Annotated in this window: 50 protein-coding genes, 6 tRNA genes and 1 pseudogene; 21 read left to right on the top strand and 36 right to left on the bottom strand. The window is 66.0% G+C overall.

Going from position 1 to position 55,770, the window contains the following annotated elements; genetic code table 11:
• Positions 1-130 precede the first annotated feature (130 nt).
• Positions 131-3,352: a ribonuclease E gene (rne, locus tag NJG22_RS19175; RefSeq protein WP_253096688.1), complete on the top strand. Its 3,222-nt coding sequence runs from the start codon at positions 131-133 to the stop codon at positions 3,350-3,352.
• 159 nt (positions 3,353-3,511) lie between these two features.
• On the opposite strand, the gene murB is transcribed toward rne, so the two are convergent.
• From murB to NJG22_RS19135, 8 genes are all read right to left on the bottom strand, one after another.
• On the bottom strand, positions 3,512-4,531 hold the full coding sequence (gene murB, locus NJG22_RS19170; protein WP_253096686.1) for a UDP-N-acetylmuramate dehydrogenase: 1,020 nt from the start codon (positions 4,529-4,531) through the stop codon (positions 3,512-3,514).
• Entirely contained in the window at positions 4,528-4,992 is a 465-nt protein-coding gene (locus NJG22_RS19165) for a low molecular weight protein-tyrosine-phosphatase (protein WP_253096684.1), read from the bottom strand. The genes murB and NJG22_RS19165 overlap by 4 nt, the downstream gene beginning before the upstream one ends.
• A complete protein-coding gene (kdsB, locus tag NJG22_RS19160) occupies positions 4,992-5,756 on the bottom strand; it encodes a 3-deoxy-manno-octulosonate cytidylyltransferase (RefSeq protein ID WP_217853570.1) in 765 nt (254 codons plus the stop codon). The genes NJG22_RS19165 and kdsB overlap by 1 nt, the downstream gene beginning before the upstream one ends.
• Positions 5,753-5,938 carry a Trm112 family protein gene (locus NJG22_RS19155; RefSeq protein WP_217853569.1) on the bottom strand — a complete coding sequence of 62 codons (186 nt, stop codon included), beginning with the start codon at positions 5,936-5,938 and terminating at the stop codon, positions 5,753-5,755. The genes kdsB and NJG22_RS19155 overlap by 4 nt, the downstream gene beginning before the upstream one ends.
• A gap of 41 nt (positions 5,939-5,979) precedes the next feature.
• A complete protein-coding gene (gene lpxK, locus NJG22_RS19150) occupies positions 5,980-6,990 on the bottom strand; it encodes a tetraacyldisaccharide 4'-kinase (protein ID WP_253096681.1) in 1,011 nt (336 codons plus the stop codon).
• Entirely contained in the window at positions 6,990-7,424 is a 435-nt protein-coding gene (locus NJG22_RS19145; protein ID WP_253096679.1) for a biopolymer transporter ExbD, read from the bottom strand. Before NJG22_RS19145 ends, lpxK begins: the two co-directional genes overlap by 1 nt.
• Complete coding sequence (locus NJG22_RS19140) at positions 7,421-8,056, bottom strand: MotA/TolQ/ExbB proton channel family protein (RefSeq protein ID WP_028690976.1); 636 nt, start codon at positions 8,054-8,056, stop codon at positions 7,421-7,423. The genes NJG22_RS19145 and NJG22_RS19140 overlap by 4 nt, the downstream gene beginning before the upstream one ends.
• Before the next feature lie 239 nt (positions 8,057-8,295).
• Positions 8,296-10,512: a DNA internalization-related competence protein ComEC/Rec2 gene (locus tag NJG22_RS19135; RefSeq protein ID WP_253096677.1), complete on the bottom strand. Its 2,217-nt coding sequence runs from the start codon at positions 10,510-10,512 to the stop codon at positions 8,296-8,298.
• A 143-nt stretch (positions 10,513-10,655) separates the two neighbouring features.
• Here NJG22_RS19135 and NJG22_RS19130 point away from each other — a divergent pair, with 143 nt between their 5' ends.
• Positions 10,656-11,297 (top strand): DUF2062 domain-containing protein, encoded by a 642-nt coding sequence (locus tag NJG22_RS19130; RefSeq protein WP_253096675.1) that lies wholly within the window; start codon positions 10,656-10,658, stop codon positions 11,295-11,297.
• On the opposite strand, the gene NJG22_RS19125 is transcribed toward NJG22_RS19130, so the two are convergent.
• The 3 genes from NJG22_RS19125 to NJG22_RS19115 form a co-directional block, all read right to left on the bottom strand.
• Positions 11,181-11,960, bottom strand: coding sequence for an ABC transporter permease (locus NJG22_RS19125; protein WP_217853564.1), 780 nt, complete (start codon positions 11,958-11,960; stop codon positions 11,181-11,183). The genes NJG22_RS19130 and NJG22_RS19125 overlap by 117 nt on opposite strands.
• Positions 11,957-12,889: an ABC transporter ATP-binding protein gene (locus tag NJG22_RS19120; RefSeq protein WP_253096673.1), complete on the bottom strand. Its 933-nt coding sequence runs from the start codon at positions 12,887-12,889 to the stop codon at positions 11,957-11,959. Before NJG22_RS19120 ends, NJG22_RS19125 begins: the two co-directional genes overlap by 4 nt.
• 132 nt (positions 12,890-13,021) lie before the next feature.
• The gene (locus tag NJG22_RS19115) at positions 13,022-13,645 is read right to left on the bottom strand and encodes a glutathione S-transferase (protein WP_253096671.1); all 624 of its coding nucleotides are present in this window, start codon (positions 13,643-13,645) and stop codon (positions 13,022-13,024) included.
• A gap of 289 nt (positions 13,646-13,934) precedes the next feature.
• Here NJG22_RS19115 and NJG22_RS19110 point away from each other — a divergent pair, with 289 nt between their 5' ends.
• Both NJG22_RS19110 and NJG22_RS19105 read left to right on the top strand, forming a co-directional pair.
• Positions 13,935-16,382 carry an acyl-CoA dehydrogenase gene (locus NJG22_RS19110; protein ID WP_253096669.1) on the top strand — a complete coding sequence of 816 codons (2,448 nt, stop codon included), beginning with the start codon at positions 13,935-13,937 and terminating at the stop codon, positions 16,380-16,382.
• A gap of 115 nt (positions 16,383-16,497) precedes the next feature.
• Positions 16,498-16,908 carry a PA2817 family protein gene (locus NJG22_RS19105; protein WP_253096667.1) on the top strand — a complete coding sequence of 137 codons (411 nt, stop codon included), beginning with the start codon at positions 16,498-16,500 and terminating at the stop codon, positions 16,906-16,908.
• A gap of 94 nt (positions 16,909-17,002) precedes the next feature.
• On the opposite strand, the gene NJG22_RS19100 is transcribed toward NJG22_RS19105, so the two are convergent.
• The 5 genes from NJG22_RS19100 to NJG22_RS19080 form a co-directional block, all read right to left on the bottom strand.
• Positions 17,003-17,078 (bottom strand) — tRNA-Gly (locus tag NJG22_RS19100).
• Positions 17,079-17,159: 81 nt separating this feature from the next.
• Positions 17,160-17,235: transfer RNA gene (locus NJG22_RS19095), tRNA-Gly, on the bottom strand.
• Between the two features lie 4 nt (positions 17,236-17,239).
• Positions 17,240-17,315, bottom strand: a tRNA-Glu gene (locus NJG22_RS19090).
• Between the two features lie 94 nt (positions 17,316-17,409).
• Positions 17,410-17,485: transfer RNA gene (locus NJG22_RS19085), tRNA-Gly, on the bottom strand.
• A gap of 4 nt (positions 17,486-17,489) precedes the next feature.
• Positions 17,490-17,565, bottom strand: a tRNA-Glu gene (locus tag NJG22_RS19080).
• Between the two features lie 378 nt (positions 17,566-17,943).
• On the opposite strand from NJG22_RS19080, the gene NJG22_RS19075 reads away from it, so the two are divergent.
• The gene (locus tag NJG22_RS19075) at positions 17,944-18,711 is read left to right on the top strand and encodes a hypothetical protein (protein WP_134693093.1); all 768 of its coding nucleotides are present in this window, start codon (positions 17,944-17,946) and stop codon (positions 18,709-18,711) included.
• 87 nt (positions 18,712-18,798) lie between these two features.
• Here the strand turns inward: NJG22_RS19075 and NJG22_RS19070 are convergent, their stop codons facing one another.
• Together NJG22_RS19070 and NJG22_RS19065 are read right to left on the bottom strand one after the other, a co-directional pair.
• Positions 18,799-19,281: a GAF domain-containing protein gene (locus tag NJG22_RS19070; protein ID WP_217853558.1), complete on the bottom strand. Its 483-nt coding sequence runs from the start codon at positions 19,279-19,281 to the stop codon at positions 18,799-18,801.
• Positions 19,282-20,169 (bottom strand): ATP-binding protein, encoded by an 888-nt coding sequence (locus tag NJG22_RS19065; RefSeq protein WP_253096665.1) that lies wholly within the window; start codon positions 20,167-20,169, stop codon positions 19,282-19,284. It lies immediately after the preceding gene.
• Between the two features lie 100 nt (positions 20,170-20,269).
• On the opposite strand from NJG22_RS19065, the gene NJG22_RS19060 reads away from it, so the two are divergent.
• The gene (locus NJG22_RS19060; protein ID WP_253096663.1) at positions 20,270-22,624 is read left to right on the top strand and encodes a response regulator; all 2,355 of its coding nucleotides are present in this window, start codon (positions 20,270-20,272) and stop codon (positions 22,622-22,624) included.
• Here NJG22_RS19060 and NJG22_RS19055 read toward each other — a convergent pair.
• The gene (locus NJG22_RS19055) at positions 22,614-23,102 is read right to left on the bottom strand and encodes a glutathione peroxidase (protein ID WP_253096661.1); all 489 of its coding nucleotides are present in this window, start codon (positions 23,100-23,102) and stop codon (positions 22,614-22,616) included. The genes NJG22_RS19060 and NJG22_RS19055 overlap by 11 nt on opposite strands.
• Positions 23,103-23,115: 13 nt before the next feature.
• Entirely contained in the window at positions 23,116-23,511 is a 396-nt protein-coding gene (gene msrB, locus NJG22_RS19050) for a peptide-methionine (R)-S-oxide reductase MsrB (RefSeq protein ID WP_253096658.1), read from the bottom strand.
• Positions 23,512-23,678: 167 nt separating this feature from the next.
• Between msrB and NJG22_RS19045 the strand changes: the two genes are divergently transcribed.
• Both NJG22_RS19045 and htpX read left to right on the top strand, forming a co-directional pair.
• Positions 23,679-24,890 carry a pyridoxal phosphate-dependent aminotransferase gene (locus tag NJG22_RS19045; RefSeq protein WP_134693087.1) on the top strand — a complete coding sequence of 404 codons (1,212 nt, stop codon included), beginning with the start codon at positions 23,679-23,681 and terminating at the stop codon, positions 24,888-24,890.
• A 369-nt stretch (positions 24,891-25,259) separates the two neighbouring features.
• Positions 25,260-26,147, top strand: coding sequence for a protease HtpX (gene htpX, locus NJG22_RS19040; protein ID WP_253096656.1), 888 nt, complete (start codon positions 25,260-25,262; stop codon positions 26,145-26,147).
• Positions 26,148-26,308: 161 nt separating this feature from the next.
• On the opposite strand, the gene NJG22_RS19035 is transcribed toward htpX, so the two are convergent.
• A complete protein-coding gene (locus NJG22_RS19035; RefSeq protein ID WP_253096655.1) occupies positions 26,309-26,959 on the bottom strand; it encodes a thiopurine S-methyltransferase in 651 nt (216 codons plus the stop codon).
• A 100-nt stretch (positions 26,960-27,059) separates the two neighbouring features.
• Between NJG22_RS19035 and NJG22_RS19030 the strand changes: the two genes are divergently transcribed.
• Positions 27,060-27,812: a class III extradiol ring-cleavage dioxygenase gene (locus NJG22_RS19030; protein ID WP_253096653.1), complete on the top strand. Its 753-nt coding sequence runs from the start codon at positions 27,060-27,062 to the stop codon at positions 27,810-27,812.
• Between the two features lie 136 nt (positions 27,813-27,948).
• On the opposite strand, the pseudogene NJG22_RS19025 reads toward NJG22_RS19030, so the two are convergent.
• Both NJG22_RS19025 and NJG22_RS19020 read right to left on the bottom strand, forming a co-directional pair.
• Positions 27,949-29,659 (bottom strand): annotated as a pseudogene (locus tag NJG22_RS19025) (DEAD/DEAH box helicase).
• 360 nt (positions 29,660-30,019) lie between these two features.
• A complete protein-coding gene (locus tag NJG22_RS19020) occupies positions 30,020-30,775 on the bottom strand; it encodes a spermidine synthase (protein ID WP_253096651.1) in 756 nt (251 codons plus the stop codon).
• A 117-nt stretch (positions 30,776-30,892) separates the two neighbouring features.
• Between NJG22_RS19020 and NJG22_RS19015 the strand changes: the two genes are divergently transcribed.
• Entirely contained in the window at positions 30,893-32,239 is a 1,347-nt protein-coding gene (locus tag NJG22_RS19015) for a class II 3-deoxy-7-phosphoheptulonate synthase (protein WP_253096649.1), read from the top strand.
• Here the strand turns inward: NJG22_RS19015 and NJG22_RS19010 are convergent.
• Positions 32,220-33,440: a winged helix-turn-helix domain-containing protein gene (locus NJG22_RS19010; protein WP_253096647.1), complete on the bottom strand. Its 1,221-nt coding sequence runs from the start codon at positions 33,438-33,440 to the stop codon at positions 32,220-32,222. The two genes, NJG22_RS19015 and NJG22_RS19010, sit on opposite strands and share 20 nt — an antisense overlap.
• 181 nt (positions 33,441-33,621) lie before the next feature.
• On the bottom strand, positions 33,622-33,816 hold the full coding sequence (locus NJG22_RS19005) for a DUF1127 domain-containing protein (protein ID WP_366518812.1): 195 nt from the start codon (positions 33,814-33,816) through the stop codon (positions 33,622-33,624).
• 96 nt (positions 33,817-33,912) lie between these two features.
• On the opposite strand from NJG22_RS19005, the gene NJG22_RS19000 reads away from it, so the two are divergent.
• Positions 33,913-34,764 (top strand): LysR substrate-binding domain-containing protein, encoded by an 852-nt coding sequence (locus tag NJG22_RS19000; RefSeq protein ID WP_253096645.1) that lies wholly within the window; start codon positions 33,913-33,915, stop codon positions 34,762-34,764.
• Between the two features lie 67 nt (positions 34,765-34,831).
• Here NJG22_RS19000 and NJG22_RS18995 read toward each other — a convergent pair whose 3' ends face one another.
• On the bottom strand, positions 34,832-35,581 hold the full coding sequence (locus tag NJG22_RS18995) for a sulfite exporter TauE/SafE family protein (protein WP_253096643.1): 750 nt from the start codon (positions 35,579-35,581) through the stop codon (positions 34,832-34,834).
• A 115-nt stretch (positions 35,582-35,696) separates the two neighbouring features.
• On the opposite strand from NJG22_RS18995, the gene NJG22_RS18990 reads away from it, so the two are divergent.
• From NJG22_RS18990 to NJG22_RS18980, 3 genes are all read left to right on the top strand, one after another.
• The gene (locus NJG22_RS18990; protein ID WP_253096641.1) at positions 35,697-36,650 is read left to right on the top strand and encodes a LysR family transcriptional regulator; all 954 of its coding nucleotides are present in this window, start codon (positions 35,697-35,699) and stop codon (positions 36,648-36,650) included.
• Between the two features lie 58 nt (positions 36,651-36,708).
• On the top strand, positions 36,709-37,164 hold the full coding sequence (locus NJG22_RS18985; RefSeq protein ID WP_253096639.1) for a MarR family transcriptional regulator: 456 nt from the start codon (positions 36,709-36,711) through the stop codon (positions 37,162-37,164).
• 129 nt (positions 37,165-37,293) lie between these two features.
• Complete coding sequence (locus tag NJG22_RS18980; protein ID WP_253096637.1) at positions 37,294-37,722, top strand: organic hydroperoxide resistance protein; 429 nt, start codon at positions 37,294-37,296, stop codon at positions 37,720-37,722.
• 241 nt (positions 37,723-37,963) lie between these two features.
• Here NJG22_RS18980 and efp read toward each other — a convergent pair whose 3' ends face one another.
• Both efp and earP read right to left on the bottom strand, forming a co-directional pair.
• Positions 37,964-38,533: an elongation factor P gene (gene efp, locus NJG22_RS18975; protein WP_060483780.1), complete on the bottom strand. Its 570-nt coding sequence runs from the start codon at positions 38,531-38,533 to the stop codon at positions 37,964-37,966.
• Between the two features lie 48 nt (positions 38,534-38,581).
• Complete coding sequence (earP, locus tag NJG22_RS18970; protein WP_253096635.1) at positions 38,582-39,715, bottom strand: elongation factor P maturation arginine rhamnosyltransferase EarP; 1,134 nt, start codon at positions 39,713-39,715, stop codon at positions 38,582-38,584.
• Positions 39,716-39,850: 135 nt separating this feature from the next.
• Here earP and NJG22_RS18965 point away from each other — a divergent pair, with 135 nt between their 5' ends.
• Complete coding sequence (locus tag NJG22_RS18965; protein ID WP_253096634.1) at positions 39,851-40,249, top strand: hypothetical protein; 399 nt, start codon at positions 39,851-39,853, stop codon at positions 40,247-40,249.
• Positions 40,250-40,251: 2 nt separating this feature from the next.
• Positions 40,252-40,734, top strand: a complete 483-nt coding sequence (locus NJG22_RS18960; RefSeq protein ID WP_253096632.1) for a GreA/GreB family elongation factor — start codon at positions 40,252-40,254, stop codon at positions 40,732-40,734.
• A gap of 3 nt (positions 40,735-40,737) precedes the next feature.
• On the opposite strand, the gene NJG22_RS18955 is transcribed toward NJG22_RS18960, so the two are convergent.
• On the bottom strand, positions 40,738-41,661 hold the full coding sequence (locus NJG22_RS18955) for a LysR family transcriptional regulator (RefSeq protein ID WP_253096630.1): 924 nt from the start codon (positions 41,659-41,661) through the stop codon (positions 40,738-40,740).
• A gap of 123 nt (positions 41,662-41,784) precedes the next feature.
• On the opposite strand from NJG22_RS18955, the gene NJG22_RS18950 reads away from it, so the two are divergent.
• Positions 41,785-42,534, top strand: a complete 750-nt coding sequence (locus NJG22_RS18950) for a 3-oxoacyl-ACP reductase family protein (protein ID WP_253096628.1) — start codon at positions 41,785-41,787, stop codon at positions 42,532-42,534.
• A 153-nt stretch (positions 42,535-42,687) separates the two neighbouring features.
• Here NJG22_RS18950 and NJG22_RS18945 read toward each other — a convergent pair whose 3' ends face one another.
• The gene (locus NJG22_RS18945) at positions 42,688-43,566 is read right to left on the bottom strand and encodes a LysR family transcriptional regulator (RefSeq protein ID WP_253096626.1); all 879 of its coding nucleotides are present in this window, start codon (positions 43,564-43,566) and stop codon (positions 42,688-42,690) included.
• Between the two features lie 108 nt (positions 43,567-43,674).
• Here NJG22_RS18945 and NJG22_RS18940 point away from each other — a divergent pair, with 108 nt between their 5' ends.
• Positions 43,675-44,874, top strand: coding sequence for an MFS transporter (locus tag NJG22_RS18940; RefSeq protein ID WP_253096624.1), 1,200 nt, complete (start codon positions 43,675-43,677; stop codon positions 44,872-44,874).
• Positions 44,875-45,018: 144 nt separating this feature from the next.
• Here NJG22_RS18940 and NJG22_RS18935 read toward each other — a convergent pair whose 3' ends face one another.
• The 5 genes from NJG22_RS18935 to NJG22_RS18915 form a co-directional block, all read right to left on the bottom strand.
• Positions 45,019-46,302: a TolC family outer membrane protein gene (locus NJG22_RS18935; protein ID WP_253096719.1), complete on the bottom strand. Its 1,284-nt coding sequence runs from the start codon at positions 46,300-46,302 to the stop codon at positions 45,019-45,021.
• A 78-nt stretch (positions 46,303-46,380) separates the two neighbouring features.
• Positions 46,381-47,673: an HlyD family type I secretion periplasmic adaptor subunit gene (locus NJG22_RS18930; protein ID WP_253096622.1), complete on the bottom strand. Its 1,293-nt coding sequence runs from the start codon at positions 47,671-47,673 to the stop codon at positions 46,381-46,383.
• On the bottom strand, positions 47,670-49,391 hold the full coding sequence (locus NJG22_RS18925) for a type I secretion system permease/ATPase (protein WP_253096620.1): 1,722 nt from the start codon (positions 49,389-49,391) through the stop codon (positions 47,670-47,672). Before NJG22_RS18925 ends, NJG22_RS18930 begins: the two co-directional genes overlap by 4 nt.
• Before the next feature lie 45 nt (positions 49,392-49,436).
• Positions 49,437-49,811, bottom strand: coding sequence for an AprI/Inh family metalloprotease inhibitor (locus NJG22_RS18920; protein ID WP_253096618.1), 375 nt, complete (start codon positions 49,809-49,811; stop codon positions 49,437-49,439).
• A 51-nt stretch (positions 49,812-49,862) separates the two neighbouring features.
• Positions 49,863-51,320 (bottom strand): serralysin family metalloprotease, encoded by a 1,458-nt coding sequence (locus NJG22_RS18915; protein WP_253096616.1) that lies wholly within the window; start codon positions 51,318-51,320, stop codon positions 49,863-49,865.
• Between the two features lie 442 nt (positions 51,321-51,762).
• Between NJG22_RS18915 and NJG22_RS18910 the strand changes: the two genes are divergently transcribed.
• Together NJG22_RS18910 and NJG22_RS18905 are read left to right on the top strand one after the other, a co-directional pair.
• Entirely contained in the window at positions 51,763-52,140 is a 378-nt protein-coding gene (locus NJG22_RS18910) for a hypothetical protein (RefSeq protein WP_253096614.1), read from the top strand.
• Positions 52,141-52,325: 185 nt separating this feature from the next.
• Positions 52,326-54,473 carry a TonB-dependent siderophore receptor gene (locus tag NJG22_RS18905; RefSeq protein WP_253096612.1) on the top strand — a complete coding sequence of 716 codons (2,148 nt, stop codon included), beginning with the start codon at positions 52,326-52,328 and terminating at the stop codon, positions 54,471-54,473.
• A gap of 166 nt (positions 54,474-54,639) precedes the next feature.
• Here the strand turns inward: NJG22_RS18905 and NJG22_RS18900 are convergent.
• Positions 54,640-54,729: transfer RNA gene (locus NJG22_RS18900), tRNA-Ser, on the bottom strand.
• A 290-nt stretch (positions 54,730-55,019) separates the two neighbouring features.
• On the opposite strand from NJG22_RS18900, the gene NJG22_RS18895 reads away from it, so the two are divergent.
• Positions 55,020-55,709 (top strand): crotonase/enoyl-CoA hydratase family protein, encoded by a 690-nt coding sequence (locus NJG22_RS18895; protein ID WP_253096610.1) that lies wholly within the window; start codon positions 55,020-55,022, stop codon positions 55,707-55,709.
• Positions 55,710-55,770 lie beyond the last annotated feature (61 nt).

The raw sequence follows: 55,770 nt of genomic DNA, 5'->3' as shown, positions 1-55,770 counted from the left end.
GCAACCGGCTGGTGCCGAACGTCGCCAGACACGGGGGTGGCCCGCCACCCTTTGCGCACCTAGGCACCGACCATGAGAAGTCGTGTGTGCCGAACGCCGTTTCCGGCAGCCCGGAAACCGACGGTACAACATGAAAAGAATGCTGATTAACGCAACTCAACCCGAAGAGTTGCGTGTAGCCCTGGTGGACGGCCAACGCCTCTACGACCTGGACATCGAGTCCGGTGCCCGTGAGCAGAAAAAGGCCAACATCTACAAAGGCAAGATCACCCGGATCGAGCCCAGCCTTGAAGCCGCCTTCGTCGACTTCGGCTCCGAACGTCACGGCTTCCTGCCGCTGAAGGAAATCTCCCGCGAATACTTCAAGAAAGCCCCTGAAGGCCGGGTCAACATCAAGGAAGTGCTGAGCGAAGGCCAGGAAGTCATCGTCCAGGTCGAGAAGGAAGAGCGCGGCAACAAAGGCGCCGCCCTGACCACCTTCATCAGCCTGGCCGGCCGCTACCTGGTGCTGATGCCCAACAACCCGCGCGCCGGTGGCATCTCCCGCCGCATCGAAGGCGAAGAACGCAACGAGCTGCGCGAAGCGCTGAACGGCCTCACCGTTCCGGGCGACATGGGCCTGATCGTGCGCACCGCGGGCCTGGGCCGCAGCAGCGAAGAAATGCAGTGGGACCTCGACTACCTGCTGCAGCTGTGGACCGCCATCAAGGAAGCCTCGCAAGACCGCGTCGCGCCGTTCCTGATCTACCAGGAAAGCAACGTCATCATTCGCGCCATCCGCGACTACCTGCGCCAGGACATCGGCGAAGTGCTGATCGACAGCATCGACGCCCAGGAAGAAGCCCTGACCTTCATCCGCCAGGTGATGCCGCAGTACGCCAGCAAGGTCAAGCTGTACGAAGACAGCGTGCCGCTGTTCAACCGCTTCCAGATCGAAAGCCAGATCGAGACCGCCTTCCAGCGCGTCGTCGACCTGCCGTCCGGCGGCTCGATCGTCATCGACCCGACCGAGGCCCTGGTCTCCATCGACATCAACTCGGCGCGCGCCACCAAGGGCAGCGACATCGAGGAAACCGCGCTGCAGACCAACCTGGAAGCGGCCGAGGAAATCGCCCGCCAGCTGCGCCTGCGTGATATCGGCGGCCTGATCGTCATCGACTTCATCGACATGACCCCGGCGAAGAACCAGCGCGCCGTCGAAGAACGCGTGCGCGAATGCCTGGAGGCCGACCGCGCCCGCGTACAGGTAGGCCGCATCTCGCGCTTCGGCCTGCTGGAGATGTCGCGCCAGCGCCTGCGTCCGTCGCTGGGCGAAAGCAGCGGCATCGTCTGCCCACGCTGCTCGGGCACCGGCATCATCCGTGACGTCGAGTCGCTGTCGCTGGCGATCCTGCGCCTGATCGAGGAAGAGGCCCTGAAGGACCGCACCGCCGAGGTTCGCGCCCAGGTGCCGATCCCGGTGGCCGCCTTCCTGCTCAACGAGAAGCGCAACTCGATCACCAAGATCGAACTGCGCACCCGCGCGCGCATCATCATCCTGCCGAACGATCACCTGGAAACCCCGCACTTCGAAGTCCAGCGCCTGCGCGACGACAACCCGGAAGTGCTGAGCAACCAGTCCAGCTACGAGATCGCCGCCGCCGAAACCGAAGAAGCGCCGCAGCCGACCGCCACCCGCACCCTGGTGCGCCAGGAAGCCGCGGTGAAAACCGCGCCGGCTCGCGCCAACGCCCCGGTACCGAGCGCTGCCGAAGAGCAGCCAGCCGCGCCGGTCGCGCCAGCCCAGCACGTTGCCGAGCCAAGCCTGTTCAAGGGCCTGGTCAAGTCGCTGGTCAGCCTGTTCGCCGGCAAGGACGAACCTGCCGCCGCCCCGGCCGTGAGCACCGAGAAGCCGGCCACCGAGCGCCCTGCGCGCAACGAGGAGCGCCGCAACGGTCGCCAGCAGAGCCGCAACCGCAACGGCCGCCGCGACGAAGACCGCAAGCCGCGCGAAGAACGCAGCGAACGTGCTCCGCGTGAAGAGCGCCAGCCCCGTGAAGAACGCGCCCCTCGCGAGGAACGTGCACCACGTGAAGAACGCACCCCACGCGAAGAGCGTCAGCCACGCCAGCCGCGCGAAGACCGTCGTGGCAACCGCGAAGAGCGCGTGCGTGAACTGCGCGAACCGCTGGACGCCACTCCGGCCGTCGCCCGCGAAGAGCGCCAGCCACGTGAAGAACGCGCCCCGCGCGAAGAACGTGTAGCCCGCGAAGAGCGCGCGCCACGTGAAGAACGTGCACCACGTGAAGAGCGTGCACCACGTGAAGAACGCGCACCACGCGAAGAGCGCCAGCCACGCGAAGAACGCGCGCCACGCGAAGAGCGTGCCCCGCGTGAAGAACGCCAGCCGCGTGCGCCGCGCGAAGAGCGCCAGCCGCGCCCTGATGAGCAAGTTGCCGAACAGGCCGCCGAGCTGGTCGAAGAGCAGCTGCCGAACGAAGAGCTGCTGCAGGACGAGCAGGAAGGCGCCGATGGCGAGCGTCCACGCCGCCGCTCCCGTGGCCAGCGTCGTCGTAGCAACCGCCGCGAGCGCCAGCGCAACGCCAATGGCGAACTGATCGATGGCGGCGACGAAGACGCCGGCGAAGAGCAGCAGCCACAGCAGCACCAGGCCACCGAGCTGGGTGCCGAATTGGCCGCCGGCATCGCCGTCACCGCCGCCGTTGCCACCAGCAACATCAGCGCCGAAGCCGACGCCGAAGCCAACCAGCAGGCTGAGCGTGCCACCGCGGTGGTCGAGCAAGCCCAGGTCGAAGCCGTCGAGGTGGTCGCCGAGCAAGCCGAGCAGGTCGAGATCGCCCCAGCGGTCGAGCAGCCTGTCAGCCAGCCGGTCGTCGCCGTCGAGCCGAGCATCGAGCCCGTGGTTGAAGTCGCGCCACAGCCAGTGATCGAACAAGCCGTCGCCGAGCAGCCAGCTGCCGCCGTCCAAGCCCCTGCAGAACCTGCAGTGGTCGAACCAGCCCCTGTGGTTGAAGCCGGTGAGATCGAGCAAGCCCAGGTTGTCGAAGCGGCCGAAGTCGAGGCACCCGTTGCCGCGCAGCCTGCTCCGGTGGCCGAAGCCCAGCCTGAAGTGATCGAAGCGCCAGTCGCCGAGCCTGCTCCAGTGGTTGCCGAGCAGACCCCGGTCGAAGCGCCGGTCGAGCCCGCTACCGTCATGCTGTCCAACGGCCGCGCGCCGAACGACCCACGTGAAGTGCGTCGCCGCAAGCGTGAAGCCGAAGCCGCAGCCGCCGCTGCTGCCCAGGCCGCCGCCGAAGCAGCCCCGGCACAGGCGCTGGAAACCGCCGATGAGCACAAGCCTCATCACGGTTGATAGCAACGGCTGAATGAAAAAGCCCCGCCAGTGCGAACTGGCGGGGCTTTTTCTTTACCGCTGTCGTATCAAGTGTTCGCCAGCAAGGCTGGCTCCTACCTCACCCCCCCGTAGGAGCCGGCCTTGCCGGCGAACCAGGCGGCGCGGTGCTGGCACTGGTCAGTACAGGTTCGGCTCCATCTCAAGCGCCACCCCGAAGCGTTCGAGGATATCCGCCTGGATCCGCTGCGCCAGCCCATGCAACTGCGCCCCGCTCGCCTGGCCATAATTGACCAGTACCAGCGACTGCAAACGGTGAACGCCGGCATCGCCATCGCGATAGCCTTTCCAGCCCGCCTGCTCGATCAGCCAGCCGGCCGCCAGCTTCACCTGGCCATCGGCCTGGGGATAAGCCACAACGCTCGGATACTGTGCGCGAATCCGCTCAACCAGTGCCGCCGGCACCAGCGGATTCTTGAAGAAGCTTCCGGCATTGCCCAGCTCGGCCGGGTCCGGCAGCTTCTCCCGGCGGATGCTGCAGATCGCCTCGCTGATCGCCTGCGCGCTCGGCTGATCGACGCCCTGCTCCGCCAGGCGTTGACGCACCGGGCCATAGTCCAGGTGTGCCTGCAAGGTGCGGCTCAAGGCAAAGCGCACGCGCAGGATCAGCCAGCGCCCGGGAGTGCGCTTGAACAGGCTGTCGCGATAGCCAAAGGCGCACGCCTCCAGCGAGAAATCCCGCAACTCACCGGTCTGGCGATCCAGCGCGGTCAAGCCGGCGAACACATCCTTGATCTCCACGCCATAGGCACCGACGTTCTGCATCGGCGCGGCGCCCACGGTACCGGGGATCAGGCTGAGGTTCTCCAGCCCGCACAAGCCTTGGGCAAGGCTCCACTGCACGAACGGGTGCCACGGCTCACCAGCCTCGGCCTCCACCACCACCCGCTCGCCATCGTCGCTGAGCAAGCGTCGGCCACGGCTGGCCATGTGCAGCACCAGGGCGTCGACATCGCGGGACAGCAACAGGTTGCTGCCGCCGCCGATCACCAGCACGGGCACCTGCCGCTCGGCAGCCAGGGCCAACGCATCACGGGCCTCGTGGTCGTCATGGGCCTGGGTGAAATAGCGGGCACTGACATCGATGCCAAAGGTGTTGTAGGGCTTGAGCGACACCCGCTCCTGCCAGTGCGCCGTCATAGCCGCCCCTTGATTTCCACGACCAGCTCGCGGCAGGCCGCCTCGATCAGGTCAAGCACCTGCTCGAAGCCCTCGGCGCCGCCGTAGTAAGGGTCCGGTACTTCATCCAGGGCCGCGCCATAACGGCGCAGGAACAGGTCGAGCTCGCCACTGGCCGTGTGCGGGCGCAAGGCCTGCAGGTTGCCCAGGTTGCTCTTATCCATGGCCAGGATCAGGTCGTACTCGCCGAAATGCGCCGCCTTGACCTGCTGCGCGCGCTGGCGCGAGAGGTCGTAGCCACGCGCCAGCGCAGCCTTGCAGGTACGGCTGTCGGGGGCCTTGCCCACGTGCCAGTCGCCAGTGCCGGCCGAGGCCACGTGCACCACGTCAGCCAGCCCGGCAGCCTGTAATTGGTGACGCAGCACGCCCTCGGCCGTGGGCGAGCGGCAGATATTGCCGAGGCAGACGAACAAGACGCGCATCAAGCCTCCAGCAAGCGCCGTACGCGCTCCAGGTCTTCGGGGGTATCCACACCCACCGCCGGTGCCTCGATGGCGTCGGCGACATGGATCCGCACGCCATGCCACAGGGCACGCAGTTGCTCCAGCGACTCGGTCTGCTCCAGCCAGCACGGGCCCCAGGCGACGAAGTCCTGCAGGAAGCCCACGCGGTAGGCGTACATGCCGATATGGCGACGGTAAGGCACATCCTGTGGCATGCGCTCGCGATCCGCGGCGAAGGCGTCGCGGGCCCAGGGCAGCGGGGCACGACTGAAGGTCAGGGCCAGGCCGTGCTTATCGCTCACCACCTTCACTGCATTGGGGTTGAAGATGGTTTCCGGGGCGTGGATCGGCTCGGCCAGGGTGGCGATGCCGGCCTCGGGGTGCGCGGCCAGGTTGGCTGCTACCTGGTCGATGATCACCGGCGGAATCAGCGGCTCGTCGCCCTGCACATTGACGATGATGGCATCGGCGGCCAGGCCCAGCTGGGTGGCCACTTCGGCCAGGCGATCGGTGCCCGACTCATGGTCGGCGCGCGTCAACAGCACTTCGGCGCCGAACGCCTGGCAGGCCGCGACGATGCCGGCATCGTCGGTGGCGATGACCACCCGCGCGGCGCCGCTCTTGCGCGCTTGTTCCCACACATGCTGGACCATCGGCTTGCCGGCGATCGGCAGCAATGGCTTGCCCGGCAAGCGCGTGGAGCGCAGCCGGGCGGGGATCACCACGGTGAAGGCCAGGCTCATTTGTCCAGGCGCTCGTCGTCGGTCAGGGTGCGCGCCTCGCTCTCCAGCATCACCGGGATGCCGTCGCGGATCGGGTAGGCCAGGCCCGCGCCCTTGCTGATCAGCTCGCTCTTGTCGGCGCTGAGCTTGAGCGGGCCCTTGGTGATCGGGCAGGCCAGGATATCGAGCAGTTTGGTGTCCATGGAGGTTTCCTTGAGGCCAGTGGCCGGAAAATGAAAAAGGCTCAGGGCCGGGGACGGCCAGGCAACAGGCGGTCGAGCTGGGCATCGAACCAGGCGCGAAACGCCGGTGACGGCACGGCATCGACGGCCAGGTACCACCAGTCTTCGGCGGCGAAGGGCCGGCATTTCACCGCATCCTTCTCGGTCATCACCAGCGGCAGCGGGGGGCTGAACGACAGCACCTCGCGGCTGTACGGCGCATGGTCGGCGAAGGGGTGCGGCACCGGCTGCCAGTTTAGCCCCAGCAGGGTGTTGAAGAAACGTTGCGGGTTGCCGATGCCGGCCACGGCGTGCAGCGCCTGGCCGGCGGGGAACAGGTCGAGGCCACGGTGCTCGCCACTGCGCAGGTTGATCAGCGCCGAGGGCCGCAGGCCGAAGGCGAAGCCGTCGTCGCGGTCGGCCTCGGCGCCATTGAACAGCACCGCGTCCGCCTCGCCCAGGCGTTCGGCGGGTTCGCGCAGAGGGCCGGCAGGCAGGCAGCGGCGGTTGCCCAGGCCACGGGCGGCATCGATCAGCACCAGTTCCAGGTCGCGGGCCAGGCGGTAGTGCTGCATGCCGTCGTCGCAGAGAATCAGGTCTGGCGCGTCACTGGCCAGCAACGCCTGGACCGCACGCGAGCGGTCAGGGTCGATCATCAGCGGCACACCGCTGCGCTGGACGATCAGCAAAGGCTCGTCACCGGCCTGCCCGGCCGGCTGATCGGCGCTGACGCGCCAAGGGTACTGGGGTGGCTTGGCCCCGTAGCCACGGCTGACCACGCCAACCTTGAGCCCCTGCCGGCGGCAGTGCTCGATCAGCCAGAGGATCATCGGCGTCTTGCCGGTGCCGCCCACGGTGATGTTGCCCACCACGATCACCGGCACCGGGGCGCGATAGCTGGCGCTCTGGCCACTGAGGAAGCGCGCGCGCCTGCGCGTCACCACCCGCCGGTACAGGGCCTCCAGCGGGCGCAGCAAGGCCAGTGCCGGGTGCCCGGCGTACCAGGCGGCAAGCAGACGGTCGGCGAAGGCCATCAGGGGTTGCCCTGCGCGGCCTCGACGGTGGTCATGCGCAACTTGCTGAAGCCGAGCTTGCCGGCCGCATCCATTGCGGTGACCACGGCCTGGTGCGGGGTCTTGCCATCGGCGCTGATCGCCAGCGGCAGGGTGATGTCGCCAGCGGACTCCTTCTCGATCGCCTCGGTCAGGGTCGCCAGGTCGCTCTTGGGCAGCAGGTGGTTGTTCACCGAGTACACGCCATCGGCGCTGATGGTGACCTCGATCAGCTTGCCGTCATCGGGCTGCGCGGGCGCGGCGCTGCTGGCCTCGGGCAGCTCGACGCGCAACTGGGTCTCGCGGGTGAAGGTGGTGGTAACCACGAAGAACAGCAGCAGCACGAACACCACGTCGATCAGCGACGCCAGGTTGATATCGACGTTCTCGCGCTGTCGGTTGCGCCGGAACTTCACGCCTTGCCTCCGGCCACTTCCACTTCACGATCGCCCTGCAGCACTTCCACCAGCTTGATCGCTTCCTGTTCCATGCCCACCACCAGCTCGTCGATGCGGCGCAGCAGGAAACGGTGGAAGAACACCGCCGGGATACCGACCATCAGGCCAGCCGCGGTGGTGACCAGGGCCTTGGAAATACCGCCGGCCAGCACCGCGGCGTTGGCGGTCATCTGCGAGCCCATGAAGGCGCTGAAGATGTCGATCATGCCCAGCACGGTGCCCAGCAAGCCCAGCAACGGGGCCATGGCGGCGATGGTGCCGAGGGTGCTGATGTAGCGCTCGAGCTCATGGATGACCCGCGAAGCGGCTTCCTCGATGCACTCTTTCATGATTTCGCGGCCATGGCGCGAGTTGGCCAGGCCTGCGGCGAGGATCTCACCCAGCGGCGAATCGGCGCGCAAGGCCTTGAGCTTGTCACTGGTCAGTTGCTTGTCCTTGATCCACATCCACACCTGGCCCAGCAGGTGCGGCGGGGTGACACGGCTGGCGCGCAGGGTCCACAGGCGCTCGACGACGATCGCCATGGCGGCGATGGAGCTCAGGATGATCGGCAGCATCATCCAGCCACCAGACTTGACCAATTCCCACACAGTAAGCATCCCCTCGGAAAAAGGCCGCCACTCTACCATAGGCGCGCAGGGGGCTCATCTGCCGGAGGTCAGGGAACATGCAATCGCAAGCCATACGGCTTTTGTAGGAGCGGCCTTGTGTCGCGAACGGGCGCGCAGCGGCCCCAGGATCTTTGTCCTATCCAAGAATGCCGGGGCCGCTTTGCGGCCCATCGCGACACAAGGCCGCTCCTACAGGAATCGCGCCCGCTGCCGCTTCATCAACTGCCTCCACCATCCCGCCAAAACCTGCGCCCGGCGCGCTCCCCCACCACCCCACCCTGGCTGCCCAACCGCAACCCCAGCGCCCCCTCCAGGGCGGTGTCATGCACCCGCACCCCGTGCCGCCGATAGCGCTCGAGCACCTGCGGATGCGGATGCCCGAAGCCATTGCTACGCCCCCGCGAGATCATCACCCCACGCGGCGCCAGCGCCGCGATGAACGGTGCTGTGGACGACGTACGGCTGCCATGGTGCGGCGCCTGCAACCAGTCGATGCGCAGGTCCCCGCCTGCCGCCAGCCAGGCCCGCTCCGCCCCGGCCTCGATGTCGCCCGCCAACAGCAAGCGCTCGCCATTGGCGACCACCCGCAGCACACAAGATCGATCATTGCTCGACGCCCCCTGCGCCCACTGCCACAGCTCGAAATCGACGCCATCCCATTGCCAGCGCTGGCCACTGGCACAACGTTGCGCGGGTTCCAGCCCGGCGACCTCGCCGGCCATCACCCGCTTGACCGGCAGGCCTCGCCTCACCGCCGCCGCCCCACCGGCATGATCGGCGTGGCCATGGCTGATCAGCATCAGGTCCAGCTGCTTCACCCCCAACCGGCGCAAGGTCGGCAGCACCACGCTCTCACCCAGGTCGCTGTCGCCCAGGGCCGGGCCGGCGTCATACAGCAGGGCGTGCTGGCGGGTGCGCAGCAGCACCGCCAGCCCCTGGCCCACATCCAGTTGCCATACCTGCACCTGGCCATGGGGCACCTGCTCGCGCGGCGCCCACAACGCCAGCAACAGCACCATGCCCGGGATGCGCAGGGGCACGCCGCGTGGCAGCAGGACCAACAGCGCACCCAGCGCGACCAGCAACCAGGCCCACAGTGGCAACGGCTCGGGCACCCAGGCGGGCACCTGCCGCGCGCCCCAGGCCAGGCAACGGAACAGGCCGTCCAGGGCCAGCCCGGCCAACCCTAGCAGCCCCTCCCCCAGCCCAGGCAGCCACAGCAACGCGGTGCCCAGCAGCGCCAGCGGCAAGACCGCCAGGCTGATCCACGGCACCGCCAGCAGGTTGGCCAGTGGCGCCGTCAGGCTGATCGGCAGCCCCAGGGCCAGCAGCACTGGCAGCAGCCCCACGGCGATTACCCACTGGGCGCGGGTCCAGGCCTGCCACGGCCGCCAGCCGCCCAGACGCGCCGAAAAGCACAGCACCAGCACCGCCACCGCCGCGAACGACAGCCAGAAGCCGGGCAGCAAGCTGGCCAAGGGTTCGACCAGCAACACCCCCAGCAGCGCCAGCAACAGCGGCAACCCCGCGCCAAGGTGGCGAAAGCGCAGGCGCCAGAGCAGCACCACCGCCAGCATCAGGCAGGCGCGCTGCACTGGCACGCCGAACCCGGCCAGCCAGGCGTAGCCCAGCGCCGCGGCCAGCGCCAGGGCACAAGCCCAAGGTAGCCAGGGCAGGCGCGAGGGCCAGGCGCCCAGGCGGGCGAGCCCCGCCACCAGGCCATACACCAGGCCGGCCAGCAAACCGATGTGTTGCCCGGAAATCACCAACAGATGCACGCTGCCGGTGGCTTGCAAGACCTGCCAGTCCTGGCGCGCCAGGCCACCGCCATCGCCCAGCAGCAACGCCACCAGCGCCGCCTCGCGGCCATGGGCATCCACCGCCAGCACCCGCTCACGCAGGGCATCGCGCCAACCGGGCGACGCCGCGTCCAGGCGCTCGCCCGCCTTGACCGTGCCGGTGGCGCCGATACGCCGCGCCAGCAGCAGGGCCTCGCGGTCCGGGCCATGGGGGTTGAGCAGGCCGGCGGGGCGGCGCAGGTTGACTGCCAGGCGCCAGCGCTGGCCGGCGCGCAACTCGGGGCCGGCAAACCAGCTCAGTTGCAAGCGCTGAGGTAATGCCGCCCGGCGCGAACGGGGCTGTTCCAGCTCGAAACGCACACCCCCCTCGGTACGCGTCGGCAACCCCACCACCTGCCCTTGCAGCCACAGGGTGCGCCCCTCCAGTGCCGGAGCCAGGCGCCCATCCAGCGCCTGCTGCGCCGACCAGCACGCCCAGCACAGCCCCAGCAGCCACCAGCCCAGCACCCTGCCCCGGCTGCACAGGCACGCCAGGGCCAGCACCAGCAAAGGCCACAACCATCCGTCCGGCGGCAACGCCGGGAGAAAACCCAGGCTAGTCAGCCCGAGCGCGAGCGCCAGCATCCCTGTACGCATGAGATAGAGCTCCAGAAGCGAAAACGGCCCCTGAGGCTTAGTCGATTGGCAGGGAAATCCTGCTAATCAATTGTCACAAACTCTGAACGAGGCTGCGCTTCAATCAAGGCATACTGACGCCCATCAACCCGCCGGGAGCCCACATGCCGCGCCGTCTGTTCAAACGCTACATGCCGGACCCGACCAGCATCCGGGAACACAAGTCCTTACGCTTTTTCGGCACGCTGCTGCACGACCCCAACCTCTGGCACCTGAATCGACATTCGGTGGCGCGGGCCATGGGCGTCGGCCTGTTCGCCGCACTCATCCCCATCCCCATGCAGATGCTGCTGGCCGCGGCGCTGGCCATCCCGGTACGGGGCAACCTGCCCATCGCGGTGAGCCTGGTGTGGCTGACCAACCCGCTGACCATGCCACCGGTGTTCTTCGTGACCTACATGACCGGCGCCTGGCTGATGCAGGTACCACCGCGCACCCTGCCGGAGGAAATCACCGTCGACTGGGTCACCGACCAGCTGGCGACGATCTGGCAACCGTTCCTGCTGGGCTCGGTGGTGTGCGGGGTGGTGCTCGGCGTGCTGGCCTACTTCACCACCATGCTGTACTGGCGCTGGTGGGTGGGCCGGCAATGGCGCCGGCGCCAGTGTCGCTGCTCGGCCGCCCAGGGCTCAGGCGCGCATGCCACGGCCGCTGACCAGCAGGCGCACGCACAGCGCATAGAGCACGGCGGTAGCCACCAGCATGAAGCTGATCGCGGTGCCAATGCTGATATCCGACACCCCTAGGATGCCGTAGCGGAACGAGTTGACCATGTGCAGTACCGGGTTGGCCAGCGACACGGTCTGCCAGAACGGCGGCAGCAGGTTGATCGAGTAGAACACCCCGCCCAGGTAGGTCAGCGGCGTCAGCACGAAGGTCGGGATGATCGAGATATCGTCGAAGTTCCGCGCGAACACGGCATTGACGAAGCCCAGCAACGAGAAGATGGTCGCAGTCAACAGCACCACGACGACGGTCACCCCCAGATGGTGCACCTGCAGGTGGGTGAAGAACATCGACAGGATGGTCACGATCACCCCCACCGCCAACCCGCGCAGCACGCCGCCCAGCACATAGCCGACGAGGATGGTGTGCGGCGACACCGGCGAGACCATCAGTTCCTCGATGGAGCGCTGGAACTTGCTGCCGAAGAAGCTCGACACCACGTTGCCGTAGGAGTTGGTGATCACCGACATCATGATCAGCCCCGGCACGATGTACTCCATGTAGGTAAAGCCGCCCATGGCGCCGATCTGCCGGCCGATCAGGTTACCGAAGATCACGAAGTACAGGACCATGGTGATCGCTGGCGGCAGCAGGGTCTGCGGCCAGATACGCAGGAAACGCCGCACCTCGCGGTAGACGATGGTATTCAGGGCGACCCAGTTGGTGCGCAGTTCCACGCTCATACGGCCACCTTCGACAGGTTCTTTTCCACCAGGGACACGAACAGCTCCTCGAGTCGATTGGTCTTGTTGCGCAGGCTCTGCACCTCGATGTTCTTCAGTGCCAGCTGGCCGAACAGCGCGGTGATGCCGATGTCCTTGTCCACCTGCACCTCGAGGGTGTGCGGGGTGATCAACCGGCACGGATAGCCTTGCAGCTCGGGGGCGGCGGGCAGGTCGCGCTTGAGGTCGAGCACGAAGGTCTCGACGTGCAGCTTGCCCAGCAGCTGGCGCATGCTGGTGTTCTCGACGATGGTGCCGTGGTCGATGATGCCGATGTTGCGGCACAGCTGCTCGGCCTCTTCGAGGTAATGGGTGGTGAGGATGATGGTGATGCCCTTCTGGTTGAGCTCGGTGAGGAAGCTCCACATCGAGCGGCGCAGCTCGATGTCCACCCCGGCGGTCGGCTCGTCGAGGATCAACAGGCGTGGCTCGTGGATCAGCGCCCGGGCAATCATCAACCGGCGCTTCATGCCGCCGGACAACGACCGCGACTGCACGTCGCGCTTGTCCCACAGGCCGAGCTGGGTCAAGTACTGTTCGGCGCGCTCCTTGGCCAGCTTGGGCGGGATGCCGTAGTAGCCGGCCTGGGTCACGACGATGTCGAAGGTCTTCTCGAACTGGTTGAAGTTGAACTCCTGGGGCACCACGCCCAGGCAGCGCTTGAGCGCCGCGGGCGCGCGGTCCAGGTCATGGCCGAACACGTTGACCGTGCCGCTGGTCTTGTTCACCAGGGTCGAAAGGATGCCGATGGTGGTGGATTTGCCCGCGCCGTTGGGGCCGAGCAAGGCGAAGAAGTCGCCTTCGGAGACGTCCAGGTCGATGCCCTTGAGGGCCTGGAAACCGTTGCCGTAGGTCTTGGTCAGCTGTCGGATGGACAGGGCGGAACTCATAGCGGGTCAGGTACCGATAAAAAGGTTCAGGACACGCCAGGCAAAGTCACTGGCGCAGTGCGTGCGGCCATGGTGCAAGGGCTGGCCGCACAAGTACAGTCACATCTATTGATAATGACTATCGAAGCACCCTCAGGTCAGCGCGGTCATCACCGCCGCCTGGTAGGCGGGGCGCTGTTTCAGGCGCTCGTACCAGGCCTCGAGGTGATACATGGCCGGACGCTCGATGGGCATTTCGAACCAGGCGTAGATGAAGCTGCCCAGGGGGATGTCGCCCATGCCGATCCGCTCGCCGGACAGGTACGGCTGCTTGGCCAGGGTGGCGTCGGCGATGCTCAGCAGCTCGGCGCACTGCTTGTGCGCGGCGTTGATCGCCACCCAGTCGCGCTGCTCTTCAGGGGTGCGCAGCAGGCCCCAGAACAGCGGACGGAAAGGGCCGGCGAGGGACGAGGTGGTCCAGTCCATCCATTTGTCGGCCAGGGCGCGCTGGCGAGGATCGTCGAGGTACCAGCCCTGCTCGGCGCCATATTCGGCGCACAGGTAGCGAACGATGGCGTTCGACTCCCACAGCACCAGGTCGCCGTCTTCGAGCATGGGCACCAGGCCGTTGGGGTTGCGCGCGCGGTAGTCGGGGTCGTTGACCACGCCAAAGGCGCCGCCGGCGTCGATGGCTTCGAAGTCCAGGCCCAGTTCGTGGGCGATCCACAGCGCCTTGCGCACATTGCTTGAGTTCTTGCGGCCCCAGATCTTCAGCATGGCAACGTCCTTAATGGAATGCGGGAGGTGGGACAGTCTACTCCACGCGCTGAAGGCTGCCAGTGAAACCGGGAACTGCGGCGCAGCCCGTTCGCCGTGGGAATGTACGTGGCCCTGAAGCAGCGGCATTGCCTGGCGCAAGGGCCGCAAGGCAGCCTCCGGCCCCATCGACAGCCACCGAACGAACTCCCAGCGCCGCGCCCTGTCATTTCCTAGGCAGGCCATCGGCCCCGGTGCGTCTAAGCTCTGTGGGTTGGCCATACGCCCCCGCTTCCAAGGAGGAAGGATTATGTTGCTGTTGTGGTTGGTGGTGCTGGTGCTCGGCGCCGCGTATCTCATGCACCGGCGCCTGGCGCCGCTGCAGATCCTCGCGGCACTGGCCGCCTACACCCTGCTCATGGGCATCTTCAGCAACGCGCCCGGCTGGCTGCTGGCGCTGATCTGGCTGGTGATCGCCGTCAAGGTGGCCTTCTTCGCCCTGCCCGACCTGCGCCGCCAGCTCTTCAGCGCCCCGGTGTTCGGCTGGTTCCAGCGTACCCTGCCGCCAATGTCGCAGACCGAACGCGAAGCCATCGACGCCGGCACCGTCTGGTGGGACGGCCAGCTGTTCAGCGGCCGCCCGGCCTGGAACACCCTGCTCGATTACCCCGCCGCCAAGCTCACCGAGGAAGAACAGGCATTCATCGACGGCCCTACCGAGCAGCTCTGCGCCATGGTCAGCGACTGGCAGATCGGCCAGGACCTCGACCTGCCAGGCGCCGCCTGGGACTTCATCAAGCAGCACGGTTTTTTCGCCCTGATCATCCCCAAGCAATACGGTGGCAAGGGCTTTTCGGCCTATGCCCACTCCCAGGTGGCGATGAAGCTGGCCACCCGCAGCGGCGACCTGGCCTCCACGGTGATGGTGCCCAATTCCCTGGGCCCGGCCGAGCTGCTGCTGCATTACGGCACCGATGAACAGCGCAACCACTACCTGCCGCGCCTGGCCCGCGGCGAAGAGATCCCCTGCTTCGCCCTCACCGGCCCGCTGGCCGGCTCCGACGCAGGCGCCATGCCCGACACCGGCATCGTCTGCAAGGGCCAGTGGCAGGGCGAGGAAGTCATCGGCCTGCGCCTGAACTGGGAAAAGCGCTACATCACCCTCGGCCCGGTCGCCACCCTGCTCGGCCTGGCCTTCAAGGCCTACGACCCGGACCACCTGCTGGGCGACCAGCAAGACCTGGGCATCAGCCTGGCGCTGATCCCCACCGACACCCCCGGCGTCGAGATCGGCAAGCGCCACCTGCCGCTGGGCGCAGCCTTCATGAACGGCCCCAACAGCGGCAAGGACGTGTTCGTGCCGCTGGACCTGCTGATCGGCGGCCAGGCCATGCTTGGCAAGGGCTGGATGATGCTGATGAACTGCCTGTCGGTGGGCCGCTCGATCTCGCTGCCAGCGGTGGGCACTGGCGCGGCCAAGTACACCAGCCTGGTCACCGGCCAGTACGCGCGTATCCGCGAACAGTTCAACGTGCCGTTGGCGGCCTTCGAAGGCATCCAGGAATCCCTGGCGCGCATCGGCGGCAACGCCTGGCTGATGGACAGCGCGCGCCTGCTCACCGCCAACGCGGTGGACCTGGGCGAAAAGCCCTCGGTGCTGTCGGCGATCCTCAAGTACCACCTCACCGAACGTGGCCGCGAATGCATCCAGCACGCCATGGACGTGCACGGCGGCAAGGGCATCATCATGGGCCCGAACAACTACCTGGGGCGCAACTGGCAAGGGGCGCCGATCTTCATCACCGTCGAGGGCGCGAACATCCTCTCGCGCAACCTGATGATCTTCGGCCAGGGCGCGATCCGCTGGCACCCGTTCGTGCTCAAGGAAATGGCCCTGGCCGGGCGCGAGGACCGCGACCAGGCACTCAAGGAGTTCGACGACCTGTTGCTGCAGCACATCCTGTTCGCTGCCGGCAACGCCGCCAGCACCTTGGTGCTGGGCCTGGGCCTGGGGCATTTCGAGAAGGTGCCCGGCGATGCCCTGAGCCAGGGCTATTTCCGCGCCCTTAACCGCCAGGCGGCGGCCTTCGCCCTGCTGGCCGACCTGTCGATGATGCTGCTCGGCGGCGCGCTCAAGCGCCGCGAGCGCCTGAGCGCACGCCTGGGCGACGTGCTCAGCTACCTGTACCTGGCCAGCGCGGCGCTCAAGCGCTACCACGACCTCGGCTCGCCGGAGCACATGCGCCCGCTGCTGCGCTGGGCGCTGGAGGAAAGCCTGGGCCAGGCAGAGAATGCCCTCGCCACCCTGCTCGACAATTTCCCCAACCGCTTCATCGGCTGCGCCCTGCGTGTGCTGGTGTTCCCGTTCGGGCGCCGCCACACCGGCCCGAGCGACGCCCTGGATGCCGAGGTCGCCGAGCTGATCGGCCGACGCCAGGGCGACCCGGCGCTGGAAGAACTGCTCACCGGCTGCTTCCGCCCACAGGCCGACGGCGACCCGGTGGCGGCACTGCAACGGGCCAGCGATCTGCTGGACGATGCGGCATCGCTGCACAAGGCGCTGCATCAGGCGGTCAAGGAAGGCAAGGTGCGCGTAGCAGCGGAGCAATCGCCGATCGACGCGGCGGTGGCCGCCGGCGTGTTGCAGGCCGACGAGGGCCAACGCCTGCACGCCGCCGAGCGGGCACGCCGGGTGGTGATCGATGTCGATGCGTTCGACAAGGCACAACTGGCTGGCGCGCAAGGCATCATCCGCTGATGATCGGGGCAGCTCTTGAGTGGTGGCAGCGGGCCGGCATCGCCGGCGCCGCTGCCAGCTCAGGTAAAACCGGCGTATACTCCGCGCCCGTTTCAACCATCCCGAGGAGCGCCCCATGGCCAATCCCCACCTGGAATACCACCTGCAGCTGCTGCACCACCTGCGCACCATCCTGGCCGCGCTGGGTGAGGCCGAACAGGTACCGGAGGAAAGCCACGCCCTGTTTCTCGAGCGCTTCGACGAGCTGCTGACCCTGCTGCCGCAAGACCCGCTGCAAAGCCAGTACCTGGGCCAGGACCTGATCTGCCAGGTGATCCAGCGCTACCCACAGATCGCCCACCTGGTCCCCCGTGACCTGCTGTGGTTCTTTGGCGGCGACTGCCTGCACTTCATGCCAGACGAGGAACTGGACCTGTACCAGACCCTGGAAGAACGCCGCTACGAAGCAGAGCAAAACGACGAGCCGTTCGACTGGAATCTGGAAAAGCAGCTGCTGACCCAGCCGGGCGCCGGCACCCAGCACTGAGGCCAGGCGGGCGGGCCTGGCCCCGCCCTCTCGCTGCCGTTGGCAAAACCGAAGCAAAAAAAAACGCCACTTCAATGAAGTGGCGTTTTCGATTTGGAGCGGGAAACGAGACTCGAACTCGCGACCCCGACCTTGGCAAGGTCGTGCTCTACCAACTGAGCTATTCCCGCAGGGTGAAGCGCTGCTACCTGTGGCGTGAAGCGCCTTGAAGACCTTCACCACCGGCACCGCCTGAAACGATGCCTTGAAACTGGAGCGGGAAACGAGACTCGAACTCGCGACCCCGACCTTGGCAAGGTCGTGCTCTACCAACTGAGCTATTCCCGCAATATGGCGTCCCCTAGGGGACTCGAACCCCTGTTACCGCCGTGAAAGGGCGGTGTCCTAGGCCACTAGACGAAGGGGACTAAGCCGACGCTTTGCAGCGCACCAGCGCATGAACCTCACGATTCAGACTGGATTTTCTTTTCCTGCCCTGCCGTTAAACAGTGCCGGAGAAACTGGAGCGGGAAACGAGACTCGAACTCGCGACCCCGACCTTGGCAAGGTCGTGCTCTACCAACTGAGCTATTCCCGCAATGTGGCGTCCCCTAGGGGACTCGAACCCCTGTTACCGCCGTGAAAGGGCGGTGTCCTAGGCCACTAGACGAAGGGGACACGCTGCTCGCACTACCTGTTTAAAGTACTGCTTGCTTTCACTCCCTGCCGCGTTTCGCTGTGTGCTTTACGCTGCAAGTGGCGCGCATTCTATGGATGCCTTGCAGGGTCGTCAACCCCTTTGTAGAAATTTATTTAAATCAATGACTTCCCGTTGCCACTGGGGGTGGTGCAGGATGTGTCCGGGGCTTGGCGTTGATTTTCTGACACGGCCTCGGCAAGCTCATAGCCATGTGCCATCAACTGTAGATTCGCGCAGCCCTGCCGACATAGAAGCAAGGCGCGAGCGCGCGGGTTCCGCCGGGCTGCACTGTTCGCCCCCGGGCGAACTCACTACACTCTTTACCAGATGCAAAACTTCTTCATGAGGCGTTAACGGTGACACCACTTCTGATCACCCTGCTTATCGTGGCGGGCATCGCACTACTGATCGTGATCGGCTACCTCAACAACGTGGTCGAGAACAGCAAGCTCGAGCGCGCACGCTTGAAAGTCGAACTCGCCGATCGCCTGCGCCGCTGTGGCGAGATCACCGAAACCTTCCCGGGCCAGTTCATGACGCCGGCCCTCAAGTTGCTGCTGACCCGCCTGGAGTTGAACCTCAACCAGCGCCAGCTGGCACTGGACAAGCACAGCGGCGACCTCAAGGCACGCATCGCCGAGCTCGAGGGGCTGATCAGCCAGGCCGAGCGCATCCCGGTGAACAACCCGCCCTCGCCAATCCATACCGAAGCCAAGGCCAAGGATGTGCGCTTCCTGCTGGAGCTGCTGCACAACCAGATCGTGCGCGCTACCCAGGAAGGCTTCCTGGCCACCAACGAAGGCAAGTATTGGGTCAAGGAGATCCGCCATATCCTGGTGCTGTTGCACATCGAGTTCTTCAACAACCTGGGCCAGCAGGCCCTGCAGCAGAACCAGCCGGGCCAGGCACGCCTGGCCTTCGAGCGGGGCGTGCAATACCTGCGCAAGCAGCCCGAGCCCAAGCAGTATGAAGAGCAGCTGACTTACCTGGAAAAACTGCTGAACCGCGCCAACGCCCAGGTGCTGGACCAGATGGAGCCGGCGGAGAACGACCAGAACGCGCTGACCCAGGGTTTGAAGACCGACGAGGACGAGACCTGGAAGAAGAAGGTCATCTACGATTGATCGATCCAGGCCAAGGCCTGTTCGCCGGCAAGCCGGCGAACAGGCGCAAACAAAAGAAAGGGGCCTGTGCAGGCCCCTTCTTCATTTTCAGCAGTCGCTCAACGCGAGGAACACCTCGACCAACCGCTCCAGCCCGGCCTGGTCGACCTCGCTGAAACGCGCCAGTTTCGGGCTGTCCAGATCAAGCACGCCAATCAGCCTGCCGGCCTTCACCAGCGGGATCACCAGTTCGCTGTTGGACGCGCTGTCGCAGGCGATGTGCCCGGGGAAGGCATGCACATCCTCGACCCGCTGGGTTTGCCGGGTGGCCGCCGCGGCACCGCACACGCCCCGGCCGAACGGAATGCGCACGCATGCCACCTGGCCCTGGAACGGGCCGAGCACCAGCTCCTCGTTGCGATTGAGGTAGAACCCCGCCCAGTTCAGGTCCTCGACCTGGCTGAACAGCAACGCCGAGAACTGCGCGGCATTGGCGATGAAGTCGCGCTCGTCGGCAAACAACGCCCGCACTTGCGCAGCCAGCAGGTCGTAGCCATCGAGGCCCTGGCCACTGGCATTGAGGTCGATCATTTATTTTTGCTCCAGCAATTGCAGCCCGACCCAATAGCGGGCGAACTGATAGGCACAACGGCCATTACGGTTACCGCGGCCGGTCGCCCAGCGCACGGCGAGGATGTCCAGCGCCTCGTCACGCTGCCAGCGCAGCCCGGCCGGGCGCGCCAGTTGGCCGATCCAGTGCTCGACCACATTGAGGAAGTGCTCCTGGGAGAACGGATAGAACGACAGCCACAGGCCGAAGCGGTCGGACAGGGCGATCTTGTCCTCCACCGCCTCGTTGGGGTGCAGCTCGCCGTCGACCATCTTCCAGTTTTCGTTGTCGCTCTGCTTCTCCGGCACCAGGTGGCGACGGTTGGAGGTGGCATACAGCAGCACGTTGTCCGGGGCCTGCTCCAGCGAGCCGTCGAGCACGCTTTTGAGCACCCGGTAGTCGCCCTCCCCGGCCTCGAACGACAGGTCGTCGCAGAACAGGATGAAACGCTGCTCGAGCTTTTGCAGCTGCTCGACCACCCGCGGCAGGTCGGCCAGGTGGTCGCGCTCGATCTCGATCAGGCGCAGGCCCTGGCCTGCGTGTTCGGCCAGCAGCGCGCGCACCAGCGACGACTTGCCGGTGCCGCGCGAGCCCCACAGCAAGGCGTGGTTGGCCGGCAGGCCATTGATGAACTGGTGGGTGTTGCGGCCCAGTTGGTCGCGCTGCTGGTCGACGCCGATCAGGTCGGACAGGCGAATATCCAGGCTGACCTCCAGCGGCATCAGGTAGCCACTGCGGCCATCGCGCTGCCAGCGGGCAGCCAGGGTATGGCCCCAGTCGATGTTCGGGCGTGGCGCGGGCAACAAGGGTTCGAGACGCGCAAGCACGGATTCGGCGCGGTCGAGAAAAGCGATAAGTCGGGCGTCCATGACGACTCCTAGTGGTTTGTCTGGGCGCGCGCGGCGCCCCTAGATTCATGCTCAACTGAAATGAACAGACAGACCCGCCAGCAGCCAGGGCTGATCGGCTATGCTTGCGCAGCGCACGGAGCAAGTAACCGGCTTGGGACCCATGGATATCAAGTTCACCAATCGCCTGTCATACAAGCAAGCCCGGTTGACAGTCCTGGTCGGCTTCATCCTGGGAACATTGCTCAGTCTCATCCAGATCGGCATCGATTATGCCAGCGAAGACGCGTCCATCAACCGTGAAATTCAGGCGTTGATGAAGATCAGCCACGACACGGCCTCGCGCATCGCCTACAACATCGACACCGAGCTCGCCCAGGAGCTCACCGGCGGCCTGCTGCAATCGCCGGCGGTGATCCGCGCGCAGCTGATCGACAACAACGACACGGTGCTGGCCGATGTCCAGCGGCCACGCCTGGAAAGCCGCTACCGGCCGCTATCGGACTTCCTGTTCGGCGAGCAACGCCAGTTCCGCGACCGCCTGTTCCTCGCCCACATGCCCAAGGAATACCTCGGCACCCTGTACCTTGACGTCGACACCTATGCCTTCGGCGGGCGCTTTCTCGACCGCGCCGGGGTCACCCTGGTCAACGGTTTTGCCCGCAGCCTGGTGCTCACCGGCATTCTCCTGGCGTTGTTCTACCTGATGCTGACCAAACCCCTGGTCACGGTGATCGGCGCACTGAGCGGCAACGACGCGCGCACCCCGCGGCAAACCCGCGTCGACTGTCCCAAGGGCCACGAGAACGACGAAATCGGCGTGCTGGTGCGGGTCGCCAACCAACAGTTCGTCAGCATGGCCACCGAGATCCAGCAACGGCGCACCGCCGAGAACCGCCTGACCCAGTACCTCAACGAGCTGGAGGACATCGTCTCGGCACGCACCGACGAACTCAAGGCCAGCAACAGCCGCCTGAGCCTGTCCAACCAGGAGCTGGACGAGGCCCGCCAGCGCGCCCTGGACATGGCCCAGGCCCGCGCGGCGTTCCTGGCCAACATGAGCCACGAGATCCGCACCCCGCTCAACGGCATGCTCGGCATGATCGCCCTGGCCCTGGACAGCGGCCTGGCCGCCGAACAGCGCCAGCAGCTGTCGATCGCCCACGACTCGGGCAAGGTGCTGGTGGAATTGCTCAACGATATCCTCGACCTGTCCAAGTTCGACGCCGGGCAACTGGAGCTCGAGCGCATTGCCTTCGACCTCGGGGCGATGGTCGAGGACACCGCCAACCTGCTGTCGCAAAATGCCGCGCCCAGCGTCGAGCTGACCTGCCTGATCGCCCCGGATTTCCCCAGCACGGTGCTCGGCGACCCGACCCGGGTCCGCCAGATCGTCAGCAACCTGCTGTCCAACGCCCTCAAGTTCACCCGCTTCGGCCGCGTCGACCTGCGCCTGTCGTGCATTGTCGGCGGTGTGCGCCTGGAGGTCTGCGACACCGGCATCGGCATCCCCGAAGAGGCCCAGGCGCGGATCTTCCAGCCGTTCACCCAGGCCGGCGCCGGCATCACCCGCCAATACGGCGGCACCGGCCTGGGCCTGGCCTTGACGCGCAACCTGTGCAAGGCCATGCAGGGCCACCTGACCATCCATTCCGAAACCGGTTTTGGCAGCCGCTTCAGCGCCGACCTGCCCCTGCCCGCCCACACCGAGGCCATCCCGCCGGCACCACTGGCCGGGCGCGTGGTGGCCCTGGGCAACGCCGGCAGCGGCCTGGCCGAGCTGCTCGGGCAACTGCTGCCGCGCTGGGGGCTGGACTACACCCGCCATGACAAGGCCACCGAACTGGCCGGCAGCACGGTCGACCTGCTGATCACCGACGACCTCGACCATGTGCTTGACCTGCGCTCGACCATCCTCGCGCCAATCCTGCTGGTGACCGCCTACGGCAACTTCCTGCCCAGCGAGCAGGCCACGCAACTGGCGCCGCTGCACCAGCTGGCCCGGCCCCTGGCGCGCAACGCCCTGTACCAGACGCTGCGCCGCACCCTGCTGGGCGAGCCCAGCGCGCCCCTGCCCCACGAGGTGCCGGCGACCCTCGAGCGCCGCGCGCGGGTGCTGCTGGTGGAAGACAACCCGGTGAACCAGCTGGTGGCCAAGGGCATGCTCGGCAAGCTCGGCTGCCAGGTGCAGGTCGCCGCCCATGGCGGCGAGGCCCTGGAGCGCCTGGAAGAGGAAGATTTCGACCTGGTGCTGATGGACTGCAACATGCCGGTGATGGACGGCTACGAGGCCAGCCGGCGCATCCGCCAGGGCGGGCGCTGGCCAGAGCTGCCGATCGTCGCGCTGACCGCCAATGCCATGCCCGAGGAGCGCGAACGCTGCCGCGCCGCGGGCATGAACGACTACCTGGCCAAGCCGTTTCGCCGCGAGGAGCTACTGGCGCTGATCGACCACTGGGTGCCGCTCAGCGGCTGAGCAGAGGCTCGATCGCCGACTTCAGCGCTTCGGGCTTGGTGGTCGGGGCGAAGCGGGTGACCTGGCCGCTGGCCGGGTCGAGCAGGAACTTGGTGAAGTTCCACTTGATCTTCTGCGTGCCCAGCAGCCCCGGGGCGCGGCGCTTGAGCTCGGCGAACAGCGGGTGAGCCCCGGGGCCGTTGACCTCGACCTTGCGAAACAGCGGGAAGCTCACGCCGAACTTGGCCTCGCAGAACTGCGCAATCTCGCGGGCATCGCCCGGCTCCTGCTGGCCGAACTGGTTGCAGGGAAAACCCAGCACCACCAGGCCCTGCTCGCGGTAGGCCTGCCACAGGCGTTCCAGGCCCTTGTACTGGGGGGTGAAGCCGCACTGGCTGGCAGTGTTGACCACCAGCAGCGCCTTGCCGGGGAAATCGCCGAGCTTCTTGTGCTCGCCGCCCAGGGTGACACAGGGGATGTCCAGCAGTGCATCGGCCATGGTTGGCGCTCCGTCAGTCGCGGGGTTTGAGATCCAGGCACACCGAGTTGATGCAGTAGCGCAGCCCGGTCGGCGGCGGGCCGTCGGGGAACACATGGCCGAGGTGGGCGTCGCACTGGGCGCAGGTGACTTCGGTGCGGATCATGCCGTGGGAGGTGTCGCGGATCTCGATCATCGCGGCGGCCTCGATGGGCTCGTAGAAGCTCGGCCAGCCGCAGCCGGAATCGAACTTGGCCTTGGCGTCGAACAGCGCCAGGTCGCAGCAGATGCAATGGTAGATGCCGTCGCCGCGCTCGCTGTTGTACTTGCCGCTGAACGGCCGCTCGGTGCCCTTGAGCCGGCACACCTGGTACTGGGCCGGGTCGAGCATGGCGCGCCATTCGTCCAGGGTTTTGTCGATCTTTTGCATGATGGGACCTCGGCAGGCTGAATTTCACCTCGCGCTGGCTTTTCCCTGGCGCGGGTGGCACGTATATTAGTTGGCTTCGTGTGCAAGGCAGCAAGTCTGGCACCCGCTTCCCGCCCTTTCAAACCTTTCGATAAAGGGCGGCGCGTATTCTCACTCGGGATCTCATCATGCAGTTCAGCAAATCGAACAAGCTCGCCAATGTCTGCTATGACATTCGCGGCCCCGTGCTCAAGCACGCCAAACGCCTGGAGGAGGAAGGCCACCGCATCCTCAAGCTGAACATCGGCAACCCGGCGCCGTTTGGTTTCGAGGCGCCGGACGAGATCCTCCAGGACGTCATCCGCAACCTGCCGACCGCCCAGGGCTACAGCGACTCCAAGGGCCTGTTCAGCGCGCGCAAGGCAGTGATGCAGTACTGCCAGCAAAAGGAAATCGAAGGCGTCACCATCGAGGACATCTACCTGGGCAACGGCGTGTCCGAGCTGATCGTGATGTCGATGCAGGCGCTGCTCAACAACGGCGACGAAGTGCTGATCCCGGCGCCCGACTACCCGCTGTGGACCGCCGCGGTGAGCCTGGCCGGCGGCAAGCCGGTGCACTACCTGTGCGACGAGCAGGCCGACTGGTTCCCCGACCTTGACGACATCAAGGCCAAGATCACCCCGAACACCAAGGCCCTGGTGATCATCAACCCGAACAACCCGACCGGCGCGGTGTACTCCCGCGAACTGCTGCAAGGCATGCTGGAACTGGCGCGCCAGCACAACCTGGTGGTGTTCTCCGACGAGATCTACGACAAGATCCTCTACGACGAGGCCGTGCACATCAGCACCGCGTCGCTGGCTCCGGACCTGCTGTGCCTGACCTTCAACGGCCTGTCCAAGTCGTACCGGGTGGCCGGCTTCCGCTCCGGCTGGCTGATCATCTCCGGGCCCAAGCACCATGCCCAGAGCTACATCGAAGGCATCGACATGCTGGCCAACATGCGCCTGTGCGCCAACGTGCCGGCCCAGCACGCGATCCAGACCGCCCTGGGCGGCTACCAGAGCATCAACGACCTGGTGCTGCCGCCGGGCCGCCTGCTGGAGCAGCGCAACCGCACCTACGAACTGCTCAACGATATCCCCGGGGTCAGCTGCGTGAAGCCGATGGGCGCGCTGTATGCCTTCCCGCGTATCGACCCGAAGGTCTGCCCGATTCTCAACGACGAGAAGTTCGCCCTCGACCTGCTGCTGTCGGAGAAGCTGCTGATCGTCCAGGGCACGGCGTTCAACTGGCCATGGCCGGACCACTTCCGCGTGGTCACCCTGCCGCGGGTGGATGACCTGGAACAGGCCATTGGCCGGATCGGCAACTTCCTGCGCACCTATTCGCAGTAAGCGCCAGGGTCAGCTGTAGGCGCCTTGCTGGCGAACCAGGCGGCACGGTGTGGAGGCACCGGCTCAGCCGGTGTTCGCCGGCAAGGCCGGCTCCTACAACGCCCGTCACCTGCCCCCGTAGGAGTCAGCCTTGCTCGCGAACCAAGCGCCGCGGTGCAAGGCACCGGCGACGCCGGTGTTCGCCGACGCCGCTCACCCAACGAGACCTTTACATCCTGCAACGCTCTGCCCTACAGCCCCTGCGCCATCCTCTGCCATACTTCCCCGCGTACACAGTTTGAAATAGTCGCCCGGTTGAATCGGCGTGGCCTCCCCCTTATATACCCCGCAGTACGCAACGAACTCATCCGTCAGGAGAACGTAACAACCATGATGCGCATTCTGTTGTTTGTAGCCACCAACCTCGCGGTGGTGCTGGTTGCAAGCATTACCCTGAGCCTGTTCGGCTTCAACGGGTTCATGGCAGCCAACGGGGTTGACCTCAACCTCAGCCAGCTGCTGGTCTTCTGCGCCGTGTTCGGTTTTGCGGGTTCGCTGGTCTCGCTGTTCATCTCCAAGTGGATGGCGAAGATGACCACTGGCACCCAGATCATCAGCCAGCCCCGCACCCGTCACGAGCAGTGGCTGCTGCAGACCGTCGAGGAATTGTCCCGCGAAGCCGGCATCAAGATGCCCGAGGTGGGTATCTTCCCGGCCTACGAGGCCAACGCCTTCGCCACCGGCTGGAACCGTAACGATGCCCTGGTGGCCGTGTCCCAGGGCCTGCTCGAGCGCTTCTCGCCCGACGAGGTGCGCGCGGTGCTGGCCCACGAGATCGGCCACGTGGCCAACGGTGACATGGTCACCATGGCCCTGGTGCAAGGCGTGGTGAACACCTTCGTGATGTTCTTCGCCCGCATCATCGGCAACTTCGTCGACCGGGTGATCTTCAAGAACGAAGAAGGCCACGGCATCGCCTATTTCGTCGCGACCATCGTCGCCGAGCTGGTGCTGGGCATCCTCGCCAGCATCATCGTCATGTGGTACTCGCGCCGCCGCGAGTTCCGCGCCGACGAAGCCGGCGCCCACCTGGCCGGTACTGGCGCGATGATCGGCGCCCTGCAGCGCCTGCGCTCGGAGCAAGGCCTGCCGGTGCACATGCCCGACACCATGAAGGCCTTCGGCATCAATGGCGGCCTCAAGCACGGCTTGGCCGGCCTGCTGATGAGCCACCCGCCGCTGGAAGACCGCATCGACGCGCTGCGTCGCCGCGGCTGATCCAGGCAGCAACACGAAAGGGCGACTTCGGTCGCCCTTTTTTTCGCCCGGCCTGCAATACCTGCAGGAGCCAGCTTGCTGGCGAACCAGGCGTCGCGGAGGATGGCACCGGCCATGCCGGTGTTCGCCGGCAAGCCGGTTCCTACAGGGTCGAAGCCAGCTCAGCGTCGTAGCCGATAGACGCGCTCAACCAGGCTTTCAACGCCTGCTTGCAGAAACTTCGGGCTCTGATCGAGAATCTCCCGCCCTTCGACCTCGTCGACCTGCCATCCGGCAAAGCCTACCCGCACTTGGGCATCCGCCACCGAGAACGGTGGCCCGTCGATCAGTGCCTGGTCGTAATCCAGGGTCACCAGCAGCCCGCGACAGGCCATCGGCAATTTCTCGCCCAGCAGCGCCATGTACCGCTCGCGCATTCCAGCCGGCAGCGCAATCAAGGCCGCGCGGTCATAGACCCCCGTGCAATCGGCAAGGTCCTCGGCACCCAAGGCGAATACATCCCCGCACCAGATCTCCAGCTCATCGCTGCGCCAGATCTCGAACGCGCCGCGCTGCGCCAGCTGCACCTGCAGACCATGCTCGTTGAAGAAATCCGCCACCGCGCGCCGCGACAGCTCCACCCCCAATACCCGATACCCCTGCGCGGCCAACCAGAGCATGTCCAGGCTCTTGCCGCACAAAGGCACCAGCACCCGCGCGCCGGGGGCGAGCCCCAATGCCGGCCAGTGCGCCTGCAGATACGGGTTCACCTGGGGTTGGTGAAAGCCAATCTGGTTGTCCGCCCACCGTTTGTGCCAGAACGCTGGCTCCATGCTTCCTCCTGGTTTTTCGATAAAAGCCTGTGAAAACTTATATTGGATCTCGATCGTTGCCTGACCGAAGATGAAGCATCTTACCGCTCAGGATCCCACCATGCTGCCCAGCCTGTTCATTTCCCACGGCTCGCCCATGCTCGCCCTGCAACCTGGCGCCAGTGGCCCGGCCCTGGCCGGGCTGGCCCGCGACCTGCCGCGCCCGAAAGCGATCGTGGTGGTGTCGGCGCATTGGGAGAGTCGCGAGCTACTGGTGATGAGCAATCCGCAGCCGCAGACCTGGCACGACTTCCATGGTTTTCCAGCGACCCTGTACGCCGTGCACTACCCCGCCCCCGGCGCGCCGGAACTGGCCCGGCGGGTCGTCGAACGCCTGGGCGCGCGGCTGGATGCGCAGCGGCCATTCGACCACGGCGCCTGGGTACCGCTATCGCTGATGTATCCAGCGGCCGATATCCCGGTCGTCCAGGTGTCGCTGCCCAGCCACGCGGGCCCTGCCCTGCAATTGAAGGTTGGCCAGGCGCTGTCGGCGCTGCGCGAGGAAGGCATCCTGCTGGTCGGCTCGGGCAGCATCACCCACAACCTGGGCGAGCTGGACTGGCATGCCGGGCCGGATGCCGTCGAACCCTGGGCGCTGGCGTTTCGCGACTGGGTGGTGGAGCGGCTAAAGGCGGGGGATGGGCAAGCGCTGCTGGACTATCGCCGGCAGGCACCGTTCGCCACGCGTAACCACCCCAGTGACGAGCACCTGTTGCCGCTGTACTTCGCCATGGGGGCGGGTGAGCGGTTTGGGATCGTGCACCAGGGATTCACGCTGGGGGCGCTGGGGATGGATATCTATCGGTTCGACTGAAGATTGCCAGGGCGCGTTGCGCCCCTTTGCCACCGGTTCGACGCCTCGGCCGCTCCTACAGGGATCGCGGTCAGCTGATAGACAGACAAAAAAAATCCCCGACCAAGGTCGGGGATTTTTCAGTGCCGCGTAAGGATCAGTCCTCGCGGTAGCGGCGCAGCTTGAGCTGCTTGCCGGCCACGCGGGTGTCCTTGAGCTTGGACAGCAGACGCTCCAGGCCTTCTTCCGGCAGCTCGATCAGGCTGAAGCTGTCGCGCACCTGGATGCGACCGATGGCGTCACGGGCCAGGCCACCTTCGTTGAGGATCGCCCCCAGCAGGTTCTTGGCCGCGATGCCGTCACGGGCACCCAGGGCGGTACGGCAACGCACGCGGCCTTCGGCCAGCGGCATCGGCGCACGACGCTCGCGATCACCACGGTCTGGACGCTCGGCGCGCTCGGTACGCTCGCCACGCTCACGCGGGGTGTAGGTCGGCACCAGCGGCTGCTCACGCTCAACCGAGGCCAAGTCCAGCGCCTGGCCGTTGGTGGCCTTGCGCAGCAGGGCCGAGGCCAGGGCGCGCGGGCTGCAACCCAGGGCTTCGGTCAGACGGTCGAGCAGATCGCCATGGCTGGCCTCTGCATCGGCCACCAGCGGGGCCAGGCTGTTGGTCAGCTTCTTGATGCGCGCGTCCAGCACGGCCTGGGCGTTCGGCAAGCGGGCTTCGGCGACCTTCTGCCCAGTCACACGCTCGATGACCTGCAGCATGCGGCGCTCACGCGGAGTGACCAGCAGCAGTGCACGGCCTTCGCGACCGGCACGGCCAGTACGGCCGATACGGTGCACGTAGGACTCTGGGTCGTACGGCATGTCGACGTTGAACACGTGGGTGATACGCGGCACGTCCAGGCCACGGGCAGCGACGTCGGTGGCGACGACGATGTCCAGGCGGCCATCCTTGAGCGAGTCGATCACCCGCTCACGCTGGTTCTGGGCGATGTCGCCATTCAGCGCGGCAGCCTTGTAGCCCTTGGCTTCCAGGGCGGCGGCCAGGTCCAGGGTGGCTTGCTTGGTGCGCACGAAGGCGATCAGCGCGTCGAACTCTTCGACTTCCAGCAGGCGCAGCACGGCCGGGATCTTCTGGTCGGCGTGGACCATCAGGTGAGCCTGGTCGATCGCGGTGACGGTCTGGGTCTTGCTCTGGATCTTGACGTGCTTGGGCTCGCGCAGGTGACGCTCGGCGATCGAACGGATCGACGACGGCAGGGTGGCGGAGAACAGCACGGTCTGGCGCGACTCGGGGATGGCCTTGAAGATGACTTCCAGGTCGTCCATGAAGCCGAGTTTGAGCATTTCGTCCGCTTCGTCGAGTACCAGGTACTGAACGGTGGACAGGACTTTCTCGTCACGGCGCAGGTGGTCGCACAGGCGGCCTGGGGTAGCGACGACGATCTGTGCACCATTGCGAATGGCACGCAGCTGTGGGCCCATCGGGGCGCCACCGTACACGGCCACCACGTTCACGCCGGGCATCTGCTTGGCGTAGGTTTCGAATGCGGTGGCTACTTGCAGCGCCAACTCACGGGTTGGCGCCAGGATCAGGGCTTGCGGTTCGCGCTTGCTCACGTCGATCTTGTTGAGGATCGGCAGGGCGAAGGCAGCGGTCTTGCCGGTGCCAGTCTGCGCCTGGCCGATCATGTCGTGACCGGCGAGGATGATCGGGATCGACTGTTGCTGGATGGCCGACGGCTCTTCATAGCCGGTAGCCAGGACGGCAGCAACGATGTTCGGGTTGAGATCGAGAGCGGCGAATCCGCCGGTTTCCTGGGTCATGGGTCTGCCTCTAGGTGCATCCGCAAAGACCCATGCTCCAAAGCTGCACATGCCTTGAAAGACCCGAAGGTCACCCAGGCAGCTTTGGCGGCGGGGATTTGCGAAAACGATTGAAAAAGAAACGTGTGAGAGGGTCCGCCTAGCGGACATGCAGCCGAAGCTGGATTCGGAGGATTTGCACCACCTGATTTTGAGGTCCGCTAAAAGACCGGCGCGTACTATACCCGAATTCGCTATTAACCGTGAGAAATATTTCACTACCGCTGGGCAGTATTGGATCCAGGCTGAATCGTTTCCCCGTAGGAGCGGCCTTGTGTCGCGAAAGGGCCGCAAAGCGGCCCCGGCGACCGTGAGGTGGGCACGCATCCCGGGGCCCGCGTCAGCCGCCGGCTCATCAGGTCGCCGGGCGGATGGCCTTGATCAGGTACTCCAGCGCATACCCCAACTGCGGCGCCAGCGCTGCGGCCCGCGCCCGCACGGCATCGATATCCAGCGTCTGCTCCAGGTCCGCCGGCACCAGCAGGATCACATTGCCCTCCTTCACCGGCAATTCCCAGTAATGCCGGTGGTACAGGCCTCGCAGCAACGCCGCCCCCAGCGGCCGGCCATCGTCGCCGGCCCACTGGTTGATCACCAGCCAGCCACCGGGGTTGAGCTGCTGCTGGCAGCGCTCCAGGAACCCCCAGGCCAGGTGCCCGACCCCAGGGCCATGGTCGGTGTACAGGTCGACGAACAGCAAATCGGCCTTTTCGGCCGTGGGCAGCAGTTCCAGGGCATCGCCCACCCGCACGTACAGCCGAGGGTCGTCGTCCAGGCCCATGAACTCCATGGCCAGGCGCGGCACATCCGGGCGCAGCTCGATGGCCTCGACGTCCTCCAGCGCCAGGAACTTCAGGCACGCCTGGGTCAGGGTGCCGGCGCCAAGGCCCAGGAACAGCGCGCTCTCCGGCTGCGCATGGCACAATGCGCCGACCAGCATGGCGCGGGTATAGTCGTACTCCAGCCAGCTGGGGTCGGCCGTGAAGGTGCAGCTCTGCTCGATGGCGTCGCCGAACTCGAGGAAGCGATAGTCCTCCACCTCGTACACGCTGATGACGCCAAAGGCATCCTCGACCCGTGCCAGCAGCCGCTCTTCCCGCTCCGTCGCCATCCCGCCACCTGCCCGCGCAAAACGCGCATTGTCCGTCAATGCCGGTGGTGCAACAAGCACGTCGCCAGCGTTACCATGGCAGGCACGCCCGAACCGACACTATGGATAGAGCCCGTGATGACCCGACCCTGGAGCCCTGACAGCTGGCGCGCCCTGCCGATCCAGCAGCAACCGACCTACCCCGACGCCGCGCACCTGCTCAAGGTCGAGCAGACCCTGGCCGGCTATCCGCCGCTGGTATTCGCCGGCGAAGCCCGCGAGCTGCGCCGACAGTTCGCCGAGGTCACCCAGGGCCGGGCCTTCCTGCTGCAAGGCGGCGACTGCGCCGAGAGCTTCGCCGAGTTTTCCGCAGCGAAGATCCGCGACACCTTCAAGGTGCTGCTGCAGATGGCCATCGTCATGACCTTCGCCGCCGGATGCCCGGTGGTCAAGGTCGGGCGCATGGCCGGCCAGTTCGCCAAGCCGCGCTCGGCCAACGACGAAACCATCGGCGACATCACCCTGCCCGCCTACCGTGGCGACATCGTCAACGGCATCGGCTTCGACGCCGCCAGCCGCGTGCCCGACCCCGAGCGCCTGCTGCAGGCCTACCACCAGGCCACCGCCAGCCTCAACCTGCTGCGCGCCTTCGCCCAGGGCGGCTTCGCCGACCTGCACCAGGTGCACAAGTGGAACCTGGACTTCATCGCCAACTCAGCCCTGGCCGACAAGTACCAGCAACTGGCCAACCGCATCGACGAAACCCTGGCGTTCATGCGCGCCTGCGGCCTGGACAGCGCGCCGCAATTGCGCGAAACCAGCTTCTTCACCGCCCACGAAGCCTTGCTGCTCAACTACGAAGAAGCCTTCGTGCGCCGCGACAGCCTCACCGGCGACTACTACGACTGCTCGGCGCACATGCTGTGGATCGGCGACCGCACTCGCCAGCTGGACGGCGCTCATGTCGAGTTCCTGCGCGGCGTGCACAACCCGATCGGGGTCAAGGTCGGCCCGAGCATGGACCCTGAGGCGCTGATCCGCCTGATCGACGTGCTCAACCCGGACAACGACCCCGGCCGCCTCAACCTGATCGTGCGCATGGGCGCCAGCAAGGTCAGCGAGCACCTGCCGGGGCTGATCCGCACCGTCGAACGCGAGGGCCGCCAGGTGCTGTGGAGCTCCGACCCGATGCACGGCAACACCATCAAGGCCAGCAGCGGCTACAAGACCCGCGACTTCGCGCAGATCCTCGACGAGGTGAAGCAGTTCTTCCAGGTGCACCAGGCCGAGGGCAGCCATGCCGGCGGTATCCATATCGAGATGACCGGGCAGAACGTCACCGAATGCATCGGCGGTGCGCGGCCGATCACCGAGGACGGCCTGTCCGACCGCTACCACACCCATTGCGACCCACGCATGAATGCCGATCAGTCGCTGGAGCTGGCGTTCCTGATCGCCGAAACCCTCAAGCAGGTGCGCCGCTGAGCAAGGCCTGACGCAGCTGGCTGCCCTCGGCCCGCGGGCAGTTGAGCTGCACCTGCGCCAGCCCCAGCCAGCCGGCCAGGCGCCACAGGTTCAGCGCCAGCGCCTGGTAACCGGCCTCGTCCAGCCCCGGGGCCTGAGCATGGACCGCATGCACCGCCAGCCTGCCCTGGGCGCGTTCGGCGCGCAGGTCCAGGCGCGCGGCAATGCGCTCCTGGTACAGGAAAGGCAGCACGTAGTAGCCGTACACCCGCTTGTGGGCCGGGGTATAGATCTCCAGGCGGTAGCGAAAGTCGAACAAACGCTCGGTGCGGCTGCGTTCCCAGACCAGCGAATCGAACGGCGAAAGCAAGGCACTGGCCGCGATGCGCCGGGGGATGCGCGGCGTGCCTGGCAGGTACGCCGGCTGTTTCCAGCCCTGTACCGTGCAGGGCTGCAGGCGCCCATCGGCGAGCAGCGCGGCCAGGGCGGCCTTGCTCTGTGGCGGCGTCAGGCGGAAGTAGTCGCGCAGGTCAGATTCGGTAGCCACCCCCAGCGCCTGGGCGGCATGCAACAGCAGACCCTGCTGCGCCTCGGCCGCGCCCGGCACGGGTTGCCCGAGCAGTTCGGCGGGCAACACCCGCTCGGGCAAGTCGTAGAGCCGCTCGAAGCCGCGACGCCCGGCCACCGTGACCTGGCCTGCGGCAAACAGCCATTCCAGCGCGTGTTTTTCTTCGCTCCAGTCCCACCAGGGGCCGGCGCGCTCTGCGCGGGTCGACAGGCTGCCGGCAGCCAACGCGCCACGCTCGCGCACGGCGGCCAGGACCCGCTCGATGACCGCGCGGCGCTCGCGGCCGAATGTCGCCAATTGCCGGTAGATCCCCTTGCCTTCGGCCGCCTGGGCCATGCGCCAGCGCATCAAGGGGTAGAGCGCCAGTGGCAGTAGCGAGGCCTCGTGGCCCCAGTATTCGAACAGTTGGCGCTGGCGGCGCGTGCCCCAGGCCAGTTGATCGAGCATGGCTGGTGAATAGTGTCCCAGGCGCGAGAACAGCGGCAGGTAATGGGAGCGGACCAGCGCGTTAACCGAATCGATCTGCACGACGCCCAATAGATTGAGCGTGCGGCGTAGACTGGCGAGGCTGGGTTCGGCAGCGGCGGGCTTGCCGAAGCCCTGGGCGGACAAGGCCAGGCGCCGGGCCTGGTGGATGGACAAGCTCGAAGACACTGCATGACCTCCCTGTGGATACTGCAGAGTCTGCGCCTTGGCGAGCGCAGGAGCCAGCTTGCCGGCGAACCAGACACCGGGCTACCTGGCACCGGCCATGCCGGTGTTCGCCGGCAAGCCGGCTCCTACGGGGTTTGTGATCGGCCTGGCCGGTAGCCAGCCTTGCTGGCGAACCAGGCGTCTACTTGCGCAGCGGATCGTCCCAGAAATGCCGCTCGGCCTCCTGCTGGATATCGGCCCGGGACAAGCCCAGGTCATGCAGCGTGGCATCGCTCAGGCGCGCCAGCTCCTCGCGCTGGCGGTGCAGTTCGTACCAGCGCAACAAGTGGCCCAGGGGTGATGCCGTGTGGTGAGCTACGTTGAAATGACCTTTCATCATGACGCCCTCCTTGTGGATGGCTCCAGTCTCTGCCCAGGCCTAAGATCAATCCAACGAATGTTTCTGATGCCGTGCATCTAGGAGATTGATGCCATGTCCCAGTATCAGAGTCTCGATGCCGACGTGCTGCGCACCTTCGTCGCCATCGCCGAGCAAGGCGGCTTCACCCGTGCCGGCGAGGTGGTCAACCGTACCCAGTCGGCGGTCAGCATGCAGATGAAACGCCTGGAGGAAGACATCCTCCAACGCCAGCTGTTCGAGCGTGATGGCCGCCAGGTACGCCTGACCGCCGAGGGCCAGGTGCTGCTGGGTTATGCCCGGCGCATCCTCAAGCTGCATGGCGAGGTGTTCAACACCCTGCGCATGCCGCACATGGTCGGGGTGGTACGCATCGGCACGCCGGACGACTATGCCATGCGCTACCTGCCCAGCATCCTCACCCGCTTCGCCCAGGCCTACCCGTTGATTCATGTCGAGGTGCACTGCGACTCATCCAAGCAATTGATGCTGCGCCAGGACCTGGACCTGACCATCGTCACCCGCGAGCCGGGCAATGAAGTTGGCCAGCTGCTGCGCCAGGAGCGCCTGGTATGGGCCGCCGCCGAGGGTTTCTGCCCCCAGGAGCAGCGGCCGATGCCGTTGGCGCTGTTCAACACCGACTGTTTCTGCCGGGCCTGGACCTGCAACGCCCTGGAGCGCCAGGGCATCGAGTACCGCATCGCCTACACCAGCCCCAGCCTGGCGGCGATCTTCGCCATCGTCAGCGCGGGGCTGGCGGTGACCGCGCAATTGCAGAGCCTGGTCGGCGGGCAACTGCGCATTCTCGGCGAAGAAGACGGCTTGCCACAGTTGCACATGGCCAATGTGATGCTGCTGCGCAACGACCAGCAGCACTCGCCCATCACCGACTGCATGGCCGAATACATCGTCGAAGGGTTCAAATGACAGGTGGGCGTGACCTCTGTGGGAGCGGCCTTGTGTCGCGAAAGGGCTGCGCAGCAGCCCCTGCACACTACAGCTCGAACCCGAGCATCAGCGCACACACCACCAGGAACCCGCAGAACATTGCCCGCAGCACCTTCTCCGGCAACGCATGGGCCAGCTTCACGCCCCAGCTGATGCTGAGCAAACCACCGATCGCCAGGGGGATACCGACGCTCCAGACGACACTCTGGTGCAGGCCATAGGTCAATAGCGTCACCAGGGTGCTCGGCGCCGCCAGCGCCAGCGACAGGCCCTGGGCCACGACCTGGGTCGTGCCGAACACCGAAGTCAATATCGGCGTGGCCACCACCGCCCCACCCACGCCGAACAGCCCGCCCATGGTCCCGGCAAAGCTGCCCAACACGCCCAGCCACGGCCACCGATAGCGCAGCTGGTTGCTCGGCGGCCTCACCGGCAGGAACATCCGCGCCACGTTCCACACCGCCAGGACCACCAGAAAACCGACGAAGTACAGGCGCATTGACTGGGCATCGATCCCGACGGCCCAGATCGCCCCCAGCCAGGCGAACACGAAACTGCACAACGACAACGGCACGGCATGGCGCAGCTCGATGCGGTTGCGCTGGTGATAGCGCCACAACGCCAACAGCACGTTGGGCACCACCATCACCAGCGCCGTGCCCTGGGCCAGCTGCTGGTCGAGGCCGAACAACACCCCCAGCGCCGGAATCGCGATCAACCCGCCACCAATACCAAACAAGCCGCCCAAGGTACCCAGCGCCGCCCCCAACACGATATACATCAACCACTCGATCATCCGGGCCTCTTGCGCCTGTTTCAGAGAATGAGCAGCATGCTACCCAGTCGCGGCTAGCGGGGAAACGCACAGCAGCGCACAATGGCTGTGCGTATCTTGCATAAGCACACCCTCTATGAGCCCCGATATTCTCACCGAACAACTGAGCCTGTTTCTCGACGTGCTGGAAACCGGCAGTTTCTCCGCCGCCGCCCGTCGCCACCCCTTGACCCCCTCCGCCGTGGCCCGGCGCATCGACAATCTGGAAAGCGCCGTGGGCAGCCGCCTGTTCTCGCGCAGCACCCATGCCGTGCGCCCCACTCCGGCAGGCAACGCGTTCGCCGAGCGGGCCCGGCGTATCATCGAAGAGCTGCGCCTGGCGCGGGCCGAGGCGGTGTCGCTGAGCAATGCCCCCGAAGGCTTGATTCGCATCGACGCCCCGGCCGCCTTTGGCCGACGCCACCTGGCCCCGGCCATTGCCGACTTCCTGGTGGCCTACCCCGGGCTCGACGTGCAACTACGCCTGATCGACAGCTTCGTCGACCTGCACGGCAGCCACCTGGGCGAAGTCGACCTGGTGCTGCGCGCCGGCCCCCTGGCCGACACCCGCCTGGTGGCCACGCCCCTGGCCTACATGGTGCGCATCGCCTGCGCCAGCCCCGCCTACCTGGCCAGCCGCGGGGTGCCGGCTTGCCCCAGCGAGCTGCCCGGCCACGATGGCCTGGACTGGGATGGCCTGGCACCGCCGTTCGCCTGGCGCTTCAACGTCGACGGCCAGACCCGGCTGTACCGCCCCGCCCGCATGCGCATGGCCGCCAACAACGCCGAGACCCTGCTGTTCGGTGCCCTCGCAGGATTGGGCGTGGCCCACCTGCCCACCTGGTTGATCAGCGACTACCTGCTGCGTGGCGAATTGCTCCCGCTGTTTTGCCAAAGCGGCCTGCCCGAGCCCGAAACCAGCGGCATTTATGCCCTGCGCCTGGAACACGAAACGAACTCTCGCAGCCGTTTGCTGCTCGAATTCCTCAAGAGCCGATTCAGTCCGCTACCACCTTGGGACCTGGCCCTGAGAAGCGAGCTGCGCTGGTAATGAGCGCACCAAGCTTTGGCGTGCTAGATTTCCATCCTCATCGATACCAAGGACCTGCATGAACGCCGACACCCAAGCTCCCTGCAACGAGCTATTGCTGGACAACCAGGTGTGCTTCGCCCTGCACTCCACCTCGTTGCTGATGACCAAGGTCTACAAACCGCTGCTGCAGGCCCTGGGCCTGACCTACCCGCAATACCTGGCCATGCTCGTGCTGTGGGAACGGGACGGCATGACCGTGGGCGAGATCAGCCAGCGCCTGCTCACCGACCCCGGCTCCCTGACCCCCTTGCTCAAGCGCCTGGAAAGCGAAGGCCTGCTCAAGCGCAGTCGCAGCCGCGAGGACGAGCGCGTGGTGCTGGTGCAACTGACCGACAAGGGCCGCGCCTTGCAAGGCGAAGCCCGCCGCGTGCCCCACTGCATCCTCCAGGCCAGCGGCCACAGCGCCGAACAGCTGCAAAAACTGCAAGCCGACCTGCTGGCACTGCGCGCGCAACTGCAAGATCACCTCTGACGGCTATGCTGTGCGCGAGCTGTTCGATGAATGGTCGAATATTTAACTTGCGCGCAAAATAACTGCACGCTAATTTAAGTCCATGCCCACTCAGCGCCGACGGCGCGCAGCACACAAGCGAGGCTCAAGATGCAAAAGGTCACTCCGCTGTACATCGCAGAAGCCACCTCCACCGGCGGTCGCGACGGCAAATCGCGCTCCAGCGACGGCAAGCTGGAGGTCAAGCTGAGTACCCCCAAGGAGCTGGGTGGTGCCGGTGGCGAGGGCACCAACCCCGAGCAGATGTTCGCCGCCGGTTACTCGGCCTGCTTCATCGGCGCGCTGAAGTTCGTTGCCGGGCAGGAGAAAAAGGCCCTGCCGGCCGATGCCTCGATTACCGCCAAGGTCGGTATTGGCCAGATCCCGGGTGGTTTCGGCCTGGACATCGACCTGCACATCAACCTGCCGGGCCTGGCCCAGGCCGACGCCCAAGGGCTGGTGGAGAAGGCGCATAAGGTCTGCCCTTATTCCAACGCCACCCGTGGCAATGTGGATGTGCGCTTGCATGTGACTGTCTGACCGCAGCGGTGGCTATTCCTGTAGGAGCGGCCTTGTGTCGCGAAAGGACCGCAAAGCGGTCCCAGAATTCGCAAGGCCGAATCTGCTATTTGCCTGTTCCACTGTCGGGGGCGCTTTGCGCCCCTTTCCGACCGGTCCGACGCCTCGGCAAGGCCGCTCCTACAGGGGGTGAGGAAAGCCGCCAGAGACAGGCACAAAAAAACCCGGCCAAGGCCGGGTTTTTGTGCTCGTCGCGAGAAGATTACTTCTTCGAACGGCCCTTGAAGCTGTTGTCGCGGGTGTCGATGTCGATCCACTCGTCGATCTGGATGAAGTCGGCAACCGAGATCTCGGTACCGTTCTTCAGCTTGGCAGGCTTCATGACCTTGCCCGAGGTGTCGCCACGTGCAGCGTTCTCGGTGTAGACGACCTGACGGCTGATGGTGGTCGGCAGTTCTACCGATACCAGGCGGCCTTCGAAGAACACCGCTTCGCAGATGTCTTCCATGCCTTCTTCGATGTACGGCAGAACGGCGTCGATGTCTTCGGCGTTCAGTTCGTACATGGTGTAGTCGGTGGTGTCCATGAAGGTGTACGAGTCACCGCTGATGAACGACAGGGTCGCTTCTTTGCGATCCAGGATCACGTCGTCCAGCTTGTCGTCCGCACCGTATACGGTTTCGGTCTTGTAGCCGGTCAGCAGGTTCTTCAGCTTGGTCTTCATGATCGCGCTGTTACGGCCCGACTTGGTGAACTCAGCTTTCTGAACCAGCCACGGGTCGTTGTCGATCCGCAGGACGGTACCGGGTTTCAGTTCTTTACCAGTTTTCATTACGAAGTATCCGAATCTGGATGGATTTATAAAAATCGAGGCCGCGTATCATAGCGAATTTCGGTAAAACTGTACCAGCCTCGTGGCAAGGTCCGGCCGAGCGGCCTGCGCGGCCTGCCACTGCCGGGCATGTGCGCGCACTTCGTCCCAGTGCGGCTGCAGCGCCGCCCAGGCCTGCCCCATCGGCCGATCCATGTTCCAGGCCCGCCACAGCTCGACCAGCGCCTGCCCGGCAGCCGGCGACAGCCCTTCACGGTAGAGGGCGAGGAACGCCTCGAGCTTGTCCCAGTGGGCGTTCTCATCTTGGATGTAGATGTGCCACAGCATCGGCACGCCGGCCCATTGCGCGCGGACGAAGGAATCCTCGCCGCGCACGGCGTTGAAGTCGCAGCTCCACAGCAGCCGGTCGTAGTCGTCCTGGCTGACGAAAGGCAGCACCTGCACCGTCAGCCCGCCACGCCGATGCAGCGCGCCCACGGGCAACTGCGCCGTGCCCAGCCATGCGCCCAGGTCCCCGAGGATGCGCCCCTGCGGCACCAGCAGGTGGGTGGGCTGGGCATCCGCAGCCAGCACATCGAGCCAATTGCCCAACTGCGGGTTCTCATAGGCGAACAGCGAGATCAGCCGCGCGCCTTCCTGAGGCTGCACGCCCAGCCCACCAAGGAACCTCTCCCGCTCACCGAGCGTCTGGCGCAAGGCCTGGCAACGCGGCAGCAGGCTGGCTTCACGCAGCAGGCCGCCGGTCTGCTCGGTGAAGCCTGGGAAGAAGAAGTACTTGCGCAGCCCATTGGCCTGGGGCGACGGCAAACCATGACAGCCTTGCACCCAGTCTTCGGCGCTCAGGTAGTCCAGGTTCAACCACAAGGGGGGCGTGGGCTGCTGGGCCATGGCCTGGACGTAGCCGTCCGGCAGTTGGCAGGCGAAGGCGCCGATCACCACCTGGGCCGGCTCCGCGCCTGGCCAGGTGGCGGGCCAGTGGCGAATCTCCACCCCTTGCTGCCATTGCTGCGCCGCCCCAGGGTCAAGCTGCGGGCATAGCCGCAGGAAAGCTTGCCGGTCATCGACCCACAGGCGCACGGCCATGCCGTGCTCGGCCACCAACTGCCGGGCCAGGCGCCAGGTCACGCCGATATCGCCATAGTTGTCAACGACCGTACAGAAGATGTCCCAGGTGGGTTTCATGGCCAGGTTCCGATGCCTGCGAAAAAAAGACCGCGGATTGTGCGGGCAAATGCCCGCGGACAAAAGCATGGCACTGAAAATAACCGCCGGGCCATGCGACAATGGCGCCCTCGACCCGCCTGCCAGGAGGCCGCCATGCCCCGCCCCCGCGAACTTAAGATTACCTTGAAGCCCGTGCAGTTGATCCTGTGCGTGGCCTTCGGCCTGTGGCTCGGCGCCGTGGCCATCGCCCTGAGCCTGTGGCTGGCCCAGCGCCTGTGGCCCGGGCAGGCGCAACCGCTGCTCGAGGCCGCAGCCCCTGCCTTGCTGCAACCTGCGCCGGCCCACGCGCCAGCACCGAGCGAAGACGCCCAGGCGCAGATGTTCGAACGCTACCAGCAGATCCTTCACCAGCAAGAGCTGCAGCAGGCCGCCGAGGCCGCCCAGGGCAACCCGCGCAACCTGAACAGCCCCAAGTGCCAGTTCTGGCTGCAACAGAACCGCACCGCGCCGACCGACAAGAGCCAGGCCAACGTCCTGGAGTTCTGCTACTGACCATGGACAAACCCGCCCTGCTGCAACGCATCGTCGCCACCCTCGAACAGGACATGGAGGTGCTGCGCCGCGCCGCCCAGACCGCCTACGAGGCCGCCACCGCCGAAGAAAACATCGCCGAGAACAAGTACGACACCCTGGGGCTGGAGGCGTCGTACCTGGCCACCGGGCAGGCGCGGCGCACCGCCGAGATCCGCCAGGCGCTGGTCACCTATCAGCAATTGCTGTTGCGCGATTACGACCCGGCACGGGGAATCCAGATCGGTTGCCGGGTGACCCTCGAAGATGAGGCGGGCCAGCAACGCCAGCTGTTCCTCGGGCCCGAGGGCGCCGGATTGAAGATTGGTGAAGGCGCCGAGCAGGTGACTGTGATCACCCCGCGTGCGCCGCTGGGCCAGCAACTGCTCGGCAAGCGGGTGGATGACGAGATCAGCCTGGTGGTCAATGGGCTGGCGCAGGTTCAATTCATCATCGACGTCAGCTGACGCCTACAAGGCATTGAACTGCTTGGCCAACCCCTGCTCGGCGAAACGCTCCACGACATAGTCGATGAACGCCCGAGTCTTGCCCGGCAGCAACTTGTGCTCGGCGTAGTACAGGCTGATGTGCCCATCATCCACGTACCAGTCCGGCAACACCCGGGCCAAACGCCCCGTGTTCAAATACGGCAGTGCGAACGGCAGGCTCACCAGGGCGATGCCCAGCGCTTGCTCGGCCACTGCGCAGGCGGCGTCGGAATCGCTCATGGTCATGGTCTGCGGCAGTTGCAACGGGCACTGCTCCTGCCAGCGACTGGTCAACGGCCAGGCCCGCACCCGTCCGGTCTGTGGCGAACGGATCAGGATACCGGCATGACGCTGCAGCCCCTGCGGATGTTCGATCGGCGGGCACCGCTGCAGGTAGGCTGGGGCGGCCACCAGCACCCGGTGCGCCGGGGTCAGCTTGCGCGCCACCACCCCCGGCGGCAACTCGAAACCACCACCGATGGCGGCGTCGAAGCCCTGGCCGATCAGGTCCACCTGGCGATTGTCGAAGTGCCAGTCGGGGGTGATCGCCGGGTAACGGCGCAGGAACTCGGCCAACAGCGGCAGCACGTAGAGGCGCCCGAACACCATCCCCATGCTCACCCGCAGCAAACCGGCCGGCTGGCCTTCGGCACTGGCCAGGTTGGCCATGGCGTACTGGATGGTGCGCAAGCTGTCGCTGACCTCACCCAGGAATCGCTGCCCGGCCTCGGTCAGGGTCAGCTTGCGCGTGCTGCGCTGGAACAGCCGTACCCCCAGGCGGGCCTCCAACTGAGCGACGTTCTTGCCCACTGCCGCCGGGGTCAGGGACAGGCGCCGGGCCGCTTCGGCAAAGCTGCCGACCTCGGCGCTACGGACGAAACATTCGAGGCTGCTGAACGATTCCATAGGGCCATTACCAACCAAAGGTTTACTCTGCATATCGTGATTGCCATCTTATCAGCAGGTAATCCAAGGTCGATACTGCGTCCATCCAAGGCATCCGGCCTGGCTTGAACGCAGGAGATCAGCATGTCCCAGCAACTTCCCCTCACCGGCAAGGTGGCCCTGGTCCAGGGCGGCTCCCGTGGTATCGGCGCGGCCATCGTCCGCCGTCTGGCCCGCGACGGCGCCAAGGTCGCCTTCACCTATGTCAGCTCCGCCACCGTGGCCCAGGCCCTGGCCGCGCAGATCAACGACAACGGCGGCCAGGCCCTGGCCCTGCGCGCCGACAGCGCCGATGCCAGCGCCGTGCAACAAGCCGTGGCCGACACCGTCCAGGCCTTCGGTGGCCTGGATATCCTGGTCAACAACGCCGGTGTGCTGGCGGTGGCGCCGGTGGCAGAGTTCGACCTTGGCGAGTTCGATCGTCTGCTGGCGGTCAACGTGCGCAGCGTGTTCGTCGCCACCCAAGCCGCGGTGAAGCACATGGGCCAGGGCGGGCGCATCATCAATATCGGCAGCACCAACGCCGAGCGCATGCCGTTCGCCGGCGGCGCCCCCTACGCCATGAGCAAGTCGGCGCTGGTCGGCCTGACCAAGGGCCTGGCGCGCGACCTGGGGCCGCAGGGGATCACCGTCAACAACGTGCAACCGGGGCCGGTGGACACCGACATGAACCCGGCCAGCGGCGAGTTCGCCGACAGCCTGATCCCGTTGATGGCGATCGGCCGCTATGGGCAGGTGGAAGAGATCGCCAGTTTCGTCGCCTACCTGGCTGGGCCCGAGGCGGGGTACATCACCGGGGCGAGCCTGCTGGCCGATGGTGGGTTCGCGGCCTGATTCACCACAGCCCTTGTAGGAGCGGCCTCGGCAAGGCGTCGGACCGGTCGGAAAGGGCTGCGCAGCGGCCCCGGCAATCCATGCGTCGATGCTGAAATCCTGGGGCTGCTATGCAGCCCTTTCGCGACACAAGGCCGCTCCTACAGGGCAGCATCAGGTCGATGGAAGGCTCTGTTCCATTACGTCGAGAAACGCCCGCGCCGCCGGCGTGGGGCTCGGCGACCAGACTGCATACAGATGCCGCACCGGCGCCTCCACCAGCGGCACCATGACGACATCCTTGAAGCCCCGAGCGATACGCTCGGGGACCAGGCCAACGGCCATGCTCCGCTGGACGAACTTTTCCACCAGGCGAATATGGCCGATTTCGAATTGCACCCGATGCCGCAACCCTGCCGCCTGGAACGCCTCGTCGGTCTGCCGACGCGCCCCGGTGCCCTCGGGAAAGTCCACCAGCACCTCGTCGGCCAGCTCGGCCAGGGCCAGCTGCGCCTTGCCCGCCAAACGATGGCCAGGCGGCAGCACCGCCAGCAACTCCTCCCGCGCCAGCAGGCGATGCTGCACACCGTGCAGCACTTCGCCCTGCCACAAACCGATGAAGCCGACGTCCAGGCGCCGCTCGCACACATCGGCCAGCAGCAGCTCGCTCTTGGCGGTCAACCAGCGCACCTCGACATCCGGATAACGCTGGTGGAACACCGCCAGCAGGTCGACCAAATCCAGCGCCGTGAGCGAGCTGATTTCGCCGATCGACAGGCGCCCACGCACCTGTCCGCAGGCGGCCGCGACATCCTCGGCCACCCGCCTGGCCGCCGCCACCGCCGGCCGGGCGCTGAGCACGAAGGCCTCGCCGGCCGGGGTCAGGCGCACGCGCCGCGAGCTGCGCTCGAACAGGCTCACCCCCAACTGCGCCTCCAGGCGCGCCACCTGGTGGCTGAGCGCCGACTGCACCACATGGCAACGCTCGGCGGCGCGGGTGAAGCTGCCACTGTCGGCCACAGCCAGGGCATATTCGAGCTGCTTGAGGTTCATCGATCTATCTGCTTTCAAGATGGATAAGTTGAAAACTATACATTGGTGTCATGCCAGACACTTCCTGATACTTGCCACCACACAACCTTGCCTGCAACGAGACTGCCCATGAACTCCCCGACTCTCGGTCGCGCCCTGATCCTGCTGATGGCCACCGCCACCGGCCTGGCCGTGGCCAGCAACTACTACGCCCAGCCGCTGCTGCACAGCATCGCCCAACAGTTTGGCCTGAGCACCGCCAGCGCCGGCACCATCGTCATCGCCGCCCAGCTCAGCTACGGCGCCGGACTGTTGCTGCTGGCGCCGCTGGGCGACCTGTTCGAACAGCGCCGGCTGATCGTGACCATGGTACTGATCGCCACCGCCGGCCTGGTGATCAGCGCTTGCGCGCCGAGCCTGCCGTGGCTGCTGTTCGGCACAGCGCTGACCGGGTTGTTCTCGGTGGTGGCGCAAGTGCTGGTGCCCATGGCCGCCGCCCTCAGTGTCCCGCAGCAACGCGGCCGCGCCGTGGGCACATTGATGAGCGGGTTGCTGCTGGGCATCCTGCTGGCGCGCACCGCCGCCGGCTTCATGGCCGAGCTGGGCGGCTGGCGCAGCATCTATGTGCTGGCGGCGCTGCTGATGGCGCTCAGCGCCCTGGCCCTGTACCGCAGCCTGCCGCAGCACCACAGCCACGCCGGGCTGAAGTACCCGGCGCTGATCGGCTCGGTGTTTCGCCTGTTCCTCGAAGAGCCGGTGCTGCGCCTGCGTTCGTTGCTCGGGCTGCTGGCGTTCAGCCTGTTCGCCTTGTTCTGGACGCCCCTGGCATTCCTGCTGAGCGATGCGCCCTACCACTATTCGGACGCGGTAATCGGCCTGTTCGGCCTGGCTGGCGCGGTCGGTGCGCTGGCGGCCAACTGGGCCGGGCGCCTGGCCGACCGCGGCAAGGGCCCGCTGGGCACTACCGTTGGCCTGGTGGCGCTGTTGCTGTCGTGGGTGCCGCTGGGCTTCGCGCAAAGTTCGCTGGCGGCGTTGCTGGTGGGGGTGTTGCTGCTCGACCTGGCGGTGCAGCTGGTGCATGTGAGCAACCAGAACGCGGTGATCGTGCTGCGCCCCGAGGCCCGCACACGGCTCAATGCCGGTTACATCACCTGCTACTTCATCGGCGGGGCGTTGGGGTCGCTGCTGGGGACGCAGCTGTTCGAGGTGCATGGGTGGGATGGGATCGTGGTAGCGGGGCTGGTGATCGGGGCGCTTGCGCTGGTGGTGTGGGGGCTGGCTGAGCGCAAGCGAGGGAAACGCCTGAGCGTCGGGATATCCCCCCTGTAGGAGCGGCCTTGTGTCGCGAAAGGGCCGCGTAGCGGCCCCGGCGATATCAGCTTGATGCACGAATCCTGGGGGCGCTTCGCACCCCTTTCCGACCGGTCCGACGCCTCGGCAAGGCCGCTCCTGCAGGGATTTGTGCATGCCTGGTCAGCCTGACTTGCCCTCGATGAACGCTTCGTCCACCCGCGCCAGTTGCGTTTCGCTGAGCATCCCCGCCTGGTAGTGCAGCTTGATCCACGCCAACAGGTAGTCGTAGCGCGCCTGGGCCAGGTCGCGGCGAGTGGTGGCCAACTGCTGCTCGGCGTTGAGCACATCGAGGTTGACCCGCTCGCCCCCTTGCACGCTCTTGCGCGTGGACACCACCAGCGCCTCGGCCGCCACCAGCGCCCGCTCATAGGCACGCAGGCGGCTGGCGCCGGACTGGCAGGCGTTGTACTGCTTGCGCAGTTCGATCAGCGCGCTGCGGGTGTTGCCGTCCAGCTCGTACTCGGCCTGCTCCAGGTGCCGGCTGGCCTGGCGGGTCGAGGCCATCACCCCGCCGCCGGCGAAGATCGGCACGCTGACCTCGATGCCCACGGTATTGGTGTCGTAGCGCTGGTTGTAGGTGTTGCCGCTGTCCGACTCCTGGCGCCGCGAGGTGGCGAAGGCGGTGACCTTGGGCAGGTGCCCGGCGCGGTTACGCTCCACTTCGTAACGCGCCACATCCAGCGCCTGGCGCGATGAGGCCAGCTGCGGGTTGTTGGCCAGCGCGCGCGCCTGCCAGGCCTCGTAGCCGCTCGGGTCGACCACCGGCAAGGCGAAGCCGACGCGCAGCGGCGCCAGGTCCTCGACCCGTACCGCCGGCTCGCCGATCAGCGCGCCCAGCTCGCGCAGGGCGGCGTCCTGGTCGTTGCGCGCCTGGATCTCTTCGGCATCGGCCAGTTCATAGCGGGCCTGGGCTTCGAGAATGTCGGTGCGCGTGCCTTCGCCGGCATCGAACAGCCGCTGGTTCTGCTGGAACTGCTGGCGGTAGGCCTGCTTGCTGGCAACGCTGATGGCGATCTGGTCCTGGGCGAACAGCGCCTGGGTGTAGCTGGTCATCACCCGCACCAGCAGTTGCTGGCTCTGGTCGCGGAAGCTCTCGTCGGCGTACAGCGCCTGGGCCACGCCCTTGCGGTAGCTGGCATAGGCCTCGTAGTCGAACAGCGGCTGCTGGAGGATGAAGGTCGAACCCATGCTGTTGTAGTTGCGGTCTTCCTTTTGCCGCCGCGAATCCCCCAGGTAGCGCACCTCGGAGTCGTTGCGCCCTTTGTTGTAGCTGTACGAGATGTTCGGCAGCAGGCCGGCGCGGCCGATGGCGCGGTATTCCTGGCCCGCCTCGCGGGCCTTGAAGGCGGCAAGGTAGGTCGGGTCGCGGCGCAGGGCCTGCTCGTAGACCTGGAACGGCCCCATGGCCGCCTGGGTGGCTGCCGGCAGCCAGGCACAGGCGACCAGCAGCCCGATCAGTGGGTACTTCTTCACTGGGCGTCCTTATTGTTCGGTCAAGGCGGTACCTGCGCGATCGAGCAGGGGTTTGAACAGGTAGTTGAGCAGCGAGCGCTCACCGGTACGCACGAACAGCTCGGCCGGCATGCCCGGGCGGATCGCCAGGCCCTGCAGGCGCGCCAGCGCCTCTTCGCTGACGGTGCTGCGCAGCACGTAGTACGGCTGGCCGCTGCGTTCGTCGATCAACTGGTCGGCGGAAACCAGCGCCACCTCCCCGCTGACCCGCGGCGTGCGGTTCTGGTTGAAGGCGGTGAACAGGATGTCCACCGGCAGCTGCAGGGCGACCTTGTCCACCAGGTTCACCGGCAGGCGCCCTTCCACTTCCAGCGCGGTGCCCTGGGGCACGATCTCCAGCAAGGTATCGCCGGCGCGCACCACCGCGCCTTCAGTGTGCACGCCAAGGTTGACCGCGATACCGTCGGCCGGCGCCAGGATCTCGCTGTGCTGCAATTCGAAGTGCGCGGAATTGAGCTGCTGCTCCAGGGTCGCGGCCTTGACCTGGGCCTCGGCCAGTTGGCTGCGCACCTCCTTCTGGTACTCCTCGCGGCGCTGTTGCAGGTTGAGCCGCGCCTCGACGATCACCTGCTCCAGGCGCGCGCTTTCGCCGGCGTTCTGCGCCAGGTCGCGCTGCACCTGCGACAACTGGCGCTGGTACTCGAGCACGCGGTTGCGCGGGATGTAGCCATCGCCGGCCAACGGGCGCAGGCTGTCCAGTTGCTCGCGCAGCGAGTCGGCCTGGGCCTGCAGGTCGCCACGGGCGCGGCGCATGCCGCCCAACTGGGCCTGGGAGCCATCGATGCTCGCCGCCAGCGCGCCCTGCTCGCGGGCCTGGGCCTGGCGACGGCTGTCGAACAGCTGCCGCTGGCCTTCGAGGATCAACGCCAGGCGGGCGTCGGTGTCTTCCAGCAGCTCGGCGGGAAACTGCACCTGGGCCAGGTTGTCGCGCTCGCTCTGCCAGCGTGCCAGGCTGGCGCGGGTCATGCGGTACTGGGCCTGCAAGGCATCGACATCGGCCTGCGCCTGGGTGCCGTCAAGGCGAAACAGCGGCTCGCCCTGGTGCACCGCCTGGCCCTCGCTGACCAGGATCCGGCTGACCACGCCCGCCGCCATCGACTGCACCGCCTTGCGCTTGCCCGAGACCACCACGGTGCCTTGCACCGGCACCCCCTGGTCGAGCGGCGCCAGGCTGGCCCAGGCCATGAAGCCGCCAAAGCCAAGCAGCGTCAGCGCCCAGCCCAGGCGCACATGGAAACGGGCATCGCGTTCGTGTCGGCTCATGCGCCACCTCCGGCCTGCAGCGGTCGTTGCGCCTGGGCCTGGCCCATGGCATGGAGAATGTCGCGGGCAGGCCCGAAGCCCTGCATGCGGCCTTCGTTCATCACCAGCAACTTGTCGGCCTGGGCCAGCGCCGCGCTGCGATGGGTCACCAGCACCACGGTACGGCCCTGGGCCTTGAGCTGCACCAGCGCGCTGGCCAGGGCCGATTCGCCGTGGCTGTCGAGGTTGGAGTTGGGCTCGTCGAGCACCACCAGGCTGGGGTTGCCGTACAAGGCGCGGGCCAGGGCGATGCGCTGCTTCTGCCCACCGGACAGGTCGACGCCCTCCTCGCCCAGGCGCGTGTCGTAGCCCTGGGGCAGGCGCAGGATCAGCTCGTGGACCCCGGCCAGGCGCGCGGCCTCGACCACCTTGTGGCTGTCCAGCTCGCCGAAGCGGGCGATATTCTCGGCGATGCTGCCGCGCAGCAGCTCGATAGTCTGGGGCAGATAGCCAATGTGCGGGCCGAGGGCCTCGCGGTCCCACTGGCTGAGCTCGGCGCCATCCAGGCGGACATGGCCGCCAAGGGTCGGCCACACGCCAACCAGGACCTTGGCCAGGGTCGACTTGCCCGAACCCGAGGCCCCCAGCACCCCCAGCAACTCCCCCGCCGCCAGGGCGAAGTGCACCTGCTGCAAGGTGGCCTGGTTACGCCCGGGCGGGCCGGCACTGATCTGCTCCACGCTCAGTTGCCCGGTCGGCGCCGGCAACGGCATCGGTGCCGGTGGCTCCGGGTGCTCGCGCAGCAGGCTGTCCAGGCGCTGGTAGGCCAGCTGGGCGCCGCTCCATTGCTTCCATACCGCGATCAGCTGGTCGATCGGCGCCAGCACCCGGCCCATGAGGATGGACCCGGCGATCATCATGCCCGGGGTCATCTGCCCCTCGATCACCAGCAGCGCCCCCAGCCCCAGCACCAGCGATTGCAGGCACAGGCGCAGGCCCTTGCTGGTGGCGGTGATCACCGCCGAGGTGTCGCTGGCCTTGTTCTGCAGGTCGAGGAACCGCCCGTGCAGGCTGAACCAGCGCTGGCGCAACGCGCCGAGCATGCCCATGGCCTGGATGCTCTCGGCGCTCTGCAACTGGCTGCCGGCCAGTTGCGTCGATTGCTGCTGGAAGCCGCTGGCCTCGGCCAGGGTGGCGTGGGTCATGCGCTCGTTGAGCACGGCCAGGGCGATCAGCAGCAACGCGCCGACCGTGGCCATCACCCCGAGCCAGACGTTGAAGACGAAGATCACCGCCAGGTACAGGGGGAACCAAGGTGCGTCGAAGAAGGCGAACAACGCCGGGCCGGTGATGAACTGGCGCAGTTGGGTGAGGTCGCCCAAGGCCTGTCCGGCGGCACCATCACGCTGGCGCAAGTTGCGCTCGAAGGCCGCGCGATAGACCTTGAGGTTGAAACTTTTTTCCAGCTGGTTACCCACCCGGATGACAATGAAACTGCGCACCGCTTCCAGCGCGCCTATATACACGAAGAAACCGACCACCATCAGGGTCAGCATCCACAAAGTTGTGGTGTTCTGCGAACTCAGTACACGGTCGTACACTTGAAGCATATAAATAGACGGCACCAGCATGAGCAAGTTGATCAAGGCGGTGAAACAGCCCACGCTGATCAAGGTCGATTTATATTCGCCGAGTGCCGCCCACAAAGGCGCCCCGGGCTTTTTGCTCGGTAGTTTCATGTTTCGCCCTTGTTTACCTGAAACTTTTCAAGTTTCAGGGCGGGGTTATTTGGCCTGGCGCTGGAGCACCAGTTGGGTACCGTCCGGACGGGTCCAGGCATAGTGCCCGCCGTCACGGCTGAAGTGCACCACGCTGCTGCCATCCCCGCCCACCAGGGCCAGGGTGTCGGGCGTTACCAACCAGCTGCCGGGGCGCAGGCCGAGCAAGTCCCTGGCGCAGTCCAGGTCGCCTTCGATCTCGCCTTCGCTGGCGCCCAGGTGCAGGTTGCACGCCTGCGCCTGCTGCGCATCGGGATAAAGCGTCCAATCACCGGCCAGTTGCGCGGGATTGGGGAGTAACAGGCTGCTCGCCATAGCTACCTCGGTCATTGCCATCAGGGTCATCGCGCCCAGCGCGATCGTTCGCACAATCATGTTCATTCACCGGCCTCGTCGGCAAAAGGGGCAGCGCAAGCGCCGCCCCCTGTTGCATCAGACCACGATGTCGGTGACAGCGGCCTGGCCAACGGTGGTCACCAGGAAGTCAGCCGAGCTGTTTCCGGTGAAGTCGATGGACAGGCTGCCCAGGTTGGTGGCCTGGTCGTAGGTCAGCAGCGCCTCGCCGGCATGGCCGGTGAAGGCGTTGACGAACTGCAGCGGCAGCTTGTTCGCGGCAAAGGCCGAGATGGCCGACAGGTCGATCTTGTCCACACCCGAGGTGAAGTCCATGATCCGGTCCGGCGCCGCCTTGGTCGAGTCGCTGATGGCGGCGTAGACGAAGGTGTCCGCGCCAGTGCCGCCCCACAGTTGGTCGGCACCGCCACCGCCGTAGATGATGTCGTTGCCGGCACCACCCTTGAGCACGTTGGCCAGCGCGTTGCCGATCAGCAGGTCGTTGCCCGAGCCGCCGATGGCGTTCTCGATGGTCACGCCCTTGGCGATGGACACGTTACCGACCATGCCGCCGACGTCGGAGAACGACGCTTCGTTGAGGTTGATCTTCTGGTTCTGGGTGAACCCGGAGAAGTCGAAGGTGTCGTTGCCGCCACCGTCCCACACCGAGAACACCAGCTTCGACGAGGCCGAAGTGGCCGAGTAGAAGTCGCGGTCAGCGGTGGAGTTGAAGCCATAGGTGGTGTCGCTGGCACGGGTGGCGTAGTTGGCGCCGTAGAGCTTCTGGATCGCCAGGATGTCGTCCATCAGCGGGGCCGAGGCGTAGTACTGACCGCCGCCCTTGACGAAGCTCTGGCCGTTGTTGCTTTCGCTCCAGTAGCTCATGACGCTGTAGCCGCGGGTGTCCTGGGCGTAGTCGGCGTCACGGTAGGTCGGGTTGCCCTGGCCGGCGTTGTAGTCGCCGGGGTGGGACAGGCCGAGCACGTGGCCGATTTCGTGGGTCAGGGTCTGGCGGCCGTAGTTGCCGGTGCCTGGGGTGATGTTGACCTGGTAGCCGCTGTTGATCAGGTACCAGGACTCGCCCTTGTGCGAACCCGGGCCGTCGAACGGCAGGTAGGCGAACGCCGCGCCGCCGTTGCTGGCGCTGAAGTTGCCGAAGGTCATGTGGCCGTCGCCACCCGAGGCCGCCTCGGTGAAGGTGACCTTGGCCACGTCCGCCCAGGACTGCATGGACAGCTTGGCCTGCTCTTTCTGCAGGTCGCTGAACTGGCTGAAGGTGCCCAGTCCGCGGCTGTAGAAATCGCCCGGTGCCTTGGTCAGGAAGGTGTAGGTCAGGCTGATCGTGCCGTCCTTGTTCAGGTCTTTCCAGGACGCGCCGTCACGCAGGATGTGATCGGCGGCCTGGTCGGCCGTGAAGGACTTCTTGCCGTTGATGTTCGCGCCGCCGCGATCGTACTGGTGGGCAAAACTATTGATCAGCCCATAGGAAGCACTCGGGCCTTTCGGCTGCAGTGCGGAGACGGCCGATGCAATAGCGTTTTCTTTGACTTTCGACATGCAGGTTACTTCCTTGTTTAACAAAAAAGCCATTGATGTCAGACAGGCGTTCTTGCACCTGGCGAGAACGTCCTGTCACTCGCCCTTATGAGGCGCAAAAAAACTGACACAAAATGAAACTTGATGTCCAGCCTTTTTTGACGTCATTTTTTCGTTTTCGAAGATTCATCTGCGCCGCACTAATTTGCACAAACTGCGATGGATCAGCCGCAACACCTGAAAGCATGAGTTCCAGTCATGCACGATGACTTATTTATATAACCAATCGAAGTTTAGTTATGAAAACGCGACTTGTGGCTGATGTTCATTCGCGCTCCTTCGTCTTGGCCCAACGCGTGCGACCACGGGTCACACGACCCTCCGTCGCCTGGCCGTTGACTTGCCAGCGTGCCGGGCGCTCAGTAGGCGTTGGTCAAAAGCCCCTTCCTGACAGGACGACACAATGACAAGACTCACGGTGCAATCCGGCGATTTCTTGCAAGGTGAAGGCGAGTATCGCAATGGAGCGCTCACTCTCAAGACCCCACGCAGCCCCTGGCCCGGCGAGCGCATCTCGCTGACGCGAATCCAGGACCTGAAGCTGGCCAACCTCGAAACCACCCGCAGCCTGGGCAGCGCCCTGGGTTGGGGGGTGGCCGGCGCGCTGGTGGCCGGGCCGGTCGGCCTGCTCGCCGGCCTGCTGCTCGGCGGCAAGGAAGACGAGGTGACCTTCCTCGCTACCTTCAAGGATGGCCGCAAGCTGCTGGCGATCACCGACGGCAAGACCTGGTCGAAGATCGACGACAGCTGGCGCCGCCACCAACGGCCAGTCGCGGCCTGAAGCACGGCCCGCGTCGTTGGTATTCACAGTATTGGCCTTTCGCCGGCACGCCGGCTCCTACAGCGATCGTGCCGACGCCATGATTGCGGGAGCGGGCGTGCGACGGCACTGCCCCAGCCCAGCCCCTGAAAGGTCCGGCAGCCTGCTACCATGGCGCCCTTTTGCCCGCCCGACAGGAGCCCCGCATGACCCCGCTTCGCCCTCGCCTGCCCCTTGGCCTGCTCGGCCTGGGCCTTGCCCTGCACAGCGGCCAGGGCCTGGCCGCCGACAGCGTGACGCTGGCCCCGGTGCGCATCTCTGAAGTGCAGGACAACAGCGGCTACCAGGCACGCGAGGCCCAGGTCGGCGGCCTGCACACCGCGCCGCTGCTCGACACCCCTGCCGCGGTCAGCGTGTTCAACCGCCAACTGCTCGACGACCGCCAGGTGCGCACGCTCAGCGAGGTCCTGCACAGTGATGCCTCGGTGGGCGACAGCTATGCGCCGGTCGGCTACTACGAGAACTTCAACGTGCGCGGCTTCGAGCTCAACGCCGCCAGCAGCTACCGGATCAACGGCCAGACCATCGCTGGCGAGCAGAACGTGGCGCTGGAGAACAAGCAGCAGGTGGAACTGCTCAAGGGTTTGTCCGGGCTGCAAAGCGGCGTGTCGGAGCCTGGCGGGCTGGTCAACTACGTGACCAAGCGCCCGGAAGAGGTGCGCAGCCTCAGTGTGTCGAGCAACGAGCAGGGCGAGCGCTACCTGGCCACCGACCTGGGTGGCTGGTTCGGTGCCGAGCGCCAGTTCGGCCTGCGCCTGAACCTGGCCCATGAAGACATCCGCTCGTATGTCGACCATGCCGACGGCCAGCGCGACTTCGCCGCCCTGGCCTTCGACTGGCAGATCAACCCCAACGCGGTGCTGGAGCTGGACGCCGAGTACCAGCACCGCGAGCAGTTCTCGGTGCCGGGCTACCAACTGCTGGGCGGCACGCAACTGCCCCATGGCGTCGACCCCAAGGATCACCTGGCCTGGCAGCAATGGGCCAAGCCGGTGCAGAACGACTCGCTGAACCTGGGCGGGCGCTTCAAGTACCAGTTCAACGACAGCTGGAACGGGACCCTGAGCGCGTCGCGCAGCAAGGTGGTGATCGATGATTACAGTGCGTTTGCCTGGGGTAGCAATGGCGGCTGGGACGCCCATTTCAGCCCGGAAGGCAACTACGATATCTACGATTTCCGCAGCCCCGACGATACCCGGCGGATCGACGAGGCACAGGCCATGCTCGACGGGCGCCTCGATGCCTTCGGCGTGGGCCACGAGCTGACAGTGGGGGCCAGCGCCCAACGCCGTACGCTCGACCAGAGGCCGGGTTACAACCAGCTACTGGATCCGACTCAACCCGGCAACATCTACACGGGTGCGCCGGGATTGGCACCGTCCGACATACCGATCGGTCACAGCGAACGTCGCCTGGACAGCCGCCAGTACGGCTTGTTCTTCAGTGACCGGATTTCCTTCAACGAGCACTGGCAGACAGTGATCGGTGCCCGGGAAGTGCGCCTGGACGAAAGGACCTGGGACCAGGATGGCGTTGCAGGTCGCCACACCCAGCAATACCAGCTGCTACCCAATGCCGCACTGATCTACAAGCCGCAGCCTGATACCACCCTGTATGCCAGCTATTCGAAGGGCATTTCCGCTGGCGGTACCGCGCCATGGTTCGCCAGCAACAAATTCGAGATTCTCGCCCCCACCCTGTCGCGCCAGCTCGAAGTAGGCATCAAGCGTGACTGGCAAGGCATGAGCTTCACTGCCGCGCTGTTCCAGATCCGCCAGGCCTATCAATACGCCCGCCCCGACGCGGGTGGCGGCTTCACCTATGTGCAGCAAGGCCAGCAGAAAAACACCGGCCTGGAGCTCGGCGCCAGCGGCTGGGTCACCTCCAGGCTGCAGATCCAGGCCAGCGCCGCGGCGATCCGCGCCCGGGTGCAGGACAGCGACACCGAGGCCTACGAAGGCCACCAGGCAATCAACGTGCCGCGCCTGCGCGCCGCGTTGCAGGCCGACTATGCCCTGCCCGTGCCGGGCCTGGCGCTGCTCGGCGGTGCCCGCTACAGCGCCAGCAAGTACGCCAGCCAGGCCGGCAATGTCGAGGTCGGCGGCTACACCGTGTTCGACATCGGCAGCCGCTACCGCACCCAGATCGGCGGCTACGACACCGTGCTGCGCCTGACCGTGGACAACCTGTTCGACAAGCGCTACTGGCGCGACGTAGGCGACTACCTGGGCGACAACTACCTGTTCCAGGGTGCGCCGCGCACGGCCAGGCTGTCGGCCTCGGTCAACTTCTAAGGGCTGTAGGCGCCAGCCTTGCTGGCGAACCAGGCGATGCGGGGTTGGGCACCCGGCCACGCCGGTGTTCGCCGGCAAGGCCGGCTCCTACAAAGGGCGAGGCGCGCCTCAAGGCGTAAAACAAAAAGCCCCCGAACCTTTCGATTCGGGGGCTTCTCGTAGAATGTGGCGGTGAAGAAGGGATTTGAACCCTTGATACGATTTCTCGTATACACACTTTCCAGGCGTGCTCCTTCGACCACTCGGACACTTCACCGTTTTCTCTTCAAGCTGTTCAGCCTGTCGAGGCGCGCTAATTTAGTAGAAGCGCTTTTCTTTGGCAAGCATTTTTTTCAGAATTTTCATGCGCTTAAGCCAATCGCTGGAAAATCCCAGGCAATCAAGGCAATGCTGCCATTGTGCCCAGCGCTTTTCCCCGCGCCCAAGCCCCTGCCCTGTCGGCGCTAGGCATGGCGCCCGGGCGCTGACCGGCCAGTCAGTCTTCGCGCTTTACCTCGCCTCTCGGGCTGGGTAACGTCGTCGCCACGCCATCCAAAGGACTCTGCCATGAGCGAGCTGCTTACCTACCATGCCGAAGACGGCATCGCTACCCTGACCCTGAACAACGGCAAGGTCAACGCCATCTCGCCGGACGTGATCACAGCCTTCAATGCCGCGCTGGACCGCGCGGTGGAAGAACGCGCGGTGGTGATCATCACCGGCCAGCCGGGTATTCTCTCCGGCGGCTACGACCTCAAGGTGATGACCGCCGGGCCCAAGGAGGCCGTCGGCCTGGTTACCGCTGGCTCTACCTTGGCTCGCCGCCTGCTGTCGCACCCGTTCCCGGTGATCGTCGCCTGCCCCGGCAACGCCGTGGCCAAAGGGGCCTTCCTGCTGCTCTCGGCCGACTACCGCATCGGTGTCGAAGGCCCGTACAAGATCTGCCTGAACGAAGTGCAGATCGGCATGACCATGCATCACGCCGGCATCGAACTGGCCCGTGATCGCCTGGGCCGTGCCGCCTTCCAGCGCTCGGTCAACAATGCCGAGATCTTCGACCCGCAGGGCGCCCGCGAAGCCGGCTTCCTCGACAAGGTGGTGCCGGCCGAGCAGTTGCAGGAGGTGGCCCTGGCCGCGGCCCGCGAACTGAAGAAGCTGAACATGCTGGCGCACAAGAACACCAAGTTGAAAGTGCGCAAGGGCCTGCTGGAGGCCCTGGACGAAGCGATCCTGGTCGACCAGAACCACCTGGGCTGAGCCTTTTTGCAAGCTCTTCTGTAGGAGCGGCCTCGTGTCGCGAAAGGGCCGCGCCGCGGCC

Source organism: Pseudomonas sp. VA159-2 (genome assembly GCF_024126635.1).
In the GTDB taxonomy this organism is placed as follows: Bacteria; Pseudomonadota; Gammaproteobacteria; order Pseudomonadales; family Pseudomonadaceae; genus Aquipseudomonas; species Aquipseudomonas muyukensis.
This window is presented reverse-complemented; position numbering and strand designations above follow the sequence as displayed.

Coding starts and splice junctions, on each gene's coding strand:
- NJG22_RS19110 (WP_253096669.1), top strand. CDS start 13,935: ATGTTGCTGTTGTGGTTGGTGGTGCTGGTGCTCGGCGCCGCGTATCTC.
- NJG22_RS18995 (WP_253096643.1), bottom strand. CDS start 35,581: ATGATCGAGTGGTTGATGTATATCGTGTTGGGGGCGGCGCTGGGTACC.
- NJG22_RS19165 (WP_253096684.1), bottom strand. CDS start 4,992: ATGCGCGTCTTGTTCGTCTGCCTCGGCAATATCTGCCGCTCGCCCACG.
- NJG22_RS19130 (WP_253096675.1), top strand. CDS start 10,656: ATGCCGCGCCGTCTGTTCAAACGCTACATGCCGGACCCGACCAGCATC.
- NJG22_RS19105 (WP_253096667.1), top strand. CDS start 16,498: ATGGCCAATCCCCACCTGGAATACCACCTGCAGCTGCTGCACCACCTG.
- NJG22_RS19030 (WP_253096653.1), top strand. CDS start 27,060: ATGCTGCCCAGCCTGTTCATTTCCCACGGCTCGCCCATGCTCGCCCTG.
- NJG22_RS18940 (WP_253096624.1), top strand. CDS start 43,675: ATGAACTCCCCGACTCTCGGTCGCGCCCTGATCCTGCTGATGGCCACC.
- NJG22_RS19045 (WP_134693087.1), top strand. CDS start 23,679: ATGCAGTTCAGCAAATCGAACAAGCTCGCCAATGTCTGCTATGACATT.
- NJG22_RS19020 (WP_253096651.1), bottom strand. CDS start 30,775: ATGGCGACGGAGCGGGAAGAGCGGCTGCTGGCACGGGTCGAGGATGCC.
- NJG22_RS19155 (WP_217853569.1), bottom strand. CDS start 5,938: ATGGACACCAAACTGCTCGATATCCTGGCCTGCCCGATCACCAAGGGC.
- NJG22_RS18915 (WP_253096616.1), bottom strand. CDS start 51,320: ATGTCGAAAGTCAAAGAAAACGCTATTGCATCGGCCGTCTCCGCACTG.
- NJG22_RS18935 (WP_253096719.1), bottom strand. CDS start 46,302: ATGGGGCCGTTCCAGGTCTACGAGCAGGCCCTGCGCCGCGACCCGACC.
- NJG22_RS19005 (WP_366518812.1), bottom strand. CDS start 33,816: ATGAAAGGTCATTTCAACGTAGCTCACCACACGGCATCACCCCTGGGC.
- NJG22_RS18945 (WP_253096626.1), bottom strand. CDS start 43,566: ATGAACCTCAAGCAGCTCGAATATGCCCTGGCTGTGGCCGACAGTGGC.
- NJG22_RS19055 (WP_253096661.1), bottom strand. CDS start 23,102: ATGGCCGATGCACTGCTGGACATCCCCTGTGTCACCCTGGGCGGCGAG.
- NJG22_RS18895 (WP_253096610.1), top strand. CDS start 55,020: ATGAGCGAGCTGCTTACCTACCATGCCGAAGACGGCATCGCTACCCTG.
- NJG22_RS19065 (WP_253096665.1), bottom strand. CDS start 20,169: ATGGACGCCCGACTTATCGCTTTTCTCGACCGCGCCGAATCCGTGCTT.
- efp (WP_060483780.1), bottom strand. CDS start 38,533: ATGAAAACTGGTAAAGAACTGAAACCCGGTACCGTCCTGCGGATCGAC.
- NJG22_RS18980 (WP_253096637.1), top strand. CDS start 37,294: ATGCAAAAGGTCACTCCGCTGTACATCGCAGAAGCCACCTCCACCGGC.
- NJG22_RS18910 (WP_253096614.1), top strand. CDS start 51,763: ATGACAAGACTCACGGTGCAATCCGGCGATTTCTTGCAAGGTGAAGGC.
- htpX (WP_253096656.1), top strand. CDS start 25,260: ATGATGCGCATTCTGTTGTTTGTAGCCACCAACCTCGCGGTGGTGCTG.
- NJG22_RS18955 (WP_253096630.1), bottom strand. CDS start 41,661: ATGGAATCGTTCAGCAGCCTCGAATGTTTCGTCCGTAGCGCCGAGGTC.
- NJG22_RS19070 (WP_217853558.1), bottom strand. CDS start 19,281: ATGATCGACCTCAATGCCAGTGGCCAGGGCCTCGATGGCTACGACCTG.
- NJG22_RS19125 (WP_217853564.1), bottom strand. CDS start 11,960: ATGAGCGTGGAACTGCGCACCAACTGGGTCGCCCTGAATACCATCGTC.
- NJG22_RS19035 (WP_253096655.1), bottom strand. CDS start 26,959: ATGGAGCCAGCGTTCTGGCACAAACGGTGGGCGGACAACCAGATTGGC.
- NJG22_RS18985 (WP_253096639.1), top strand. CDS start 36,709: ATGAACGCCGACACCCAAGCTCCCTGCAACGAGCTATTGCTGGACAAC.
- NJG22_RS19060 (WP_253096663.1), top strand. CDS start 20,270: ATGCTTGCGCAGCGCACGGAGCAAGTAACCGGCTTGGGACCCATGGAT.
- NJG22_RS18905 (WP_253096612.1), top strand. CDS start 52,326: ATGACCCCGCTTCGCCCTCGCCTGCCCCTTGGCCTGCTCGGCCTGGGC.
- earP (WP_253096635.1), bottom strand. CDS start 39,715: ATGAAACCCACCTGGGACATCTTCTGTACGGTCGTTGACAACTATGGC.
- msrB (WP_253096658.1), bottom strand. CDS start 23,511: ATGCAAAAGATCGACAAAACCCTGGACGAATGGCGCGCCATGCTCGAC.
- NJG22_RS19000 (WP_253096645.1), top strand. CDS start 33,913: ATGTCCCAGTATCAGAGTCTCGATGCCGACGTGCTGCGCACCTTCGTC.
- NJG22_RS19120 (WP_253096673.1), bottom strand. CDS start 12,889: ATGAGTTCCGCCCTGTCCATCCGACAGCTGACCAAGACCTACGGCAAC.
- NJG22_RS19115 (WP_253096671.1), bottom strand. CDS start 13,645: ATGCTGAAGATCTGGGGCCGCAAGAACTCAAGCAATGTGCGCAAGGCG.
- NJG22_RS18925 (WP_253096620.1), bottom strand. CDS start 49,391: ATGAAACTACCGAGCAAAAAGCCCGGGGCGCCTTTGTGGGCGGCACTC.
- lpxK (WP_253096681.1), bottom strand. CDS start 6,990: ATGGCCTTCGCCGACCGTCTGCTTGCCGCCTGGTACGCCGGGCACCCG.
- rne (WP_253096688.1), top strand. CDS start 131: ATGAAAAGAATGCTGATTAACGCAACTCAACCCGAAGAGTTGCGTGTA.
- NJG22_RS18965 (WP_253096634.1), top strand. CDS start 39,851: ATGCCCCGCCCCCGCGAACTTAAGATTACCTTGAAGCCCGTGCAGTTG.
- NJG22_RS18930 (WP_253096622.1), bottom strand. CDS start 47,673: ATGAGCCGACACGAACGCGATGCCCGTTTCCATGTGCGCCTGGGCTGG.
- NJG22_RS19135 (WP_253096677.1), bottom strand. CDS start 10,512: ATGCGTACAGGGATGCTGGCGCTCGCGCTCGGGCTGACTAGCCTGGGT.
- NJG22_RS18960 (WP_253096632.1), top strand. CDS start 40,252: ATGGACAAACCCGCCCTGCTGCAACGCATCGTCGCCACCCTCGAACAG.
- NJG22_RS18920 (WP_253096618.1), bottom strand. CDS start 49,811: ATGAACATGATTGTGCGAACGATCGCGCTGGGCGCGATGACCCTGATG.
- NJG22_RS19015 (WP_253096649.1), top strand. CDS start 30,893: ATGACCCGACCCTGGAGCCCTGACAGCTGGCGCGCCCTGCCGATCCAG.
- NJG22_RS18990 (WP_253096641.1), top strand. CDS start 35,697: ATGAGCCCCGATATTCTCACCGAACAACTGAGCCTGTTTCTCGACGTG.
- murB (WP_253096686.1), bottom strand. CDS start 4,531: ATGACGGCGCACTGGCAGGAGCGGGTGTCGCTCAAGCCCTACAACACC.
- NJG22_RS18950 (WP_253096628.1), top strand. CDS start 41,785: ATGTCCCAGCAACTTCCCCTCACCGGCAAGGTGGCCCTGGTCCAGGGC.
- kdsB (WP_217853570.1), bottom strand. CDS start 5,756: ATGAGCCTGGCCTTCACCGTGGTGATCCCCGCCCGGCTGCGCTCCACG.